The organism is Fictibacillus marinisediminis, from assembly GCF_023149135.1.
Lineage (GTDB): Bacteria > Bacillota > Bacilli > Bacillales > Fictibacillaceae > Fictibacillus_C > Fictibacillus_C marinisediminis.
Genome location: NZ_JAIWJX010000002.1, coordinates 2,989,909 through 3,047,579 on the forward strand (window position 1 = coordinate 2,989,909; position 57,671 = coordinate 3,047,579).

A 57,671-nucleotide genomic window follows, 5' to 3' on the forward strand; every position below is an offset into this window, starting at 1 on the left:
GCGTCCTTACGCTCCAGGACAACATGGTCCTAACCAACGTAAAAAACTTTCTGAATACGGTTTACAATTACAAGAGAAGCAAAAGCTTCGTCATATGTATGGTGTAAACGAGCGTCAATTCCGCCGTATCTTCAACGATGCAGGCAAAATGACAGGAATTCATGGTGAAAACTTCATGATCCTTCTTGAGTCTCGTTTAGACAGCATCGTTTACCGTCTTGGTCTTGCCCGCACTCGCCGTGCAGCTCGTCAATTGGTAAACCATGGCCATGTTACTGTAAACGGAAAGCGCGTTGATATTCCATCTTTCCGCGTAGCACCTGGTTCAGTTATCGGTGTTCGTGAAAAGTCACAAAATCTTAGCGCTATTAAAGAAGCAATCGAAGTGAACAACTTTGTTCCTGACTTCTTGACTTTTGACGAAAACAAACTAGAAGGTACATTCACTCGCTTACCAGAGCGTTCTGAATTACCGGCTGAAATTTCAGAACAGCTTATCGTTGAGTACTACTCTCGTTAAGTTTAAGAAAACGCTCCGTTTTTACGGGGCGTTTTTTTTATTGCATATTTCAGCAGACAGTCCAAAATATAGCTCTCACCCCTCAATAGTGGCATCTCTCGGCATTTATTAGCGAAAATCGAATTTTATTATCGAACACAAAAAACCGGCCCAATCACAAGGGCCGGTTCTCCTTATTCAGCAAAATTAGTATCGGATCAAGAAGTATTTCTTCTTCCCTCTCCTGATGACGACGAATCGATCATCAATACGAGAGCTGCTTCCCACCACTTTGTCAAGGTCCTGGCACCGCTCTCCATTGATAGAGATTGCACCATTGGTTATATCCTCACGAGCTTGGCGCTTTGATGGAGAGATTTTGCTTGCTACAAGCAGGTCGATCAGACCGATATCCTCTTTAGACTCCATTTCAAAGGAAGGCACGTCTTTAAAGCCTTGCTCAATTTCAGCTCCAGTCAATTCAGAAAGCTGTCCGCTGAACAGTGCCTGAGAGATTTTGATGGCTTGTTCCAATGACTGTTCTCCATGCACAAGAGCAGTAAGTTCTTCTGCAAGCGCCTTTTGCGCAGCACGTTTTTCAGGTGCGCTCTCCACTTGTTCAATAAGTTCGTTGATCTCTTCATGGCTCTTGAATGAGAAGTACTTTAAGAATTTAATCACATCACGGTCATCCGTGTTGATCCAGAATTGATAGAACTCGTAAGGAGTGGTTTTCTCCGGATCAAGCCAGATCGCTCCGCCTTCTGTTTTCCCGAATTTTGTTCCATCACTCTTCGTTACGAGCGGGATGGTTAATCCGAATGCTCTCTCTTCTTCTCCGGCTTTGCGGATCAATTCCAGACCAGCTGTGATATTGCCCCATTGGTCGCTTCCGCCAAGCTGCATACGGCACCCTTCCTGGCGGTACAATTGAAGGAAGTCATACGACTGAAGGATCATGTACGTAAACTCTGTAAAAGAAATCCCAGCTTCCAAACGGGATTCTACAGAATCTTTTGCAAGCATATAGTTCAGCGGAAAGTATTTACCTACATCACGCAAGAATGAAATAACGTCCATGCTGCCGATCCACTCATAGTTGTTGGCGATTTTCGCAGGATTATCCTGAGCGTTAAAGTCCAAAAACTTTGAAAGCTGCTGTTTAATTCGTTCGCTCCATTGTTGAACCACACTGGCCTCATTTAACGTCCGCTCTGCCTTCTTCCCGCTTGGGTCCCCAATCATTCCTGTCGCTCCGCCCACAAGAGGGATAGGCTGATGGCCTGCCTGCTGAAGGCGCCGCATCGTCATGATCACAAGCAGATGGCCCACATGCAGGCTGTCTGCTGTCGGGTCAAAACCGCAATAAAAAGGGGTTTTTCCGCTCTGCAGCTTTTCTTCCAAACCTTCCCGGTCAGTCACTTGATTGATGAGACCTCGAAATTCCAAGTCTTGTAAAATTGTCATTATAGTTGCTCCTTTCAGTTTCTGGATGAAGACAAATAAAAAACGCCCCTGTAATAAGGGACGTGATTATCGCGGTACCACCCTCGTTGAAGGAAACGTATTTCCTCCCACTCATATCCATTAACGGCTTTTCAACCGGTCTTTGCTACTTTCATTTCACAAAGAAAGCTCCAGGGTGTAATTCATAAACTGTCTATGTACTGGTTTGCAGCGGCCACCAGCTTTCTGTAACAGGGAGACGGTTACTACTAAATCCTATCTTCGCTTTTGCTTTATCCAATTGACATATATTCTTCATTTTTACCACAGGTTTTACGCATTGTCAATTCCTCATCCACTGACAAAATTGTCTTAAGTCCCCCTTCAAACGACAAGGGATATGATATAATTAGTCAGATAGGGGGGAATTTACAAATGTCTCATCTAGAGGAAATTAAGGAAAAATGGAGGCGCTTTATTGCGTATCTAAATGAGAAAAAAATTATACAGGCCGCAGATAAAACATACACATTCACCTGGAACTTATTCTTAATTATCGTGGTATTATTCTTGCTTGGCGGCTGTTTGGCTGCTGGAGCAGGAGCTGGCTTTCTGGCCTCGCTTGTAAAAAACGAGCCAGTCAGAGCTTACAGCACCATGAAGGATAACATTTACAATTACGAAGAAACGAGTACAATGTATTTTGACAAAGAGCAGCTGATCGGCAAGCTGCGTGCTGACCTTGACCGCCAGGAGGTTTCTTTAAAGGATATCTCACCTTTCGTAAAAGATGCCGTTATTTCAACGGAGGATCAATATTTCTATGAGCATGACGGCATTGTTCCAAAGGCTATCCTCAGGGCAACGCTTCAGGAAGTAACAGGCTCCGATACCCGTTCGGGCGGGAGTACACTTACTCAGCAGCTCATTAAAAACCAGATCTTAACGAACGAGGTTTCCTTCGACAGAAAAGCGAAAGAAATCCTGCTCGCACTCAGACTCGAGCACTTGTTTACAAAAGAGCAAATCCTTGAAGCATATTTAAACATCGTTCCATTCGGCCGTAACTCCTCCGGCAGAAACGTAGCCGGCATCCAGGCGGCCGCTCAGGGAGTTTTCGGTGTTGACGCTGACAAACTGAACCTGCCGCAGGCAGCTTTCCTTGCAGGCATGCCGCAAAACCCGTTTGTCTATTCTCCATTTACACAACAAGGTGCAGTTAAAAAAGATATTACATATGGTACCAACCGCATGAAAACGGTTTTGAACCGCATGCTGACAAATGGAGCCATCACACCTGAACAATACGATAAAGCACTGAAATATAATGTGAGAAAACACTTTGTAACGAAGAAGGAATCTTCTTACGAAAAATATCCTTACTTAAGCATTGAAGTCGAGCGCCGTTCAGCAGATATCCTTGCAAGGATCGGGGCGAAAAAAGACGGCAAGAACTTTGACAAGCTTAAGCAGAACACAAAAGATGAATACCGTCAGAATGCTTTTGTACAGCTGCGCCAAAAAGGCCTGAAAATTCATACGACCATCAATAAAAAGATCTATGAGAAAATGGAGAAAACAGCGAAGAACAAATATCTCTTCGGCTCTACCCACCTTGTCCGCGTGAAGAACGCCAAAGGAAAATGGATCTATGAAAAGCAGCCGCAGGAAGTAGGCTCCATACTGATCGAAAATAAAACAGGAGCCATCATCAGCTTTGTCGGTGGGCGTGATTACAACCGTGAACAGCTGAACCATGCCACTCAGGCATTAAGACAGAATGGTTCAACGATGAAGCCGCTGCTCGCATATGCTCCGGCCATCGAGGAAGGTAAAGTGCAGCCGGGTTACATCATTCCTGATACACCGCTGACCATTGGCAATTACGCACCAAACAACTATGATAACCGTTTTCATGGACTCCTTTCCGCAAGGACCGCACTTGCCAAGTCTTATAATATTCCTGCACTGCGCAGCTTCATGAAAGCGAATCGGGCCGATGCCTTCAATCGATTGGAGAAAATGGGATTCACAACCATTACTGATACAGACAGATCGGCTACATCTGTTGCCATCGGCGGATTGACTCACGGGGTAACCGTAGAAGAGAATACGAACGCTTTCGCAACCTTTGCTAACCAAGGCAAGTTTGTGGATGCCTACCTCATTGAAAAAATTGAGGACAAACATGGAAAAGTTCTATATAAACATCAATCTAAGCCGGTGCCAGTATATTCTCCGCAAACCTCTTATCTTATCCTTGATATGATGAGGGATGTACTGAAGCCAGGGGGAACCGCAGCAAGCATTCCAGGAAGACTGAACTTTTATGCAGATTGGGCCGGAAAAACCGGCACCACATCCTCAGCCAAGGATTCTTGGTTTGTAGCAACCAATCCTAACGTAACGCTTGGTGTATGGCACGGATATGATAAACCTGAAGCCCTTCCAACAGGACAACAGCATATTAGCCAGACCCTGTGGGCAGCTTTTGCCAATGATGCCTATAAATACGCGCCATCACTCATGGCTCCGAAGCATCTTTTCCCCATGCCTTCGGGAATTGTCAGGAAAGAGATTTGCGGGATCTCGGGAAAACTTCCATCTGATCTCTGCCGGTCAGCAGGTCTTGTCACAACAGATCTATTCAATGTAAAATATGCTCCAGATTCAACAGATAACAGCTTGGATACCGGGCTTTATGTTATTGCAAACGGAAAGAAATACAAAGCGTCCGAATCGACACCAAAAGAATTTACTCAAAAAGGCGTCCTCATTGACGATGCTCTGTTTGACGGAGTCGACTTGAAGAAAGTGACCGGAGAAGAAAATTCTGACCATCTTCTTCCTAAGACAAATCTTCCAGAGAACGGAAAAAACCCTGATACAGTCAGCGGACTGTCAGCCAAAGGCGGGAAGCTTTCCTGGTCTGCGTCAGGAGAAAGTGATGTAGTTGGCTACCGTGTCTATTATTCTGCTACCGGAAACGGTCCGTTTAAGAAAATCGGCAGTCTAACATCAGATAAAACCTCTCTTTCTGCCCCATCAGGCGTGCTGTTTGTTACAGCAGTAGACGTCTCGGGCAAGGAATCGGCGCCATCTGAGAAGATTAAAAGCGGCAAAGAAAAAACAGATCCAAAGAAACCAGACAAACCGGGAACGGATGATCCAACGGCAGGGAAAAAGCCAAAGGATCCTCCTCCTGCCCAAAATGATGATAAAAAGAAACCAAAAAAGCCCGCGAATTAATTCGCGGGCTTTTTGCTTTAAATGATTAGTCTTCCATCGTGGATAAGTCGCCTGTCGGCAGGTCCAATTCCCATGCCTTGAGTACCCGGCGCATGATCTTGCCGCTTCTTGTCTTAGGAAGCTTGTCTCTGAACTCGATTTCTCTTGGCGCTGAGTGAGCGGCCAAACCAGATTTCACAAACGATCTGATTTCCTGAATCAATTCTTCGCTCGGAGAATAACCCTCACGCAGTGCGATGAATGCTTTAATGACTTCACCGCGAACCGGGTCTGGCTTCCCGATTACTCCAGCTTCTGCAACTGCAGGGTGTTCGACAAGCTTGCTTTCTACCTCAAAAGGCCCTACCCTTTCACCCGATGTCATAATGACATCATCAATACGGCCTTGGAACCAGAAGTAGCCGTCTTCATCCATGTAGGCTGAGTCTCCAGACACATACCAGCCGCCAGGGGTAAAGTAAGATTCATATTTTTGCGGATTGTTCCAGATCGCTCTCATCATGGAAGGCCATCCTTTTTTAATCGCCAGGTTCCCCATTCGGTTAGGCGGCAGGATATTATCCTGATCATCGATGATAGCCGCTTCAATGCCCGGGAATGGTTTGCCCATTGAGCCCGGCTTAACTTCAACTGCCGGGAAATTGCTGATGAGCTGAGCTCCTGTCTCCGTCATCCACCAGTTATCATGGATGCGCAGGTTAAAGACCTTCATGCCCCAGCGGACTACTTCAGGATTCAGCGGCTCGCCAACACTCAGGATGTGTCGGAGCGAAGAAAGATCAAAGCGTTTTACGACCTCATCCCCGGCTCCCATAAGCATACGGAATGCGGTTGGTGCACTGTACCAAACCGTTACGCCATACTTTGCGATCGTACCGTACCAATCTTCCGGGCTAAACCTGCCGCCTCGGACCACATTGGAGGCGCCGTTCAGCCAAGGTCCGAAAATACCATAGGAGGTTCCTGTCACCCAGCCGGGATCGGCCGTGCACCAGTAAACATCGGATTCTTTAAGATCAAGTACCCATTTAGCGGTCTGATAATGCTGAATCATCGCATTATGAACATGGAGGACGCCTTTTGGTTTACCGGTTGAGCCTGATGTATAGTGAAGGATCAGCCCGTCTTCACGGTCTACCCATTCCAAATCGAGCTCCTTGTCCGCTTTTTCCATTCGGCTGAAATAATTGACATACGGCCCTTCTTCCTTCACGTCCTCACCAACGAGCACAACGTGTTTTAAATGAGGAAGTTCGCTGACAGGCACGCGCTCCAATAGCTGAGGAGTCGTGATCAGTACTTTAGCTTCGCTGTCTTCCAGACGGTCTCTGACTGCTCCTTCCATAAATGCTTCAAACAGCGGGCCGACGATGGCTCCCAGTTTGATTGCCCCGAGCAGTGAAAAATACAGCTCAGGAGAACGCGGCATAAAAATAAACACCCTGTCCCCTTTTTCAACATCAAGCTGGCGGAGCATATTGCCAGCCCGATTAGATTGTTCCTTCATCTCTTTAAATGTATACTTCTCGTCTCTTTTCTGATCTGAGAAATAAAGTGCTACTTTATTTTTTCTATCGCCTTCTGCATGTCTGTCAACCGCTTCATAGGCTAGATTGACTCGCCCCGTTTCATACCAGGAAAATTCTTTTTCTATGCTTTTCCAGTCAAATGCGTTATATGCTGCTTGATAGTCTTCAAGGTTAAAGTTACCCTTTACACTCGGAAGCGTTTCCACTTTCATTAGTCAATCTCCTCCTATGCCAAGATATTCAAAGCCATTATATCATAATCGTTCTTAATTTTTAAATTTATTAGAATTGTCACACCAAATAAGTTGAAAGCCCTTACAAATGATTTCGTTTATGTATAATAGAATAGGATAACTTCAAATTGGGTGGTGTATAAATGAACCATAAGAAAACATACAACTGCCTTGCCATTGATACACCTTTGGGCAAGGTCATTATCGAAGGGCCGATTTCGCCTGAACATCTGGCAGGCTACGAATTTCATGCCGGATTAAAGGCGTTCAGGCCCCCGCACCAGCAGCGTGAAGCTCTCATTGAGATTGCAGGCCTTGATGAAGGAAGAATCATTATCGCTAGAAACAAAGAGACAATTATCGGCTATGTGACCTATGTCTATCCTGATCCGATGGAAAGATGGTCACAAGGAAACATGGAGAACCTGCTTGAACTCGGTGCTATTGAAGTCATTGCGGATTACCGCAACTGTAAAATAGGGAAAAGCCTATTAAAAGTATCGATGATGGATGATGCGATGGAAGATTACATCATTATCACAACTGAATATTATTGGCATTGGGATCTGAAAGGAACCGGCTTGTCGGTTTGGGATTACCGGAAAGTGATGGAGAAAATGATGAATGCCGGAGGCCTGGAATATATGGCAACTGACGATCCGGAGATCAGCTCACATCCTGCAAACTGTCTAATGGTCAGGGTCGGAAAAAGAATAACGATGAATTCGGTACAGCAATTCGATAAAATCCGTTTCCAGAACCGCTTTATGTATTGACCGGAGAAGGGAGAAATAAAGATGATTGTTCAGGACATGATGAATAAACAGGCTGTTACAGCCATGCCACAGACGACGATTAAGGAAGCTCTGCTTCTTTTAAAAACTCACCGCATCCGCCATTTGCCGATTGTTGACGAAGAAGGATTGCTTGTCGGCATTATTTCTGATCGTGATTTAAGAGACGCCAGCCCGTCCATCTTTGATGCTGCCGATCATCCTGAAGAATTTCAGCGGCCCGTTTCTGAGATTATGAAAAGTGATGTGATCACAGCACATTCACTTGATTTTGCGGAAGACCTTCTTGGTGTTTTTTACGAGCATCAGATCGGCTGCATCCCCGTCCTTGAGAAGAAAAAACTGGTAGGGGTCATCACTGAACGGGACATGCTGTACACTCTCATACAGCTTACAGGCGCTCATCAGCCCAGCTCACATCTTGAAGTTAAGGTTGAAAATATCGCTGGCAAACTGGCTGATGTTGCTTCTCTGATCAAGAATTTTAAAATCAACATCAACAGTGTTCTCGTCTATCCGGACAAACAAGAAGAAAACCAAAAGATTCTGGTGTTCCGGATCGGGACGATGAATCCATACCGCATTGCTTCTGAACTAAGGCAGAATGGTTATGACGTCATTTGGCCGCAGGAACCGGAAGTGGAAAGATGAAGAAACCGGTTTTTATCTATTCCGAGGATATGCTTCGCTATAAATTCAATGAAGATCATCCCTTTAACCAGCTGCGTGTCCAATTAACATATGAACTTCTGCGCTCTTCCGGTGCCTTGGAGGACAGCCAGATCGTAAAGCCGAGGATGGCTACAGACGAAGAAATTAGCCTCATACACGACAAAGCATATATTGAGGCAGTAAAAAAAGCAGGAGAAGGAACACTAAATGCTGTATCAGCTGAAAATTACGGTCTTGGAACAGAGGACACGCCCATTTTTCCCGGCATGCATGAAGCGAGTGCGCTTATTGTCGGAGCTACCTTAACTGCGGCAGATATGGTCATGGAGGGTAAAGCTTCTTATGGTTTCAACGCCAGTGGAGGCCTTCATCACGGATTCAGAGGGAAGGCATCCGGTTTTTGCGTCTATAATGACAGCGCGGTGGCTATTGCATATTTAAAAAAGAAGTATGGCGTGAAAGTGCTGTATGTGGATACTGATGCCCATCACGGTGACGGAGTTCAATGGGCGTTCTATGAGGATCCGGATGCCTGTACGCTATCCATTCATGAAACAGGCAGATACCTGTTTCCCGGAACCGGAAGTGTGACAGAAAAAGGCCAGAGTGACGGATACGGCTACTCTTTCAATTTACCGGTAGACGCCTTTACGGAAGATGAGTCCTGGCTCAGCCTCTATGAAACCGCTCTGAATGAAGTAACCGCCTTCTTTAAGCCCGATGTGATCCTGACCCAGAACGGTGCTGACGCCCACTACTTTGACCCGCTGACACACCTGTCAGTTACGATGAACTCGTTCCACGCCATACCGAGGATTGCGAAAAAAGCAGCAGACCGGTACTGCGGTGGAAAATGGATTGCTACAGGCGGCGGCGGGTATGACATCTGGCGTGTCGTGCCGCGGGCATGGTCCGAGATCTGGCTTGCCATGAACGATATCGAATTAAAAGGATCTTTGCCGATGGAGTGGGTGGAAAAGTGGCAAAAACAAGCACCAGTCACGCTTCCTCTTACTTGGGAGGATCCTGACAAGCTGTATAAACCGATTCCCCGCAAACAGGAGATCACAGAAAAAAATGCGCTGACCCTTTCGAAGGCACTTCACCATATTCGAGATTATACAAAAAACACCTGATGGACTCTCTCAATCAGGTGTTTCATTTTTTTATTAAATCGTTTTTAGCATTTCTTCAACAATGGAGGATGATCGTTCGGCAGCAAGCTTAGTAAATTCTGTGAAATTTACCGTTGCTTCCCCGTTGGCTTTGTCCGAAATCGAGCGGATGACCACAAACGGAACATCATTTAAAAAGGCAGTTTGCGCTACAGCTGAGCCTTCCATCTCAATACATGCTCCATCAAACTGCTGAAAATACTTTTCAACGGTTTCCCGGCTGGCAATGAATTGATCCCCGCTTAAAATTCTTCCTTTGCGGACATGAATATCCGGAATCTTTGCAGCTGCCTGTTCAGCAAGCTCCACAAGGCTCGGGCAAGCTGTAAAATCAGATTCGTAATCGAACATCGGTATCGTCCCCTGTGGAAAATGCGGCCCAAGAGCCGAAGCATCCATATCATGCTGCAGTGCGCTGGTGGAGATGACAATATCCCCTATCTCAAGCTCAGGATGAAGAGCTCCTGCAACTCCTGTAAATAAAATATGAGTCACTTTAAAACGGTCGATCAAAACCTGTGTGGTAATCGCAGCATTCACTTTTCCCACACCTGATTTACATAGAACCACTTCTTTAGTTCCATAGGTGCCTTCATAATATTTACCTTTAGCATGAACGCTTTCCCCATAAATATCAAGGGCTTGTCTCATGTAATGAATTTCTTCATCCATGGCCCCAATTATGCCAATTCTCAAATTCTTCTCCCACCTTTATTTCATTAGTTAATCGTTGTTCTTTGTTGTGTTGCGGAACTGAATACGGTGAGGAAGAACGACTGTGTTCTCTTCCACTTTTTCTTTGTTCATCAATTTTGTCAATAGGCGCATCGCAACTGCACCAATATCATACATCGGCTGTACGACGGTTGAAAGGGTTGGTCTGACCATGGTTGCAAGCCTTGTATTGTCAAAACCGATTACTTCAAGGTCCCCCGGCACAGTCAATCCTTTATCCTGTGCGCCGTGGATAACACCAAGTGCCATTTCATCCGTGCCGACAAAGATCGCTGTAGGCATGTTTCCGCTCTCGAGGAATGTTTCAACTGCTTCAATACCGGAATCATACGTATAATCGCCAACAAAAATCTGCTTTTCGTCAACTGTTTTTCCTGCGTCCTCCATCGCTTTACGGAAACCCGTAAACTTATGGTAGCCATTGATCGGGTCTTCAAGAGGACCAGTGACCATAGCTACTGATTCATGGCCAGATTTCAGAAGATGCTCCACTGCATCATACACGGCTTGCTGATAGTCAATGTTAACGGATGGTATTTCCTTTTCCATATCAACCGTTGCAGCCATTACAATCGGCACAGGTGATTTTTTAAATTCTTCTACAAGCTCTTCTGTGATTTTACCGCCCATAAAAACGATTCCATCCACTTGCTTGCCAAGCAATGTATTGAGAAGGTGTATTTCTTTTTCTTTGTTTTGATCCGAATTACACAAAATAATATTGTATTTATACATCGTAGCAATGTCTTCAATTCCACGAGCAAGTTCAGCGAAAAAAATGCTTGCAATATCAGGGATGATCACACCTACTGTTGTTGTCTTCTTGCTCGCAAGTCCTCTTGCAACAGCGTTAGGACGATATCCTAGGCGTTCGATTGCTTCAAGCACCTTTTTTCTTGTAGATGGTTTTACATTTGGGTTTCCATTTACGACACGTGAAACAGTTGCCATAGAGACTCCTGCTTCACGGGCCACATCATAAATTGTTGTATTCAATTTGATAATCCTCCTTTAATTCCACAATCCAGACAGGTTATGTAATGTTATTGATATCATACAGTAAAGGACTGCAGTTAGGCAACGAAAAGCAGTGACAGCGCTGTAATCCAGCGGGAAAAAGTGAATATTTTACAAATTCTTTTTTATAGTTTTCTCCATTCCCCGTAAGTACATACAAAACAGCAAAAACCGGCTGAAATCAGCCGGTTAATTTTACTGTTATTTTGTTTCTTGGTTTTGGACAATTTTTCCGTCCTTAAAGAATCGGAGTAAATCTCCATAAACCACTTTATCTGACAGATTCAGGTCTTTTTCAGCCTTTTCTTTTGCAGGCTTACAAAGCTTATTAGCCACTTCTTTTCCATCTGTCTGATTGTAGCATTTTTCTTTTTCTCCGGAATAGACATAATCTTTCGTAATCGCACTTCCGTCCCTTTGAACGGTGAAATCATCACGTTCTGGAGAGAAAAGGTCAGAGCCGAACTGAATATCACCTTTTGTTTTTATACCGAGCAGATGCAGAATGGTCGGTTTCAAATCAACCTCTCCGCCGATCGTATGCATCGTTTTTCCTTTTTGACCCGGAACATGAATGAACAATGGTGTTTTTTGAAGCTTAAGATGCTCATAAGGTGTAACTTCTTTTCCTAAAATCTTGCTCATCGCTTTATTATGGTTTTCTGAAATACCATAATGGTCTCCGTACAAGATGACAACTGAGTTATCATAAAGCCCTGAAGCTTTCAGCTGCTGGAAGAACTGTTTTAATGCCTCATCCTGGTATCGAGCCGTAACAAAGTAATTATCCACTGTAGGATCTCCTGTGTTAGCCGGCTGGATCGACTTTTCCTGATCATTGTTCAAAATGAAAGGATGATGATTTGTCAATGTGATGAATTTACTGTAGAACGGCTGTTTGAGATTTTCAAGCATCGGCATGGATTGCTTGAAGAACTCCTTATCTTTTAAGCCATAGTTTACTGAGTTCTGATCCGTAACATGGAAATAAGGCTTTGAATAAAACTTGTTGTAGCCTAACGTATCATACATAATATCGCGGTTCCAGAAGCTTTTATTATTTGCATGAAAAACGACAGGATTGTAGCCCTTCTGTTTTACAATTTCAGGTGTTGCATGAAATTTGTTCTGAGCTTTTGTCGTATAAACGGCACCGCCTGGCAGCCCATATAACGAGTTATCAATCAAAAACTCTGCATCGGACGTTTTACCCTGTCCGGTATTATGATAAAAATTATCAAAGTAATAACTGCTTTTCGTTAAATCGTTCAAAAATGGCGTTACTTCCTGCCCATTTATTTTCTTGTTGATCAGGAAGTTCTGTGTTGATTCCATCGACACGAGGATTACGTTCTTTCCTTTCGCCGCACCAAACATTTTATCGTCTGGTTTTTTATAATCGGAATCCACATAGTTCTTAACATCTGAAAGGTCGTTGCTGTCAGCTAACGCCCGCTGTGTTGACGATTTCGTGCTCATTACTGCGTCATACACATGATAGTTGTATATCCCCATTAGCTTTACAAGTATGGCACGGTCAAACGTCCTTGTTAACAACTCTGGACGCTGAATTTCTGCCATACCGATGTTGGCAATAAAGATACTTAAAGCAGATGCAAATACAAGGCCAATGGTTTTCTTTTTAATCTTTTCAGCAGGTTTAACTTTTTTAAGCAATACGATGGTCAATAACAGTAGAAAGTCCAAGAAATATAGAACATCAAGCGGGTGCATTAAGCTTTGTGCGCTGCCGCCGAGATCCCCAAAGTTCTTAAATTGAAACAGTACTGGAATGGTAATAAAATCATCAAAAAACCGATGGTATACAACATTCGCGTATAAAATAAATGACATGATAAAGTGAATGGTTAATAATGCTTTATTTCTGCTCTTTATCGGTGCAAACAAACTCAAGCCCAGAAAGAAAATCGCAGAACTTAGCGGTGTAATAACCAAAATAATCTGCTGCATAACATTTTCAAGATCAAGATTTAATCCAAATTGAAAGGCTAAGTAGGATTTAATCCAAAGCATTGTTACGGCAAGCAGGAAAAAATGCAGTGATTGTTTCGTTGTTGTTTTTGTCTTTGATTCAAGATTATTCATCAAGTTTTCCCTCCTCTAAAAGGTAAGGACATTGCTACAAATTGACCAATTTGCAGTCATTTTCTGGTTCACCCTACCCATTATACGCAGTTCAAACAAGAAGTAAAAATACCTTTATCTTGATTATCAGGCAAATAAACATTCATATGAAGATAGTACATGTCTGACTGAAGCGATTCTTTAAATTCCTTACATATGCTCTTTTATGCTCTGGTATTGCTGTTTTTCTTTTCCTTTATATTCATGGCCAACCATATTAATGAAAAAACCCTCCACTAGGGGGAGCTTTTTGGTTAGCCTTGTTTTCGTAACCTTTGTTGCTCTTAGGAGTAGTTGATTTCCGTTTCAGGATGCTCGCTTTCCGCGGGGCGGGCGCTGAGTCTCCTCGGCGCATGGCGCCTGTGGGTCTCACCTGTCCCGCATGTCCCGCAGGACAAGGAAGGCTTCGACAGCGTTATATCGCACGAAGAAAATGAAATTCATTTTCGAGGAGTCTCGCACCTTGCACTCCAATCAACTTGTCAATGAAGACTCTTTTCAAAAAAGTTCCCAAAGCAACAATTTAGAAAAAAGCCTTTGGTTAAGCGTAGATTTCCGCTCTTTTATATAAACCGCTGCTGCTTAGCTCATCGACAAACAGTTGAAATTCTTGAGGATTCCTTTGCTGTGCCGAACATATTCAGCACTATAAATAAATTCCTCAATGGCAGCCGCAAGCCCACGCTTATGACAGCCAAGCCATGATTGTTACCGGCTCGCCTCAATAACTTAAGACCTTCAATTCCCAGACCTTGAAAATCATAAGGTGACGTTCTTGGCTTGAAAGCTCCGCCCCGCATAGCGAAACCAAGAGGAACTGTCACCTGTATAAATATAAAAAAAACCTGTTTTGCTCGAACTGTAGCCGTGCAAAACAGGGATATATTATTGATTTACCTTATCCTGCAGAGCAGAATAGGTGATGGACCAATGGGAATCGTTCCATTTTACCTCACCATTCTCAAAAAGCAAAACCTGGGGAGATTCATGTTTGATTCCATAAGCCTCGGCAATTTCATTGGAAAGCGGCCGCGCTTCCTGAACGTTCAAGTAGTATAAGTTCCCACTTTGATCTTCAGCAAATTTTTTGTACTCTTCAAATGCCGCATGACTGATCGGGCATGTTGTGCTGTTCTTAAGTACAAACACTCTCCCATTTTCGCTTATCGCCTTTTTAAAAGCTTCAGAATCTGAAATTTTCGTTAATGGCATATCGGTCCCTCCTTTATATAGAAAAACGGAGAAGATCATCTTCTCCGTTTATCATTTCACATTTATTCAGATGGTATCAATATTTGTGCTCAACAAGTTCTTCTTCAGTTACTTTATTCGGCCGACGGTTATCTTCAGTTTCTACTTGGCTTGTAATTTCACCATATGCATCAGCACTCTCATCCAACACATCTTTGCCTTTATTTCTCCAATTATCAAGGTCTCGGCGGATGCTGGTCGTTAACTCCTTCACCTTGCCAGCCACTTGATTGGACTGTTCGGAAACGGTACGGGCAATATTGGATGATTTATCTTTCGCCATCGCAGACCATTCAGTGCTCTTATCCTTAATTGTGCCTGCCTGCTCATTGATGTCATTCCTTAATTCCTTACCGCTTTTAGGAGCCATCAATAGTGCAGAAGCAGCACCTACAATTCCACCCACAAGAGCACCAATAATAAAATCTTTACTGTTAATGTTTTGGTTGTTGTTTTCGTTACTCATGATTCTCCTCCTTATTGGTATTGTTTTCTTCGGGAAGATTCCAATTTGGATTTTTTAATCTTCCATTTTTCCCAAAGGTTGATTGCAACGTTACCCCATTGGACCACCTGGGAAATATTCTCAGACTGCCGCTCAGCACCAGTAGAAATTTTCTCTGTTACTTTACGGACAGATTGATTCACATTATGAATAGAACTTCCTAAATCCTGTACGGCAGAAAACACGGTGTTCAAGGAATCTGCCTTGGTTTGGACATCTTCAGCAAGTTTATTTGTTTTGTGAAGCAGCTGAGCTGTCTCTGAAGTCACTCCGTTTAATTGGGTTTCTAGCCCATCTAATGTTTTCGCTACGTTATCAAGTGTTCCCTGCAAAGATTTTAAAGTACGGGCTAAGAAAAACACGAGGACAACAAATGCGAGGGCAATGATTGCGACACTAATTGGAATCAGTACGTTCATATTTCCGCGACACCTCCTGAATATGATTGGTTTTAAAATTACCCTATGCCCATAAAACTAAACATGTATCCTAGTATTCTATAATATTTTAGGATTTCCTTCTAGGATTAAGGGTTTGAACATTACAAATTGTTTAAATTGAGTTAAAATAGACTGGTAAGACTATTAAATATATTTCAAGGGGGAAATTTCTTTGAAAGATCCACGTATTCAACAATTAGCCAAAAACCTTATTACATACTCCGTCAATCTCCAAAAAGGTGAAAAGGTTCTTATTGAAAACTTCGGCTTTCAAAAAGAACTTGTCAATGCTCTCATCCAGGAAGCATATGCAGCAGGCGGGTATCCATTCGTGCTGCTTAAAGACCATTCCGTGATGCGCGCTCAATACATGGAAGCATCTGAAGAGCAGATGAAGCTGATCGCGAAGCATGAAGGCGATCTCATGTCTCAAATGGATGCGTACATCGGTCTTCGTGCTGGAGACAATATCAATGAACTTTCTGATGTGCCTTCTGAAAAAATGGCGCTCTATGAAAGAACGGTCTTCGCAATGCACCGCGATATTCGTATCAAGAAAACCAAATGGGTCGTTCTCCGTTACCCTAACGCATCCATGGCTCAGCTTGCGAGCATGAGCACCGATGCTTTTGAAGACTTCTACTTCCAAGTATGCAACCTGGATTACGGCAATATGAACGAAGCGATGAAATCTCTGGAAGATCTTATGAACAGAACGGATAAAGTCCATCTTAAAGGACCTGGAACCGATCTTACTTTCTCTATTAAAGACATTCCGGCAATCCGCTGTGCGGGGGCCAACAATATTCCAGACGGTGAAGTATTCACTGCGCCAGTGCGCGACTCTGTAAATGGAACGATCACGTACAATACTCCTTCTCCATATCAAGGCTATACGTTTGAAAACGTATCTCTTACTTTCGAAAATGGTAAAATCGTAAATGCGACTGCCAATGATTCAGAGCGCATCAACAAAATCTTTGATACAGATGAAGGCTCACGCTATATAGGAGAGTTTGCCATCGGTGTAAATCCTTTCATCCAGCATCCGATGAAAGACATCCTGTTTGATGAGAAGATTGACGGAAGCTTCCACTTCACACCTGGACAAGCATATGAAGAAGCATATAACGGCAATGACTCTAATATCCACTGGGATATGGTTATGATCCAGCGCCCTGACTACGGCGGCGGAGAAATCTATTTTGATGATGTATTGATCCGCAAGGACGGACGTTTTGTTCTTCCTGAGCTTGAAAAGCTTAACCCTGAGAACCTTAAATAAATGATATTAAAAGCGCCGGAGGATAAACCTTCCGGCGCTTTTTTTACTGGAGTTCATTTTCATTCATACTAAAAAAACCATACTGATGCTAATTTAGAGCCGAATAAGCTAGCTTAATCCCTTCTGCTTTTCTAACGGCGGTTCAATCAAACCCCGCACGCAAAATTACGATCATTGCCTTAAAGAGCATAAGTATAGAATCAAAAAAGGGGGACTCTTCCCGAGTCCCCTTTTTCATCGTTATCCAATTCGTGTACTTTTCCCTTTGTTTTCTTCAACTTCCTGTTCATAGGACTTTTGAAACTTTTGAATATCTCCTGCACCCATAAACAATAGAATACCGTCTTTGTGCTGTTCCAGAATGCCTACTTCATTCTCTGTGAGAAGCTGTGCATTCGGAATTAGGTCCTGCAGGTCTTTTATCGTGAGTGTACCCGCATTTTCACGTGCGGAACCGAAGATATCACACAGATAAACATAATCGGCTTTGCTTAAGCTATCACCGAATTCTTGCAGAAACGTTTTCGTTCTCGTGAAAGTATGGGGCTGAAAAATCGCCACAACATCACGGTCTTTGTACTTATATTTAGTCGCTTCAATTGTAGCACTGATTTCTGTTGGATGATGGGCATAGTCATCGACCAATACTTGATTGCCAAACGGCTTTTCAGAATAACGGCGCTTTACACCACCAAACGTTTTTAGACGGTCAGAAATAATATCAACGGGTACATCCTCATAGTGGCACAACGCAATAACCGCTAACGCATTGAGAATGTTGTGTGTTCCATACCCAGTAATCGTAAATGTGTTATAAAAAGTGTTGCGCACAAAAACATCAAATGTAGTGCCGTTCTCATCACGCTTAATATTGGCTGCCTGAAAATCGTTGTGTTCTCCAAGGCCATAAAATACGACGGGTACGTTTGCATGGATTTTCTGCAGATGCTGATCATCACCGCAAGCGATGATTCCTTTTGTTACCTGCATGGCCATGGCCTGAAACGCGCTGATCACATCATCAATATCCTTAAAATAATCAGGATGGTCGAAGTCAATGTTCGTCATGATTCCGTATGCGGGTTCATAGGAAAGAAAATGGCGGCGGTATTCACAAGCCTCGAATACGAAATATTCGCTGTCTTCTACCCCTCTGCCCGTTCCATCACCGATAAGAAACGAAGTCGGCTTCGCTCCTCCAAGAACATGAGCAAGCAGGCCTGTCGTTGATGTTTTACCGTGCGAGCCTGTTACGGCAACGCCTGTATACTTCTTAACAAAGTCGCCAAGGAAGTGATGATAACGATAGATCGGCAAGCCAAGCTCCCTTGCTGCTATCAGTTCTTCATTGTCATCCGGGAACGCATTTCCAGCAATAATCGTCTGGCCTTCTTTAATATTGTTTTTATCAAAAGGAAGTATTGTAATCCCGCGCTCGTCAAGAGCCTGCTGGGTAAAGAAATACTTTTCAACGTCAGACCCCTGAACCTCATTTTGCATATCATGAAGTATTTGAGCCAAAGCACTCATTCCGGTACCTTTAATTCCTACAAAGTGATAATGTGTCATAGTTAAGACCTCCACAATCAAAAACCTTCTCAGAACCGCCTGTTCAGGCAGTCCATTTTTCAAGGCCTATTTTCTGTCAGTATATGCTTGCTTCTAAAGTAATGATAATCATCAAAAAGCAAAGCGGTAACCGACTCATTTTCTCATTATAGCAAAAAACAAACTCTATCTCCATTACTTCTGGAGGATTGGCCAAAAGAGGCATTTGGTTACAGATTCTTTCCTATTTTGCTCTCGTTTTCCAAATTTATATAGTCCTGAATGAGGGAAAAACTCTTAGACATAAATCTAAGAGTTTTTACTCTACTTTTTCAAGGCGGGCATTTGGGCGATAGATCCGGCCCGCTTTCGCTTGATGCTTTCCATGCATCAAGACGTTATCCCCGGTAAACCCAATATTAATTTTAAGGAGATTGCTCCCTACTCCATATATATCGACTGGTACACCATGTTTTTCAAACGAAGTGATCCGTTCTTCAGTAAAGCCGCCGCTGACAACGATTTTAACATGATGAAACCCTTCCTGATCAAGCGCTTTTCTCATTGCAAAAATCAGTTCGGGGTTTACTCCCCGCGGATCGAAGCTGCCTAAAACCTCAGGATTGCGGAAGAAATGCTGATCGACCATCGTTCGGGATGTGTCGATACGCACCCCTTTTAAAACACTGCCAAATTCTCTCGCTACTTTCAGAGCGTCTGTGATCGCATCATTATTGTAATCGACCAGTGCCATCAGTTCATCTTCCGGATAGGTTTCGTGATAAGCTTTTGTTGCTTCAACAATGTCCCCGCCAAACAGTTGAATAAGAGCATGAGGCATCGTTCCCATTCCCTGCTTCCCCCACCATTCATTCATCGCATGGGTGGCCTGAGCTGTTGAACCGCCGATGTATGCAGCGTATCCGTCACCCGCCTGCTGAGCGAAGTGGTCGTCGCGGTCCCCCATAAAGATAACGGGCTTTTGAACACCCGATATACTGGCCGCTTTAACTACGTTATATACATTTGTCGCCACAGACGTCCTTCTCGCTAAGATCCCATCTAGCATCCCTTCAAGGAATCCAAAATGCTGATAAGGCCCGGTAATGGTAAAGACCGTCTCCAAAGGAGAAATCTTATCGCCATCCTTTAATGAATATATTTCCAGGTCATCCGCGTTTTTTGCAAATGTCTTGATTAAGGCAATTGCTTCATCTGTTCCGCAAAGAACAGCCTCGTTTTTTTGAAAAAATTGCATCGTTACTATATTGTCGGGCTTGAATTTTTTTACGATTTCACATGTTTTCAGGAAGTACACAGCCGAGAACCAGCCGTCACCCGCCCGTTCATCAAATTTGAACGTCTGATTGGTCAAGCGTTTGATTTTTCCCTGTAACTTCAATTCAATCTCTTTCATATAAACTCCTCATCACCTGGTCAAGAAATTTGCAATTTGCTGTTTTCCTTATCTTAATAAAACCTGCAAGACTCATACTTTCTTATAATATAGAACTACCCTTCAGAAAACAAGAGAAACTGATTAGTATCCTTGCTGGCAATGAAGCCGAAAAAAGAGGCGTCCTTTGGAAAGCCGCTTGGCTGTCCCAGGACACCTTTTTTAACAATCAGAATTAAACTTCTGCTTCGCTGTACATTTTGCTTTGGAATTCTTCTTGTGACATGAGGACGTTCCTCGGCTTGCTTCCCATCGCTTCTGATACAAGACCGAACGCTTCCATCATTTCTACGAGGCGGGCGGCACGGTTATAGCCCACCCTGAACCTTCTCTGGATGCTTGATGACGAGGCTGCGCCAACATCCAGTACATAATAACATGCTTCTTCAAAAAGATCGTCTTCCTGTTCAACCGTCTGATTGGACTGAATCAATTCTTCTCTGCTGAACAAATAATGGGTCGGATACTGTTCTTTGACGAAAGCCGTAACTCGTTCGATCTCTTCATCCGAAACAAAGTTTCCTTGAATGCGGACCGCTTTGCTGGAACCATTTTCCATGAACAGCATATCTCCGCGGCCGAGCAGACGTTCTGCCCCGCTGATATCAATGATAGTTCTGGAATCAATCGCTGAAGACACAGCGAACGCTGCGCGAGTCGGGATATTCGCTTTAATCAAGCCAGTAATGACGTCAACGGAAGGCCTCTGGGTTGCCAGCAGGAGATGAATGCCGCAGGCTCTTGCTTTTTGGGCAATCCTGCAAATCGCTTCTTCCACGTCCTGCGGTGAGACCATCATAAGATCTGCCAGTTCGTCAATCACCACCACGATGTAAGGCATCTTGTTGGCATAGAGCTGTTCACTCTTCATTTTGTCATTATATCGTTTAATATCGCGAACGCCATTTCTGGCAAAGGCTTCATATCGGCGCTCCATCTCCTCTACTGTCCATTTCAGGGCCGTTGTCGCTTCCTTTGGATCTGTAATAACAGGAGTTACGAGGTGCGGTATGGCATTATAAGGAGCCAGCTCCACCATTTTAGGATCAACCAGAAGAAGGCGAACATCATCTGGTGATGCCTTATACATTAAAGAAACCAAAATGGAGTTGATGCATACACTTTTACCCGATCCGGTTGCTCCTGCAATAAGTCCATGAGGCATCTTCTGCAGATCGGTCACGATAGGTGAACCTGAAAGATCCAGCCCCAGTGCCACGGTAAGTGGAGAAGAGCTTTCCCTGAATTCCTCACTCTGCAGAATTTCACGCAAATACACGGCTTGGCTGTGACGGTTTGGAACTTCAATTCCTATCGTGTTTTTTCCGGGAATCGGTGCTTCAATCCGGATATCCTTAGCAGACAAGCTTAATTTAATGTCATCGCTAAGATTCGTAATTTTGTTAACCTTTACGCCGGGTGCGGGCTGAACTTCCAGTCTTGTAACGGAAGGGCCCTTGGTCATATTTACTACTCTGGCGTTCACATTAAAGTTATCAAGCGTCAGCTGAAGCAGGTCTCGCTGTTCTTCCATCCAAAGGCTGTCATCCTCTTCCTGTACGGGCGGATGATGCAGCAGGTCCAGCTGAGGAAATGAGGAAGCGGAAACAGGTTCCGGCGAATGTCTTACAGCTTGTTCTTTCTTCACAGGCGAATTTTTCACCTCTGGCTTCCGATCTGCCGGTTTGCGGTCTTTTTTCAGCATCAGAACATTAAAGGGAACGTAGGAGCCCCCAGGCTTTTTCACGGGCTCTTTTTGGTGCTCAACAACTTCCCGTTGTTTCTCTTCAACAGCGGCTGATAGTATTTCTTCTGGCTGTTCATAATCCTCTTCCATTGGTTCTGATTCTAGCTCTGTTTCTGAATCTGGTTCTGCAGATGCAGATTCCATTACTATAGGTTCTGAATTCACAGATTCATAAACCGTTTCCATTTCTAGCGCTGGAAGACTTTCTTCCATTCTCTGTTCAACTGCTGTTCGTTCTGTCTTAAGCTCCGGGGAGCTCTCCAGCTGAATTACTGGTTCGGATGGTTCAGTAAGCTCGATCGTATCTTTTTTAAATTCATCAAGCAGGAGAATCGGTTCATCTTTGGATCGGACGAGTTCAAGCGTTTGTTCCTCCTTCTCTTCATGCAATACAGGCGGCTCAACTTCCTCATCTCTCTGAAGTACGACAGGTTCTTTAACGGTAATCGGTTCTTTTAACAGCTCTTCCATCAATTCATTATCCGGAATTTTTTCTTTTGAATTTCTGATAGCTTCCATAGCCCCGGATTTAAAATTGTGTCAGGTCTTCTTTCACCATAACCGTATATTGGAGATGGTACCTGTGTCGGCCTAAAATTGCTTTTTGGCCGTTCCTCATATGCAGTTGGAATGCTTACTTCCTTATTGTTCTTGCTGCCCTTATCCCTGCTGCCAAACCCATAAATGGGTGAAGGAATCTCGGTTGGCCTAAACTGGCTTTTTGAAGAAGGATTGCTGTTTCGATTATCAGCCATATTCGGGCTTTCCTTTCCAATTCGCCCTTCCCTGCTGCCAAATCCGTAGATGGGCGAAGGGATCTCAGAAGGCTTGAATACTCTTGCCTTTTCTTCTTTGGATGCCGGTGCCTGCTTTTCCTTTTTGGGGATTTCTTTTTTTTGTTCTAACGCAGGTTGATAGGTCTCTTTCACATTCTTATAAGCTGGTGCCTTTGAATAGCTGGGTTTATTCGCTCTGGCTGACCTGTATGTACCTAGATCTTCTTCATCTGATACGAGCGGAAAACGAAATTTCCCTTCTGATGGATAGCGGCTCACCATCCGAGGTGCAGAATTGTTTTGGCCGTTCTGAAAACGTCCAACCGTTCGCTGATTTGCAGATCCTGTTTTCTCTTGCTTATGTATTTCTGGATTTATTGATTCTTCTGTTTCAGAAGGTTCATCATCAAACATAAAATTCATCATCTTTTTAAACCACGACATTGCCATCACCTTCTTTTTTTCTAGGTCTATCTTTTTATTGTAGCGGAATTTGTCACATTCTTTAAGAAAAAATTGCCAACAAATTCAAAAAATATAAAAACCACTAGATTTCTCTAGCGGTTATGGATAAAGGCGAGCTTACCGGCCATTGAACAGCCAACCTAAACTGGAGGAAAAAAGCCGCCTAAAACTTCCTGTCATTCAGCAAGATTCGGGTAATTCTGCTTATCTTCAGCATACCTTATAATAAATTTCGGTCCAAGACAAGCTTTTATGACTTTTTTATAGCCATTTTTACCAAGAATTTCTTTTGTTCCCTACTCTCCTTCTGTTTCATCGACAGGCTTGTTTTTTGCCAAGATGAAAACAGGTTCAAGTTCACCGTTCTCATAAAGGAAAGGCAGGGCGGTTACTGGCACTCGGCCGTTCATAAAGAACTGCATCGCCATCTGAGCCAAGATATCATACCCCTGGTTATTCCGGATATCTGCCAAGATGAGGACGTCCTGATGCGGAACGGCAGCAGCAAGAGTACCTGACACTTCCTTTTCCATTCGGTCAAGCAACGCTGAGTTGAGAATTCTGCTCGCGTCATATCCATCATTATGATTGATAAAGTAGAAGGTGTTGCCCGCAACCTCATCTCTCTTCATCTCTGTATCCAGGGAACGAACATTAAAACGGGCGATCTCCATTAACTGTTCTCTGCTGAAGTTTAAATCCTGGAGCATTTTTTCACTGATAAGCCGGTACGTGTTCCCAAGATCCAGAGCATAAAAGACGGATGTTTCAGCTGTATGCTCCTCATGGATTAAAGAGTCTCCTTCCGGCGATTCTGTCGGAAAAGAAGTTGACCGGATGACAGGAAAGATATTCCTTTCCTTTTTGGTTTCATTAGATGCCTCGATGGCATGGAGAGCTTCTTCCACATGATAAACAAGCTCATCCAAAAAGGCGTCCTTTTTATTTTGCCATTCCACAGTCAGCCCAGGAAGAGAAAGGGTAATTCCCTTCTGATGCTCTTTATGTTCTATTCTAAGCTGTTCATTTTCACGGTCATACGACAATTGCCATTCAGGCCGGTTCAGCCTTTCTTCAAGCACCTTTTTCAGTTTAAGGCTTGTACTCATGTTATCCCTCCAGTTATGAAAGCATAAAAAACCTCCTGAACGGAGGTTTTTTGAAGTAAATTCGTTGATGTGATGTCCAGCGCAAGTTCTTAATCAGGAAACTGCGCTTTTCACATTAGTCTTGTTTATATTCTACAACAACTTCAGTGCCTAATCCTCCGCGTGCATTCCATGTCGCGACAATTTTAAGGTACTTTGGTTTAAGAAGGTCAACTAGGTCTTCCTTCATTTTGTTTGTTGCATGCTCCTGATAGATCCCTACGTTTCTGTAAGAAGTCAGATAGTATTTTAATGATTTCATCTCTACTAAATCTTCGTTCGGGATATAGCTGATGATGATGTCCGCAAAGTCAGGAAGGCCGGACCATGGACAAACAGAGGTAAACTCTGTTGTTGGAATGGTAACCAGTGTATCCTTGCCAGCATACTCGTAAGGAATGGTTTCTAAAATATCGACCAAAATGACGCTTTCATCTTCTATATCAAAACGAATGCCTTCATATTTCTTATGATTTACTTCTACCTTTGCCATTATTAAACGCCCTCTCTAAATGTAATTCCCGACGTATAAACGTACTGTTACGATTTTAACATATTTCTCTTATTCGTTGGCGTTTACAGGCAAATTATTTATAAATGCAGTGATTTGCTCTTTTGTTTTGCGCTCCTTGTCTACATACCTGCCGATTTCTTTTCCTTCATGGAAAGCGACAAAGCTTGGGATGCCGAAAATATCAAATTCCTGGCAAAGTTCGATATGCTGGTCACGGTCAACAAAGACAAATGTATATTGACTGAATTCCTGTTCGAGATCAGGAAGAAATGGTTTAATAAACACGCAATCCGGACACCAGCCTGCAGAGAAAACAGCAATAACGGTTCCCTGCTTCGTCAATTCTTTAAATTCTCCGAATGATTCAAGCGTTCTCATGAAAAATCTCTCCTCTTACTGGTTTATTTTCATATCTCCTGGCTTAATGTATCCTTTTTTCCTCATCCATTCTGAAATTACCAGACTGATCAGTATTGGTCCAGCAATATGCAGCAGAAGAATGTATAGGATTACGTGCAAACTGAACCCCATGGTCCGAAGCGTCATGATCTGTCCAACGAGCCCGCTGGTCCCCATCCCCGCTCCTGCTGGAATGTTGACCATATGAAATACCAGCGTACCGATTGGGGCCAGTATACTTCCTGCCAGGGTTGGGGGAATTAATATTTTCGGATTGCGGACAACATTCGGAAACTGCAGCTTCGAAGTTCCAATTCCTTGTGTGATCCATCCTCCAAACCCATTGTCTCTGTAACTGATGGTGGCGAACCCGATCATCTGTGCTGCACATCCGATGGTAGCCGCTCCCGCAGCCACGCCCTCTAATCCAAGCATGATAGCAATTGCCGCACTCGAGACCGGGCCAGTAAGAGCCAAACCGAGCAGTACCGCCACCAGGATGCTCATGATCAGCGGCCGCTGTTCGGTTGCCCACATGACTAGGTGCCCGAACGCTTTCATGAACTGTTCGATGCCCGGCCCTGCAAAATAGGCCACTGAATAACCGGCCAAAATGGTCACTGCCGGAGTAATGAGGATGTCCACTTTTGTTTCCTTGGACACCAGTTTCCCGGCTTCAACCGCGACTAATGTTGCAGCAAAACAGCCGGCTACACTTCCAAGCTCGGCTCCTGCAGAACCTGCCACGACTGAAGCAAACAGGACGAGGGGCGGAGCTTCTAGCCCATATGCGACAGCTGCGCCAATTGCCGGACCAAGCAGCGTCATGGCAAGACTGCCCATTTTTATAAAGAAAGGCCAGTGTGCCTGCTCTCCGATTGTTTTTAAGATCAAGCCGATCACCAGTGACGACATCAAACCAAGGGCAAAGTAACTGAAGCCGGTTATAAAGTAAACTTTTGGTGAAAGGGAAACCCCTTTTCTTTTCATGAAATGACGCACATTTATTCTCCTCTTTTTTCTTAAATGGTTGATGAAAAAGTTCAAACACAACTCATTTATTATACAAGAGTAATAACATCTGTAAAGACAGATGGGATTTTGTCGAAAAATTCACATTACAGACCAATAGCTTAATAAACAAAATTAAAAAGATTCCGATAGTAAGGATATAAAGGGGGAACACAATGAACATGTCTATACGTAACAGGGTAAGAACCATGCTATTTATGAGCTTGATCGGATTGCTGATTATGATTGGATTCACGGCATGTTATGTCTGGTTAAGCGGGAAAATGGATCATGAAAAGGAACAATTGCAGCAAAATAGCAATCATAGCAAAGAAATATACAGTGAACTAACAACCATCCGCAAAAAAGAACAAGATTATTTACGGCTGCCTTCCACAGAAAAAGCAAACGACATCAACTCTTCTGTTCTTACATTGCAAAAGAAAGTAGAAAATTATTCAAAGAAAGCAAATAATGCTTCCATAAAGAAAGAATATAAAAATATCGCAAAAAAAATTGATCAATATGGTACATCCTTTGACTCTACTTCTTCCATGGCTGCTCAGATCAGCGGGCTGAAAGATTTGATGGCTGAAACGTCTTCAACCTTTGAGAAGAAAGTTTCCGGTATGAAGGACCTTGAACTATATAATCAGTTTCTCATTATGAACAAATACGAAAAAGAATTTTATTTGTCCTTAAACGAAGAGAATGTAGCAAAATTCCAGGAATCTGCTGGCATGTTTGAAAAAGAGCTTGATAAATCCTCTCTTCCGGAAGATGAATTATCCGATTTCAAAACAAAACTGTTAAAATACACATCCTCGGCTGGTAATATCCAAACGACATCTAAGCAGATCAAAGAAATGACAAGTGAATTTGAATCGATTGCAGCCAATGTTGAGACTTCCATCATGAAAATCGAGAAATCCAATGATCAGAAGCGAGCAGAGCTGACAGACAAACAATCCGGATTAAAATCATTGCTCACCTGGCTCTTGATCGGTATCTCTGCAATCGTTATTGCAGGCATGACTGTTGCTGGAATCTGGCTGACCCGTTCTATCGCCCGCTCCATTTCATTATTAAAAGAAGGAGCAACAGTCATCGGCAACGGAAATCTAGATTACCGGGTACAAACGGCCTCCAATGATGAGATGGGTGAGCTTGCTGAGACCTTTAACGCCATGGCAGAAAAAATGCAGCGGTCCATGAGTGAAGTGCAGCGTGCTTCTGAACAGCTGGCTGCATCCTCCCAGCACCTTGCCGCGATATCGGAAGAAACGACCGCACAGACAGAGGAAGTTTCAGACGCAGTACAGCAAGTATCCATCGGTGCACAAAGCCAGGCGGATCATTTGCATGAAAGCACTCTGCTATTGACGGAAGTCACAGATGCCATCCAAGAAACTGCCTCCATCAGTGAACAGATCGCAATAGATACCCTTCAGGCGGAAGAGGACGGTAAGTCTGGAATGGAGACGGTTCAGCAGCTCAATATACACTCTGAAAAATTCATTTCGCTCGCGAATGATCTTATTTCTGAAATACAAGATGCCAATGCACAGTCCAAACAGATCCATTCCATCGTACATACTATCCAAGAAATCGCGAGAAGCACTGATCTGCTTGCTTTAAATGCTGCCATCGAATCCGCGAGAGCCGGCGAGGCTGGCAGAGGCTTTTCCGTTGTAGCGGCTGAAGTCCGAAAGCTGGCTGAACGCTCCAAAAATGAAGCACAGCAGATTCAGCAGCTTGTTAAACTGATGGGAGGCCAGATGGATAATCTTGCACAGGAAACAGCAAGATTTGAGGACTACCGTAATGAGCAGCTTCAGTCTGTTTCCATGACCAAGCAGGCCTTTGAGTCCATCGTAACCAATGTTGCTGCGATTCACGGAAAGATCAGCCAGATCCAGACGTCGATCCGGCATGTTGGTGAAGCGAATATCGGCCTTTCTGAAAAACTTCATGAAGTCAGTGCCATCTCACAAGAATCAGTGGCTACAAGTGAACAAGTCAGTGAATCAAGTATCCACCAGAAACAGGCGATCAATGAAGTGAACTATGCTGCAAACGAACTACAGGAAATTGCGCTTAATTTGCAGAATGAAGTTCAGCAGTTCCATCTTGGAGAATCAGCTAATCATGATATCGAAGAGCAAACGGTCCTTGAAGCTGTAGAAGAAGCGTTCCTTGAAGCGGCTCCTGCTCAGCATGAGGAGGAAGTTTCCTATGATGAGAGTGAAGAAGAGTTGAATCACGGTGATCAGATATCTTTGAATCCTCCCCTTAACAATGAGGACGATGAAGAAGTAAAATAGAAAAGAAAAAAGCTCCCGAAAAAGGGAGCTTTTTTCTGCTATCTTTTTTGATAATACTTGTATTGCCCGTAGAGCATCTTGACAATATGTTCAAACATCTCGTCTCTCGAAAGCAGGCCATTCGTAAAAATTCCGATGGCACCCGCTTTTTTTCGAATGTCTTTATCTGATGTGAAGCTGGCCATCACATCACCTAGTTCATGGCCTTTTCTGATTGGTTCAGCGATCTCCTCCGGCAGCGGAATCTTTGCACCGCTTGCCACGAGAACGTTCCCTTCCCTGTCAGACAAAGCTCCCCAGTTGCATAAATAGAGTGTTCCCTCAGTCTCTGAAACTCCGCCTTCTAAGCCGAATCCAAGCTCTGCACCATTTTTAACACAAGCCTTTGCCCGGTTAACGGCTCCAAGCCTTGTCTCCTCGTCAGATAAAGGCTGGGGAGATACGCCAGAAGGCACATCCATCGATTGAACAGGCTCGTTCACTACATGTTCAACCGCTTTTATTTTTGCGGGATTTGTTGAACCTACTGCAAACTTCATAACATCACCCTTGTTTGCTGTTAATCGTTCAATATACTGTTCAATGTTGTTTGATCTGTGCTCTTTACGAGCTTGATCAGCAGTTCTTTTGCTGCGGCATAATCATCAATATGGACGATGGATCCGTGCGTATGAATATAACGTGAACAAATACCTACTACCGCTGAAGGAACTCCTTTTCCTGAAAGGTGGACACTTCCTGCGTCCGTTCCACCTGGCGAAACAAAGTATTGATAAGGAATTTTGTTGGTTTCAGCCGTATCTAAAATAAAGTCTCGAAGCCCTTTATGCGTGATCATCGTACGATCTAGGATACGAAGCAAAGTCCCTTTTCCCAAATGGCCAAACTCGTTTTCATTGCCTGTCATGTCGTTGGCCGGACTTGCATCCAGTGCATAGAAAATATCAGGCTCAATCAGATTGGCGGCTGTTTTCGAGCCCCTGAGACCAGCTTCTTCCTGGACTGTAGCTCCTGAATAGAGCTGATTCGGCAGTTTCGTATCCTTTACTTCTTTTAGAAGTTCGATCGCCAGGCCTACGCCATAACGGTTATCCCATGCTTTAGCAAGAATCTTATTGGGATTGGCCATCGGGGTGAAAGGACAGATCGGCACAACCTGCTGTCCTGGACGGATGCCGATTTTCTCAGCATCTTGCTTGTTGTCTGCACCGATATCAATATACATGTGTTTGATATCCATTGGCTTCTTCCGCTGCTCCTCAAGAAGCAGATGAGGTGGTACCGAACCAATCACACCAACGACAGGACCCTGATCCGTGATGATCTGAACCCTTTGTGCGAGCAGGACCTGGCTCCACCAGCCGCCAAGCGTTTCAAAATGGATCATACCAGTTTTTGTAATTCTTGTTACCATAAAGCCGACTTCATCCATATGGCCGGCGACCATTACTCTTGGCCCTTCGCCATGCTTCACACCAAAGATGCTGCCAAGTCCGTCTTGAATAATCTCATCTGACAGCGGTTCAATTTCTCTTCTGACAAACTTCCGGACTTCATGCTCAAATCCCGGAGCGCCAGGAAGCTCTGTTAATGTTCTAAACAACTCCAGCGTTTCAGTATTCATTGTTTCTCCTTTCGGAAAGCTAGTATATGTATATCCCTATTGTAACGCTGGAAACAATAATTTTCCAATGCAGCAATAGGGCGGTTGTACCTATAATTATTTATAAGGAATCGGATCAGCGGCGCCTGCTTCTTCAAATCCTTTTAAACGCAGCTGGCAGCTGTCACATTCTCCGCACGCCTCTTCTTCTCCGTTATAACAAGAGGTCGTCAGACGGTACGGGACTTCCAGTTCAAGACCCTTTTCGATGGTCTCTTTTTTGTTAAATGCATAAGAGGTGCGCAGATTGAAATCTTGTCACCAGTTGTTCCTGCTTTTGTTGCCAGGTTGATGGTTTCATTCATGCTTTTAATGAATTCAGGACGGCAATCCGGGTATCCGCTGTAATCAACTGCTGACACACCGATATAAACAGCTTCAGCACCAATCACTTCCGCATAAGCACTCGCCAGTGAAAGAAAAATCATATTTCGGGCCGGGACATACGTTGATGGAATTTCTTCCTTGTCGTCTTTTTCAGTCGGCACATCAATCGAGGAATCTGTCAATGCACTGCCGCCGATCTGATTCAGAAACGCGATGTCCACAATACGGTGTTCATTCACGTTATAATGTTGGGCTACCTTTTTGGCCTGAAGCACCTCACGGCTATGCCTCTGACCATAATGGAAGGTTAGCGGATAAAGCTCATACCCTTCATTTGCCGCAATTCCCATACAAGTTGTGCTGTCCAATCCACCGCTTAATACAATAACCGCTTTTTTCATCTTATACCCCTCTCTTATCCGGATGCCAAATGATTTTATGGAGCTGCATACTGACTTTGACATCTGACATGCGCTCTTCAAGTACTTTGTTTACAAGCTTTTCAGGCGGCATTGTTTCCCAGACCGGACTGAACAATACCTGTCCTTGTTTGTGATGTTGATTGACTACAGATGCAGCAAGTTCAAAATCTTCATCACTGCCGATTACAAATTTAATTTCGTCCTGCAGCTCCAAATGATCAAAATTCTCATGAACCATGCGATCCATCTCTCCAGAAGCCGGCAGTTTATAATCCATTACAAACCTTGCTTTGTTTTTAATTAATGGCTCGCTCTCCCTTAATAACTGAAACGCTTCAAGAGCAATAGCACCATTGGTCTCTATATGAATATCTTCAATTCTTTCAATTTCCGCCATCGCTTTTAAGAGCGCAGCCGATTTTTCTCTGTGGATCAGCGGCTCCCCGCCCGTAAAGCAGATCCGTTTTGATGCAAAAGAATTGATTCTCTGAATGATTTCTTCAATCGTTGCCTCAAATTCCGGCTTGGCTGGCGCATAGCTATAAGGAGTATCACACCATGTGCAGCGTAAGTTACAATGAAATACACGTACAAAAATGGTTGGAAAGCCTGCGGCCATCCCTTCGCCTTCAATAGTCTCGAAGATCTCTACCATCGGGACTTTCCACTGGGAGTAGACATCAGAGGATGGCAAGTTAAAGTGATTCGTCATGTTCCATCCACTCCCTTTTTAAGGTCGCATAGCTCGTGGGTGTTTCATATAAAACGATCTCTTCCAATCGAAATCCTTTATCTTTCCAATGATATTCCATTAATTTTTTATCAAACTCTTCCCAGATCCAAACGATCATATTTTCAGCCGTTGTGTTCATCGGCGGCAGCACTTCATTTAAATAACGATGATCAAGCCTGCTCTCGATCGCCTCTTTATAAATTTTCTTTATGTCCCCGAAATCCATTGAGATTCCTACAGGGTCAACGAATCCGCTAATCGTTAGCACCAGCTTATACGTATGCCCATGCAGGTTCTTGCATTTCCCTTCATAGCAGTGAAGGTGGTGGGCGGCGTCAAATGTAAATTCTTTCGTTACAGCAACCCGTTTATGATGATACTTCAGCCTGCTTCGCTCGATATCTTCATCTATTTTTTGAACCTTCTTTGGAATTTCAAACTCCATATATTTCCATCCTTCCAAGAACATGGATAACCAATAAAAAAATCCCCATACAAACAGACGTATCGGGAGAGAGTGAAAGATTTTATAAGTTTCCACGCTCCCTAGTTTTTTTTTTAGCGAGGGGTGGGAATTTCGAACCCTCATTCATTGACTGCCTTTTAAGAATAGCAAAAAAGTCAGAAAAACTAAAGCTTTCTGTTATACTGAATGTGGAAAAGCTTACATAAGAAAAGGAGATGCTGAAAATGAAAGCAAGCAAATGGATTCTTGCCGGAGTCGCAGGCTTCGCAGCAGGATATGTAGCAGCAAAGCGAGCACCTCAGAACCTGACTCCTGAAAAAGCATTAAAACTGGTAAAGAGCCTGACCAAGGACGAATTTATGGTTACCGGTTCATGGATCAGCGTACAACCTGAGGAAGTAAAGCGCTTCGGGCTGCCGTTTACAGTATACAAAGGAGGCCTTTCCAGCACTCTCAACTCCACCCTCACTCAATTTGATTTCATGATTGATGCCAAAACCGGAACGCTCCTTGATATCTCTAAACACGGTGAAAAAACTAAAGTAATGGTATAGACACAAAAAAGCGCCGCAAACACTGCGGCGCCTTTTTTAGTTAGGCTTGGTTAAAAGCATATTGTTGAATTTCAATTAGATTGGGCATCGCATACTGATGCTTAAAAGAGACCCTCAAGTCTTTTTTCTCCAATAATAAGGGGTGATAGCTAGCGATGATAAGAGCCGGTTCAATCATACCCCACCAAAATCAAAATAGACGAACAGAGCTTTTAGTTGAAGTTTTTCATATGATTGTACAAGTTGTTTTTAATTTTAAATTTAGTTGTTAGGTACTGGCCTTTCTCCCAAATGGCAAGGAGGTATAGCGGTACAAGCAAGACAAGGGAAAGAAGCAGTATGATCACAACAAAATCCATCTTCGTGCCTACTTGATCCTCATGTGTTTTTTTGTACTGCTGCAGTTCTGGGCCGGCTTTTGCCACTTCCTGCTCTGTCAGCATCTTATTGTCTTTCGCATTGTAAAAGACAATATCTTTGTGCTTGAAGTAAAAAATGTTATCTCTAAGTGTCTTGTAGGAACCCATGCCTACGACGATCTCAGAAGTATCAAGCTTTGGATCATTGTTCGGAACAGTCTTTATATCTGTAATCTCAATACTGCCCTTCTTGTAATCGTAGTGCTTTTCTTTCAGGCCTTTTTCAATGGCTGCTTTCATTTCATTGTCTGCTGTCGCTCCAGCTGCAGAAGCGATCGAGGCAAAGGAAAAAACAAGAGTAAAAACGGATAATAGTGCAATAATCTTCCTTTTCATTATAATCCTCCTTGCTTTCAGTACAATTCCAATTCTAATTCTAATCTCTTCCATCATATCATATTTTTCCTTTTTATTTACCCACTTGAATTTGGAAATAATGTGACGGATTTTTGACAACCTAATCCTTTGGGCGAGCAATGCCCTCGATCATCTTTCCTTGGTCATCCCACTTGACTGCTCTGTATACCGCATCATGGTAAAAAAAGTACCACGTATCTGGCTTGATCCATTTTTGTTTTTCATAAATCGAAGTCATCGGATAATCATCATAAGCAAGCACCCAAAGCGGATTTTTATGCGCATGGGTCGGCATGATATCACCCAGATGATAGAGCACGGTTCCTTCTGTCTGTATTTCAATAATGCTGTGGCCGTCACTATGGCCTCCGGTATGAATCATCCTGATTCCAGGCAAAGGCTCAAAGGATTCATTAAACGTTGTCACCTGATGCTCGATCGGCCTCCAATTTTCTTCCCAATATGTATTTCTTGAACGGATATTCGGATCCTTCAGTTCCTTCCATTCGGTTTCAGAGGTATAGATGACAGCGTTTTCGAAAACGGGCTTTAGTTCGCCGTCTGCCATTTTCGTCAATCCGGAGGCATGATCAAAGTGCATGTGTGTCATCAAAACAATATCAATATCCCCCGCTGACATGCCCAAAGCTTCAAGACTTTCTTCAATCACTGATTCTTCATGAACGCCATAGTTCCGCTTTTGTTTGTCACTTAACTTCCCGCTGCCTATTCCTGATTCAATGAGAATATTCTTTCCGAATCCCTGCAGCAAAATCGGTTCTGTTCGTAATTCAATCTGATTCAGCTCATTCACAGCATACTTTTTACTCCATAGCGGTTTTGGAACCACTCCAAACATGGCTCCCCCATCCATATGGGTTACTCCGCCATCCAGCCAAGTTAACGTTAACTTGCCTACCTTCCACTGATCCATTGTGAGACTCTCCTTTGCAACATTAAAAATAATCTGAATTCAGTGTACCATACTTTTTTTAATGCAAGCTACCTGCTGAATGTCTGGAACATAAAAAAACCCGGGAGTTATCCCGGGTTACTTTTTTGAACGGAATTGCGCTTCAGTCCGATAGATCCTGAAGCCTTTGGAAGAAAATTTCTCTTCGTATTCCGTCATGATATTGCCTTCATAATCACTTTTATGCAAATCAAGCCAGACTTGTTTTAGAATCATGCCATATTTTGAGAAACTGTGGAGAGAATACTCAAATAATCCTTGGTTATCGGTTTTAAAATGAATTTCCCCCTCGTCTTTAAGGATGGTTTCGAAAATGGAAAGAAACGATTCGTACGTTAGACGGCGCTTTTCATGCTTGTTTTTCGGCCAGGGATCCGAAAAGTTAAGATATACTCTGTCCACTTCACCCGGCTTAAAAAAATCAGTCAGCTTTTGGGCATTTTCTCTGATCAGTTTAACGTTGTCGATCTCTTCCGTAACAATTTTTTCCAATCCAGAGACAATGATGCTATCGTAAATTTCCATGCCGATATAGTTGATATCCGGATGAGCCTTTCCCATTCCTGTAACAAAACTTCCTTTACCCGTTCCTACTTCAATATGAATCGGATGATCGTTCCCAAAATAATCGTGCCATTTGCCTTTTAAATCAGCAGGATTCGGGGCAACAACCTCTGGATACTCATTTAGCTTTTCTTTTGCCCATGGTTTAAAACGCTGACGCATACTGATCTCCCTTTCTAACATCAAATACCATTTAACACCTTCGACATTTTAACATGAAACGCTGTTCAGAAAAAGGCTTCAATAAAGCCTGCGTTCAAAAAAAAGAATCCGCAGCTTTACGTCGCGGATAAATTCTTCCGTATTCCATACCCTATGATTACTGAATTTCATCAACAGTTTAAAAGAAGGACGTGAAGATATATGCCGCTTGATTATACCCATCAACTGACACTGTTAAGAGACATTCTTCAAGATCATCACACCGATTGCAAGGGCACGCCTCAGGAATGCGCCCAACTGGAACGCCTGGCTACCCGGCTGATGCAGCATGGGAGTTTAAATAATGAAATCAAGGATGTCTTGGGTCTCATTAACACGTACAGTCACGATGGTTCAACTCATGAGAACCTTGAAGAACATATAACAAATCATAAGCCCCATATCGAAAATTGGCTGAATACCATTCAACCCATTCAAATTTCATAGCAAATTAACAGGGATTACCCGGGCAATAAATGGAAATTGTCGATTTTTTTAATTTATATAATAGCTTTCCTGCAAGACTTGCTTTAAAAAATTGTACCAGTATTCTTTTTCAGCTTCCTGTTTTCTCTCACTGTGCCAAAATACCGACAAAATGGTTTGTGCGATAATATACCAATGCATTCTCCGCTGAAGGTCCACCGTTAGTTCGACTCCATACGTGGACAGCCATTTAGACCAATTTTCACGAGGAATATACCAGTATAGAAGCATACCAAGATCAAGTGCGGGATCAGCAATCATCGCACCATCCCAGTCTATAAGATATAACTCGTTGGTTTCGCTCAGCAGCCAGTTATTATGATTAACGTCACAATGGCAGACGACTTTATCGTCATGCTGGATGACGTTTTTTTGCAATTTTAAATAACGGACAGCCTCCTTTATTTTTGGAGGACATACCTGTTCAGCCTGGATTTTCGTTTCAATATCATCAATAATCAGATCAGGAGTGAGCGGCTGTTTACCCAAGCGTTTTAACATATCAAGAAGTTCAGAAGACTTATGTATTCTGCCTAAAAGTCTCCCTATGCCATCATTCAGCATTTCAGATGCTTTTAATTCCCTTCCGTTCAGCCACTTTTGTGCCGTAATTACATCTCCGTTGCCCAATCTTTTTGTCCATAATAATTTCGGAACAATTCCTTCCGCAGAAAGTACCGCGAGAAAAGGTGACGAATTGCGCTTTAGAAAAAGAGTCTGATCTTCATATTTAGCTTGATATGCTTCTCCTGTTGCCCCACCAGCCGGCATAATCTGCCAGCCCTTGCCTAGTATGTGTTCCAAAACGTTCACCTTCAATCTCATGCGGAAAATTATTATGTCCTCTTTTATATCGGCTAACTTACACTTTGTTTAAAATTTAAAACCTCTACGAATACATTATTTTAACACAGCCTGAAGAAAAATCGTACATATTTATGTTTCGTTAAAATTTTTCGCTATACTGAACGGCCATTGTAAATCCAAGTGGCGGAATGATGAGCGTCTCGTCATCTGTTTTATACAGCCCATCCTCTTTCACTTCCATTGCCTCTGCCGTAACTGTCCATTGGCCTGGAAACGGCAGCTGGTAAACCTTCTCGATCTGATGGCCGTTGTATAAAAGGATAATATGTCTCCATGAATCCAGCTCGCCTATGTTTTTGATCATGTACCCGAACAATCCATCAGGCAGGTATTGAAGAAGAGATAAGCAGTCGGCAATTATCTCAGGTTCATCGATTCGGAAGGCGGGATGCTTCTTTCTAATTTGAATGAGTTCAGCCACATATTGTACGTCTGCTTCATATTTTGCTTTCCGTTCCCAATCAAGCCTGTTGATAATATCACCCGATTTATAGCTGTTGCCGTCTCCTTGTTTTGTCCTGAAAAATTCTTGGCCGGCATGAATGAATGGAACTCCCTGTGAAAAGATAGCGAGTGCTGTACCGAGCAAATGCCGTTTTCGCAGGACTGTCTCTTCTTCATAGGGATGCAGCGCACGAAGCCGGTCCCATAACGTGTGGTTATCATGGCATTCAATATAATTAATGCTTTGGCCCGGTGTTATGAACAATCCGTGCTCTCCCGAATTTCCCGATGCATTTTCATACATCCCTGCAATTTGGGAAGCGTCCCCATTAATAAATCCTTCAAGTGCGTCATGAAAGATATTCCCTTTAACATGGTCACGGAAACGATCATTAAAGAATGAGATTCCCGGCATCTTATCTGCAGAATCAATACATGCCTTTTGGTCTTCATCCAGCCACGTATTCATCTTCCAGCCTTCTCCTAAAATAAATACAGCAGGATTTACTTCCGAAAGTTCCCTGTAAATTTCGTTCATCGTTTTGATATCATGAATACCCATTAAATCAAATCGGAAACCATCTACTTTATATTCTTTCGTCCAAAACATCACTGAATCCATCATGAATTTCCTCATCATATATCGTTCTGAGGCTGTATCATTTCCTACGCCTGTTCCATTGACAGGGTTCCCCCCATAATCAAACCTAAAGTAATAGCCAGGCACAATCTTTTCAAAATCAGATGTCTCCCTGATAAAAACATGATTATAAACAACATCCATAATGACACGAAGACCATTTACGTGCATAGATGAAATCAGTGCTTTAAATTCCTTGATTCTTGAAATCGGATCTGCGGGATCGGTCGCATAAGAGCCTTCAGGAACATTGAAATGCAGTGGATCATAACCCCAGTTGTACTCCGTATCTGCCTTTGTTTCATCAATACTGCCGTAATCATTGACGGGCAAAAGCTGGACATGCGTAACACCCAGCTTTTTCAAGTGATCGATTCCTGTAACTGAATGGCCAGGACCTGCAGTGCCTGTTTCTGTAAACGCAAGGAATTTACCTTTATGCTGCATGCCGCTTAACGGATGAATGGAAAAATCCCTGACATGGACTTCATATATGATACTGTCCGTCTTTTTGATGGGAGGAGGGGAAAGAGCAGTATCCCAGCCCTCAGGATCAGTCTTGCTTAAGTCGATCACAACTCCCCTTTTTCCATTGATCGTTACGGCTTTCGCATAGGGGTCCACAGCTTCATTAACCGCATGATTTACTCTGACAAGGTAACAATATTCATTTAAATGGCAATCACCTGCTACCTCCGTTTCCCATACCCCTCTATCTCCCAATCTCATCGGGTGTTCAAAGGCTGTACTTACACTTGTAAACAGCTTCAGCCGTACAGAAGAAGCTGTCGGCGCCCAAACTTTAAAAATGGTTTTTTCAGAGGTATACAAAGTGCCAAGATCACTTTTTTCATACGCGAAGACTTCATCAAACTCTTTTGTTCTTACAACCGCCCCCGTCTTTAACGGGATCCTTCCTCCGTTAGGGCACACAACCCAATAATCCCGGTGGATAGGAATTTTCTGATCAAGCACCATATGAAAAAGCAGCCGGTCCTCCAACCGCTGTTCAGAAATCTTTTTTAATGGGTAAACCCTTTCAAGGTCCGTCACGTAAAAATAGGCCTCCCTCGGCACTTCGGTAAAAATGACGAGTGTGACCATTGTAAATGTATCAAGATAAGCTTCGATCTGTTCTGCTTCCACAACACATTTATGATTGTTTAAAATGCCGATCCACCCCCTAAATAACCCATGCTTTCCGAGAATCCTGCAGTATTCACCGTTCAATACAGTCTATGTATAACAGGCTCGTCGGGTTTTTTGTCTAAAAAAAGAGCCTATCAGACGATACACTCTTCTTATTTTATCCAAATGATAGAAAAACAGAATTCACTTTGCTCAACTTTCCCGCGAAATTAAACTTTTATAGACAGTGCAGAGGGAATAACGTAACATTCAACAGGTGTTGTGCCGAGCAATTCTCCATCCGCCTGAACCGTTAACGGCACTTTACTTGCTATGGAGATCCGTCTTCCTTCGAGAATGGTTACACCATCCAGCTCCTTATGGTTACCCGAGAATACGGTAACAAAGAGAAATAGCAGCTTTAATGGGTGCAAGCCGTGGACGATACACAGCTCAAGCAGGCCATCATCAGGCCTTGCAGAAGGGCATATTTTCATTCCTCCCCCATAATAGGGCATATTGCCGGCAGCAATCAGCCAAACCGATGAAAACTGGTGCTCGCAGCCATCCACAGTAACGGCAGCATCGACCGGTTTATAGGAAAAAAGAAGACGGAACATGCTTACGGTATAGGCAAAGTTTCCTGCACCGAAGCGCTGGAACCATTTCTTGTACCATGATCGATTGGTCAGCTTGGTCACTTCCCCGTCAAACCCGATTCCGGCTGTACTCACAAATAATTCTTTTCGTCTTTTATTGCCTGGAAAGCTGAGAACTCCAGCGTCGATGATTTTATTAGGGTTCCGTTTATTTAAAAGGCGTCTTTTTAAAATATAAGCCAGACTCTTTTTCTTATTGAACCCCAATCCCCGAATAATGTCATTGCCAGATCCGCCTGGGAGAAAGCCGACAGGTACTTCAGGCATATCCTTCAGTCCGTTGATTACTTCATGGATGGTCCCATCCCCGCCTACGGTAATGATAGCTTCGATCTGATCCCGATTGATGTAAGAGATCTTTTTGGCAATTTCAAGCGCATGACCCTCACTCTCCGTATAGTAGGAGCGGTAAGGAACATCCTCGGCCGAAAGAATCTCTTTTACGGCCTTCCAGGTTTTTTGAGCCTTTTTATTGTTTGCATGAATAATAAATAAATAGAGTTTCATTTGCATTCCTTATCCTTTAAACATGAATAAGATAGAATTCGACATAGACCGTCATTACTCCTCTAATCCGCTGTTTTCTTCCCATTCCGGCTGCAGCAGGGAGTTAGTGACAGAAGCCTTAAGCAGGGCATCGATGAATTTTAATTGGTGGCTCTTCGGAGGGCTTGGATCACTAGCTAATCTGGCAAACCAGGATCCAAAGGTACGCTTATCGACCACCTGGACATCACTCCACTTCGGATGGATATCGACATAACCGTTCTGGCATAAAACTGCTTTTTTCAGCTGCAGCCTGTCTTTGAAGGGCTCCAGATAAGGCTTAAGCACAAAATCCATTCTTTCCAGTGCGATAAAAGGATTGACTACCTTTTTACTCTTCTGTCCATCTTCAGTACGCTTCCAAAAGTGTTTTGTGTCTTCCTGGTAAATGGCATCTTTCCCCTCCAGCAGAGCGATACACCAGATCGCCCCCGGCCCAGCCAGAATGACTTCCAATTCTACCGGTGCCGCTTTATGCAGGATAGCTGGTTTGTAAAATAAAAAATAGCTATCCGGAATTTTAGAAGTAAAAAATTGCAGCTGTTCGTCGTTCAAATAGGCTGGGTCCAAATTTGAGAATTCTTTAACCGTCGAGCTTGCCCACTTAAGCTGGGAGGTAAAAATCTTTCTTGAAATGGAAGTCTTGTGATTCTTCCCTTCTTCAGCCCGTCTTTTTTTTAGCGCAACGAATCGGCTCTGGTAGTGATAAAGATTTAATTCATACCGAGACACATAGTCTTCAAGTTTTACGAGCTGAGCCAAATGCCATCTCCCTCTCCTTTTTATATTAAAGTGATTCTATAAAAACCATGCCGCAAAAAGCGGCACGAGAACAGAAGCAATAATGCAGCTCAATCCCATTGCCACTGAACTGTATGCAGCTGTTTCTTCACCGAACTCCATCGCTTTGGATGTGCCGATCGCATGGGATGACGTTCCGATTCCTAATCCCCTGGCCAGGGGAGTCTTCAGCCTCAGCCAGTTGAACCACCTTGGCGCAAACACGGCACCGGAAATTCCGGCAATAATTACAAAAACAGAAGCAAGTGCAGGTGAGCCATGGGTTAATCGGGCAATCTCCATCGCAACTGGTGTGGTTACAGATTTCGGAAGCATGGAGAGGATGATCCTTTTGTTCGTTCCGATCGCACTTGCAAAGAGAAAAACAGTAAGAACACCTACAAGGGTACCTGTAAATACGCCTGCAATTATGGATACAAGGTGGCGTTTTAAACTTTCTCTGTATAAATACAGAGGATAAGCGAGAGCTACCACACCAGGTCCGAGCAGCTCTTCAATCCATTTTCCTCCTGCCATGTACTTCTCATAAGGAATATGAGTGATAAGGAGAAGCAGGATCATGACAAACGTCGTCGTCAGAACAGGGATAAGAAAAGGCGAGTTCCATTTTTCATATACCTTTTTCATAGCGATAAAAAGGAGCACAGTTACGAGAATAAAGATAAGACTAGTCCAAAACATTGCTGACAGACTCCTTCTTTGACATGAGACGTTCACTCGACCAGCCTGTGGCAGCTACAACTAAAAATGTAGATACCGCCGTTGCGGCTATGAGCAGCAGTCCTTTCACGGAAAAAAGGGCTGGATAGTTCATGATTCCTACAGTGACAGGTATAAAGAACAGCGGCAGATAGGCTAGCATAAATTGCGCACCTGAGCTCACCCAGGTGCTTTTAAATTTCCCTGTACAGAGGGCTATAAACAATAAAATCATTCCGACGACACTTCCCGGAATGAATAAATGCAAGCTTTCTGATATCCAAACACCAAGCATATGAAACAAATACAGAACACCAATCTGGAATACAATCACAAAGGCTTTCAATGTTCGTCCTCTCCTTTAAGATTAAACTCTTCGATGACTTTATACTTAGGCTTTTTATCCAGGTGAGTTTCGTAAAGCACAATGGAACGAACTTCAAACGTCAGCCCGGCAACCGGATTGATCATGTTTTCATCAAAAACGCTATTAATGGCAGCATCAGCGTCCCCCCACCTCTTAGCAAGAGTAATATGGGGGGAAAACGGCCTGGTTTCTACCGGAAAGCCCGCTTTCTGGCATAGGCCGTGTACTGTTTTCTGCAAAGTAAAAAGGCCCGCCTCCTCATCTACTCCGAGCCAGAATATACGGGGCTGGTCCAGCTTGCCGAAAAATCCTGCTCTTGATACCGTGAGAGAAAAAGATGGAAGATCATGAAGATTCATATGAAACGATTCTTTTAGATTGATAAGCTGATTTTGACTGGTTTGTCCAAGAAAAGCCAGCGTGAGATGCAGATCCTCTTGATGAACCCATTGTTTAAAAGGAAGCTTTTCTTTGAGCACTTCGGATAATTCACCAATCGTGCTTTTTACATGAGAAGGAATTGGAACGGCAGCAAAAATATGTCTATTCATACATTCTTTCATCTCCATTAAAAAGGAATTATTCCTATCTTACCAAAAAGCATCACCGTACAACCATCCAAAAGCTTTCATGTTTTATTTTAAAAGTTGAATTTGTTATACTTTTTGTAATTAGTTAAAGACAGGGATGTGCAAATTATGAAAGTTGTTCAAAACATAGCCGAATTAATTGGTGATACTCCTCTTGTCCGATTGAATCATATACCTGACCCAGACGGGGCCTCCGTCTACGTGAAACTCGAATATTATAATCCAAGCCGGAGCCTAAAGGACCGGGCTGCCTATAACATGCTCATTGAAGCGGAAAAATCAGGTCAATTAAAGCCTGGGGATACGATTATTGAACCGACATCCGGAAACACGGGAATCGGTCTGGCGATGAACGCGGCAGCCCGAGGATACAAGTCAGTGATCGTTATGCCAGATACAATGACAACCGAAAGAATCAATCTTCTCAAAGCTTATGGTGCACAAGTCGTTCTCACACCAGGAGATGAAAAGATGCCTGGGGCCATCAATAAGGCAAGAGAACTGCTGGCCGAAAACCCTGAAAACAGTTTTATGCCAATGCAGTTCGAAAACGCGGCCAATCCAGATGCCCACCGCACGACCACTGCCGTTGAAATCATTGAGGCGATGCAAGAGCTGAAAAAGTCCTTGAGCGCCTTCGTTGCTCCTGCCGGCACGGGCGGTACCATTACCGGGACTGGCGAAACACTAAAAGCGGCTTTCCCCGACATGACGGTGCATGTGGTTGAGCCGGCGGGTTCTCCTGTTTTATCAGGAGGCAAACCAGGCAAGCATAAGCTGGTAGGAACCAGCCCTGGTTTCATACCGTCAATCTTAAATCAGAACGTCTATGACGAAATCATAAAAGTAGAGGATGAACCGGCCTATACGACCGTCAGAAGACTCGCTGCAGAAGAAGGCATCCTCGTCGGCCCATCGTCCGGTGCAGCAGTCTATGGTGCCGTTCAAACCGCCCAAAAGCTTTCCAAGGATGACGTTGTTGTCTGTATCACCTGTGATTCTGGAGAGCGTTATCTATCCAGTGATTTGTTCCAATTCGAATAAAAAGAAAAAAGACGGCTCAAGGTCCACATGCAGGATCATGAGCCGCCTTTTTATACTCCAGAACTGAGCCCAAGCTTCTTATCTCTGGACTGCAGCCGCATTAATATTCCAATCATAAAGAGGCCTGCAAAAGAAAGAATACCGAAGAAAAGATAGGTGTTAAAGATTGAATACTTTTCAAAGATCATGCCTCCCAAAAACGTACAGAACCATGAACCGAGTCCATTACCTACGGCAGTATATAAGGAAACCGCTGTAGCCCGCACATCAGAGGGAGTATTTTCCCGAATGTATTCCATAGCCGCCGGAATAAACAAACCGACGGAAAAGCCCTGAACAACAGTCGTTAAGAGCACAACAGTGATTGACGGCTGAAAGAAATAAAAGGTCCATCTTAAACCGGAAACCGCTGCCGCAAACATCATGATTTGGATAACACCATACTTTCTCAGGGCGATGCCCGACAGTTTCATGAATGGCGCTTCACTGCCGGCTGCAAGCAGGAATGCGATACCCACTCCAGTCAAGGTTCCGCCAATTCCCTGGATATAAAAGCTGAAATAAAAATTGTTCGCAAAGATAGGACCAAAAATAAGAAACGTGGTGACTAAAAATACCATATACTTCGGCATTCTAATCAAGGCTGAAAGGCCAGAACGCAAATCCACTTTTAGCATCTCACCTTCTCTCGGCATGGTTCTAATCAGCAGCAAACAAAGAAGCAAGCTTAGAGCGAAAGAATAAAAGATGATGGAAATGCCCGACATTTCCGATAACTTCCCCATAATAAATACAGCTACTGCAAAACCAATCGCCCCAAACAGCCGGTAATTCCCGTACTCCTGCTTAGTCTGGTTTACGTAATTCAAAAGAATACTGTCTGATATCGGTACGATCGCACTTTGAAATAACGCCAGCAGGATCAGTATGATGAACAGCCAACCGTACGTGCCAATAAACAGCACGGCATAGCCGATTAATCCCGTAAGAAGAAGCGATACAGCGAGTACATGCTTTGGCTTTTTCGTATAATCTGTAATAATTCCCCACATCGGCTGCGCAAAAATCATCACTATAGGGCTCAATGACATTAACGTACCGATCTCAGTTCCCGAAAGCCCTGCTTCTTCCTTGAAGTAAATGCCGAGCAAAGGAAACAAGCTTCCAAAGGCAAAGAAAGTAAATAAATAAAAACATTTCATGCTTAAAGAAGTTCTTTTCTGACTAACCACTTTTGTCCCTTCTCCCCAATCCCTTTTCTCTCAATCAAACGTATGGACACAGATTATCTGGCCAATTCATAAATAGCCTGTGCATAAATGGCTGCAGCACTGAATAAATCGTCCAGGAACATATATTCATCTTTTTGGTGAGCAACATCTTCCCTCCCAGGAAATAATGCCCCAAACGCCACACCCGCTTCTAATGACCGTGCATATGTCCCGCCTCCGATAGCGATCGGATTACCAGGCTGGCCCGTTTGTTCTTCATACACCTTTTTTAAAGTCTGGACCAACTCATGATTTTCATCTACAAAATGAGGCTTCGTATGCTTTGTCACCTCTAAGGAAAAACTTTTTACATCCACCAGTTTTTGAAGTGTATCCAATACCATTTCACCTGAATGCTTGACAGGATACCTTATATTCAGACCGATGGTCCCCCCCGCTTCCCGGCTGTAATCAAACACCCCTGGATTTACCGTTAAAATTCCGCTAACATTATCCTCTGCCTTAATCCCAAGCTCTTCACCTGAAATGCTTCCAAGATGATCCTTAACAAAACCAATGTAGGCTTTTCCCTGTTCATCAAGATCTGCTCCAGCTAAAAATGAAGCAAGCAAGACTCCCGCATTCACACCGAATTCAGGCGTACTTCCGTGCGCAGACTTCCCGATTAGAGTTAGTATCAGGCCAACATCATTTTTGGAGGAGGACCCAGTTAAATTGCGGCTTTTTAAAAATTGTTGAAAGCTTTCTTCAAGCTCTTCACTGCCTGAGATCACCGCTTCCGCCTGATCTGGCACCATATTGAGCCTGAGTCCAGAAGAAAAGGATTCAAGCACATTAGGATGCTGGCAGTTTTCTGCGGCAGCTCCCTGCTTTAAATCAATGTTAAGCATCCCTTTCTCGGCATGGATAATTGGAAAATCGGCATCCGGCGCAAACCCGGATGAAGGCATTTCTTCATGCTTAAAGTAATGATCCACACAACGCCATAGGCTTTCCTCATCCGTTCCAAGGATCAGCCTGACTCGCTTGGATAAAGGCAGGCCAAGTTCCTTGATCATCTTCATCCCGTAAAACGCAGCCATCGTTGGACCTTTATCATCAATGGCACCCCTGGCAAAGATCTTACCATCCTTAATTTCTCCTCCGAACGGATCCACCGTCCATCCATCACCCTCGGGAACAACATCAAGATGGCACAAAATTCCGATTAATTCTTGTCCTTCTCCTATTTCAATATGGCCGGCAAAGCCGTCAACATTTTTAGTCTGCATACCCTGTGCATTGCCCAGTTCAAGCATATAATCCAATGCCATTTCAATCCCCGGCCCAAATGGAGCTTTATCAGCGGCTTTATCTTCCTCCAGCACACTCCTGATCTGCAGCAGGCCTTGTGTATCCTGAAGCAGATTTTCCTTCCTTTTTTCGATTTCTTCTTTCCAATTTACATTTTTCATACTGCTCACCTTTCTCCATTCAATTCTTATGTATCATCTCATGTTTCAGTCCTACTAGGTACTCGTTCAAACGAAAAACCACTCTTTATTTTAGCTTATATTACCAAAAAGGTAAAAAAACGCAGAATAATGCCGATATAAAGACTGCTCATTTGCTTTTTTTTCTGAAATAAAGTATAATATCGCGTAAATAGGAGGTGTGGTTGTTAAAACGTAAACGATGAATGCTTTGTTTTGTTTATTAAACAAGCGGTCATTACATGCTGCGAAGCCGCCAATCACCTGAGAAATAGAGAGAGAAATCATGATATGAAATCATGGCCAAGCAGCGAAGAACCGGTATGTGGAGTCTTCGCTTTTTATTTTAATCTCATATTTAATGAAAATTTAAACATTTTATCATAATAAATTAAAGAACTTTTACTATAATTTATTATGAACGACAATACTGTATAGGGAGTGGTTTTTTGAGTCCTTCAACTAACCGTATGTTGAACCGTGTAAAATCCATGTATCTTTTTATAAAAAGGAAAGGGACTGTTACAACACGAGAATTGGTTGAAGAATTTGGGACTACGCAGCGCACTATCCAGAGGGATCTAAATGTATTGGCTTATAACAACCTGGTCACCAGCCCGAGCAGAGGCTTGTGGCAAACAACTTCTAAAAAAGTAAAAGTATCTTAACTTGGAAAAGTAAAAAGCACCCCGTTTAAGTCCTCGAGGGCGCTGCAGCCAGACATCACATCTTGTAAAGTGCTTTTCTAATAAGATAACCCCCATCCACATGGAAAGGGGGTTTTTGTTTGTTATTCTTAAAAAAGCGGCTTTATGTCTTCCTTTTCATTCACTAAGTGGTCCTTGAGCTCAGGCTCAACGATCCACTTCTCTTCCACCCAGTTTGGTTCGCCTGCGATCGGCATGTATTTGTTGCCTTCACCTAAAAGCTTTGACCAAAACCCTTCAGCGATCTCAATGGCAACTGCTTTTTTTGAAATGGTATCAAGGATGACATCTTTAATCTTGCCGATTTTTTCTCCGTCAATGGTTTCAACCGTCCACCCATCAAATATGGAGGAGGCCATGCACTCTACAGGCTCTTCGATTTGACGTTCGTTACCCTGGTAGACAATGTCGTCATCAAGTGAAATGATATCGTGCCATGGAATATAATACGTTTCTTTATAATAAGACCTTGCAGCGACCGGATAGCCTGTACCGCTCAGCGGTGTGCTTTGTGATCCGATGCCGCTCGTTGCTGCTTGCATGTTCAGCACATTTTTATCAATAGGATCAAATGATTCTTCATTTCCGGGATCGGCCGGAACTGTTTCCTCAAACGACAGGTAACAGAGCGAAAAATCATATTTATTCAGAAGAATGCCACTTAAGTCAATGTTATCTTCCTTTGTTTCTGAGTGCTTGACTTTTTTATCGAGTAAATCGTTAGCTTTTAATAGCATAAAACATTCCTCCTTTTTCTAGCTATTACCCGATATTTCTTTTTAAAAAACCTCTCTCTCCAATAAACGTTCCAGTTCTTCTGCTGTCAGTTCTCTGTATTCTCCGAGCTTCAGCTTCTCATCAAGCTTAAGTCCTCCCATTTGAATGCGCTTTAAATAGGTGACTTTTTTCCCGACCGCTTCAAACATTCTTTTCACCTGATGAAATTTCCCTTCTGTAATGATAAGCTCAATTTCTGACACCTCTCCAGAATGAAGGATAGAAAGAGCTCCAGGCTTGGTCTTGTATCCATCTTCAAGAGTTACTCCATCATTGAACGCATCCACATCTTCCTGTGTTACAACCCCTTCAATTTTCGCATAATAGGTTTTAGGTACATGCTTTTTGGGGGATAAAAGCGAATGGGACAATTGTCCGTCGTTCGTTAGTATGAGGAGACCTTCTGTATCTTTATCCAGGCGGCCGACAGGAAAAGGTGAAAGAATTTGATCCTGCTCCTCCAAAAGATCGATGACCGTCTCCTGTACGTGATCCTCCGTTGCCGATATCACCCCAGGCGGTTTATTCATCATGAGGTAAATGGTATCTTTAAAGACCACTTCTTCTCCGTGTACAGTAACCTTCTGCATTTCAGGATTCACTTTTGTCTTGCTGTCTTTCACAGGTATTCCGTCCACGAGGACAGCACCCTTCTTTAGCAGCTGTTTCACTTCTTTTCTGGTTCCGAATCCCATATTGGCTAATAATTTATCGATTCTCATTTTTTTCTTGGACCTCATTTCTTTTTATAAGTATATTTTCCTATAAATTTACAAAATTTTGCTTTATAATTAGTAAACGCGGGTATTTTAGTACTATAGGAGGAGATTGTTAGATGAAACGGAAAATCGGCCTGCTGGCGACTGCCAGAAAGAAACTGAACCATCCCGCAGCAGCTATAGATTTATACATAAGTCCTTTGTTCTTAAAATCTGTTCATTTTGCAAAGCAGAATTATGACGCATTTTATTTTTACAGCGCAAAAGAAGGGTTTCTTACTCAGGATCAGTGGATCGAGCCCTATAATGTTTCGATTAAGAATTTTTCCTCAAAGGAAAAGCACGATTGGGCGCGGAAAGTCGTAGAAGAGCTGCTAAACCATGAAAAACCGGAAGAATGCACTGTTTATTTGCATGGAGGCTGGGTTTACAGAGAACATCTTCAGCCAGAGCTGGCTAAGGCCGGCTTCCAGTTTGAAGTACCACTCGAAGGCTATAGTATCGGCAATCAGCTGAAATGGTACGATGAACAAAATGATTAAAGGAAAGCTAGACACTACTTCAATGCCAACCTCTTTTATCCCAGAAAAGAAGGCCCAAAAGGACCTTCTTTTTACGTTGCTTTCTTTTTTTTTCTTTTCAGGAAACTGAACCGCTGTCCCAAGACAATCTGTATCAAACCAGATTTGTAGGAGAGGGCGAAATAAACGAGCCCTCCTGAGAGAATTCCAGCTGCCAGAACGGCAATGCCTCTGGTCTTCGTATAAACCCCATGAAATGAACTTTCAATCGGAGCTTTGATGACATAAACAGCGGCTGCCATAGCCAAACCGAAAGCAAAGATCAGGATGGCTCGGCGTAATACCCATTTGAACGAGAATTCTCCATATTTCTTAATCACATACAGATTGATTAAAATGGAAACCGTGTACCCGATGTTGGTAGCAATTATTGAGCCGACGCCTTTCCATAAATAAATGAGAGGAATGTTTAGGGTCAGCTTAAACAAGATGCCGACTAAAAGACTGAACAGCGCGTATTTTTGCCGGTTTAACCCCTGCATGATCGCCGCGGTAACCGTAAACATCGCAAACCATATTCCCGATAGAGAATACCAGCGCAGAAGCTCGCCGCCCAGCTTGATGTCGTTGAGTGTAAAGAGCGTTCCATAGGCTGGATACGCAAGGACCGATAAACCGACTGCTGCTGGCACTGTTAAAAACAAAGTGATCTGAAAAGATTGTGTGATCTGCTTGTTTAACGCGTCATAATCCCCTTCTGTATAAGACTTTGTGATGATGGGAATAAGGGTTAGAGCAAATGCCGTCGCAAGGGACACCGGAATCATAACAAGCTGATGTGATGTCTGTGTGACCATCGCAAATACATCTTCTGCCTTCGGCTGGCTGTAGCCTGTCCGCTGCAGTGTGTTAACAATCGTAAACTGATCAATAATTTTATAGAGCGGGATTGCAAGTCCAACGGCTACAAAGGGCACCGCATACGAAACAATCTCGCGGTAGATTGCTGGCAGTGAAACCCCCGAATCCACAGTGGACTGTTCGTACATTTTTTTCAAATAAGGACGCCGTCTGTTCCAGTACCATAGGAGAACAAGCAGTCCTCCCACTGCCCCTACCGTCGCAGCAAAAGTTGCAAGGCCTACCGCAGTGGTCAAGGTGCCATTCAGCACATGGATGACAACGTAGCTCGCAATAAGAATAAATAATATTCGTATGATCTGTTCAACCACCTGGGAAACTGCTGTTGGTCCCATGGATTGAAATCCTTGAAAGTAACCTCTGATCAGGCTCATGGAAGGAACAAAGATAAGAGCAGTACTTACCATCCGAATAACAAAGGTAATATCATCTACAGTATTTCCGTTCCCGCCATGTTTTCCAAGGATGTTTGACGATAACACGGGAGCGATGAAATAAAGGACAAGAAATGCGGCAAAGCCGGTCAACGTCATGATGAACAATCCAGATTTCAGCAGCTTCCGGCCTGTGGCGTAATCGCCGAGAGCGTTATATTTTGATACAAACTTTGAAACGGCCAGCGGTACGCCCATCGTTGCGATACTTAGAAGAATCGTGTAAGGATTATAAGCGTATCCGTATAGTGCAAGACCTTTTGTTCCCACAAGAGCATTAAACGGAACAATATAAATCAATCCGATAAATTTTGAAAAGAATGTTGCTGCAGTTAAAATTAACGTTCCTCGCAATAACCGAGACATGAATCCATCTCCTACTATTTAGTGCTGCAAATAAGCATACTTTAATTTGGTCTTCTTGAACAACATTAGTATTGTAACATAAGCACTCTGCAGAGACAGAGTTTTTCATTTCACAAAATTTATGGTATCTTTTTGGTTGTAATAAAAGGAAGCAGGTGCATACATGAAATATGATGTAGTGGTTATTGGAGGAGGCCCTTCCGGTTTGATGGCCTCGGTCGCTGCAGCATCAAAGGGCAGCCGCGTGCTGCTCATTGATAAAGGAGACAAGCTTGGCAGAAAGCTTGCTATTTCAGGAGGAGGCCGGTGCAATGTAACGAATCGGCTCCCGATTGATGAAATTATTAAACATATCCCCGGCAACGGGCGTTTTTTATACAGTGCGTTTTCAATCTTTAACAATGAAGACATCATCTCTTTTTTTGAAGGGCTTGGTATCGCTCTGAAAGAAGAAGACAACGGGAGGATGTTCCCTGTCAGCAACAAGGCCGGCGATGTTGTGGCTGCACTCTTAAAGAAAATTGAATCACTGAACGTAAAAATCTGGACAAACACCCCAGTAGAAACCGTCAATTACACAGACGATCATGTAAAAGAAGTTGTTCTAAAAAACGGTACCGTCATTCCTGCGAAAGCTGTCATTATTGCAGTCGGAGGAAAATCGGTCCCTCATACCGGCTCAACAGGAGACGGCTATGCCTGGGCAAAAAAAGCAGGGCACACCATTACAGAGCTGTATCCTACAGAGGTTCCGATCACCTCTTCGGAACCTTATGTTAAATCCAAAACACTGCAGGGTATTTCTCTCCGCCAGGCAGAGCTTTCCGTTTGGAATCCGAAGGGAAAGCTGATCAAATCTCATAGAGGGGACATGATCTTCACGCATTTCGGAATATCCGGACCTGCTGCCCTGCGATCAAGCCAGTATGTTGTAAAAGCACTGAAGAAGTTTGAAACCAAATCGATAACGATGTCCATTGATTCTTTTCCGGATCAAAAAGAAGAAGAACTGTTTCAATCCGTAAATAGCCTCTTAAAAGAAGATCCGAAAAAAGCGATAAAAAATGTTCTGAAAGGCTTTCTGCCAGAACGATATTTGCTGTTCTTATTGGAGAAAGCGAACATATCGCTTGATGTGACGAGTGAACACCTTAACAAACAAAGCCTGCGCCAGTTCGTCTCAATGCTTAAACGATTTTCATTTGAAGTGAACGGTACACTTTCCATCGAGAAAGCGTTCGTAACAGGCGGCGGTGTTTCCATCAAGGAAATTGAACCAAAGAGCATGGCCTCAAAAATGAAAGAAGGACTTTATTTCTGCGGAGAAGTTTTAGATCTGCATGGCTATACTGGCGGCTATAACATAACGGTTGCCTTCGTAACCGGACATTTGGCAGGTACGAATGCTGCAATACATTAAGAAAAGGGACCTCCTCAGCTCATGCCGAGGGAGTTCCCTTTTTTTATTCAATATAAATAACCATTATAGAATAGGAGTATATGGTAGGTTCCTCTTCCTCCCTTAAACTGTCACTGATCGAAACCTGATACTTGATATCTTTGATGTTCGATTCATGGAGGTTCTCCAAAAAGCCGTTAACCGCTTCTTCCAGGTCAGCTTCATGTTCTTCATCAAACAACTTTATTTTCAGCATACTCCAGCACCTCCTGGGTATGTTTTCCCTATCACTTAAGTCGAATCCTTTGTAAAAACTCCACTAGTTTTGAAGAGTGATCTCCGTTTTGTCGACAAGGAAAAATGAAATTTATCTTATATTCACCTTGGTGATAAGTGTTTCTGGAAGAATTCTTCGCATTTTGTCGGAGATAACGGCTCGCTGTAAAAATATCCTTGCCCGATCAAACAGCCTTGAGAAAGCAGAAATTCCACCTGCATCCGATCTTCTATACCCTCTGCGATCACATTAAACTGTAAGTTGATTCCCATATCAATAATCGTTTTGACAAGCGCTTGCCCCCGAAAGCTTTCGAGGCTATCATCCAAAAATGATTTATCGATTTTCAAAGTGTCGATCGGAAGTACCTTTAAGTAGCTTAATGAGGAATAGCCGGTTCCAAAATCATCGATGGATATTTTCAAACCTAGATCTTTCAGTCTTTTGATATTAGGAATGGAAGAATCAAAGTCTTGCATCATCCCTTCTGTGATCTCCAGTTCAAGAAAAGAAGGGTCCATATCAAAAGAAGCAAGAATCTTTTTTATCCTGTCAGGAAACCCCGGATCCTCCAGCTGTTTCACCGAAATATTCACAGCGATGCTCAGTTTTTCATGCCCTTCGTTCTGCCAAACTTTATTTTGCCGGCATGCTTCTTCTATCACCCAATCACCAATGGGAATGATCAGCCCTGTATCTTCAGCCACCGGAATAAAATCAGATGGCGGAATGTTGCCGAATTCCGGGTGTTCCCAGCGGATTAACGCCTCTGTACCAATTATCCGCCCCGTCGGCAGGTAAATTAAGGGCTGGTAACAAAGGGTAAACTCTTGACGATGAACGGCTTTGCGAAGGCCATTCTCCAGATGCATCTTCACCCTCATTGATTCGTTAAGAGAAGCATTGAAAAATTGATAATTATCCCTACCTTTTTCTTTTGCATCGTACATGGCAGTGTCAGCATTTTTGATGAGTTCGTCCACATCAAGTCCATGTCCCGGATAAAAGGAGATACCAAGGCTAAGCGTAGTGAAAATCTCATGACCTCTGATCAGGATGGGCTTTTTAAACTGATTCAAAATACGCAAAGAAAGCTGTTTCACTTCCGCTTCGTCCGTATTTTCAATCAATAGAATAAATTCATCTCCGCCTCGGCGAAACACGTGGTCCGTAGGGCGGACAAGATTTTTCAGCTGAAAGGAAACCTGTTGAAGCAATAAGTCACCAAAGCGGTGGCCGAGCGTATCATTTATTATTTTGAAACGGTCTAAATCAACAAACATCACAGCGATCCTGCTTTTGCTGATGTCTGCTTCAAACATTTTCTGTTCCAGCACTTCCTGAAACCTGTGCCTGTTCGGTAATCCAGTCAAATCATCATGATAAGCCATGTGGTCAATCGTGCTCTCTGCTTGTTTTCGGTTGGTGATATCATAAAGAATTGAACTGAAGTCAACCAGTTCACCAGATTCGTCAAGGATTGGAATCCCACGGTCCTGGATCCATCGTATTTCTCCGTTTGGCCTCGTAATACGGTACTCGCTGGTCACCGTTTCTCCGCGTGCTATCTTCTTCGCTCTCTTTTCAATGATTGGATAATCTTCAGGATGAATGACTTTCTTCCAAAGCTCAACATCTTGAATGAACGTATCCAAGCTGTATCCATAAAGTTTTTCAATTCCCGGGGTGATCATCAGTTTGTTCTGTTTAAGATTATGTGACCAGATGGCAACATCAATCGTATCAAAAATATCCTGAAGCCTTTCCCGGCTTTTTCTAAGCTCATCCATCGTGGACTTGTGCTCTTCAATTTCTTTTTCAAGAAAAGCGCTGTTCTGCTTATGTTTGTTAGCAACCCGGAAATACATAAATATGAGAATAAGAGCAAACACTGCATCAAATAAAAGGTCAGCCAGATTGTTTTGCAAATAGCCAGTTTGTTCAATAAACATGCGGGCTGCGAATAGAAGTATGAAAAAATAGTGTAGGTTTTGTTTATGCATGTCTATCCTCCAGAGTCGTTATATTCTTATATCGGCTCATTCGTTAAGTTTATTGAAGAAAAAATAAAGGTAATTTATGTAAAAAGTAAAACTGCATGAAAAAAACCGGCTGCTCAATAGCAGCCGGTTCTTTTATGTCTTAACTAAAGTTATTCTGAATCCTTGCCATAGGCCATCATACCGCCAACCATGTTCTTCACTTTATAACCGTTTTCCTGTAAAAAATGAGCTACATTCTCGCTTCTTTTTCCTGAGCGGCAGATGAGGATATGCTCCTCGTCTTTGTTGATCTCGTCTAAACGATTTGGAACTTCCATCATTTTGATATGCTTCGCCTCGGAAATTTTTCCTTCAGCGACTTCTTCATCCTCACGAACATCAATGAGAGAAATTGTTTCACCCTTTTTCAGCTTGCTTTTTACTTCTTCGGGAGTGATCGTTTTGATTTGATCTTCCATTATATTCACCTCTGTCAAAGTCTTTTATTAATTGGCTACGATGTTCACGAGCTTGCCAGGAACCGCAATCACTTTACGTACCGTTTTGCCTTCGATGCTGCTTTGGACCGCATCGCTATCCATCGCTGCCTGCTCCATGTCTTCTCTCGTTATATCAGCCGGTACGCTAAGCTTGGCTTTTACTTTACCGTTGATCTGTACAACGATTTCCACTTCTTTTTCCACTAGTTTCGCTTCGTCCCACACCGGCCAAGCTTCGTATGCGATAGACCCGCTGTGCCCTAGCTTTTCCCATAACTCCTCAGCAATATGCGGAGCGATCGGGGAAAGCAGCTTCACAAACCCTTCAGCAGCATACTTAGGAAGTACGTTTTGCTTATTGGCTTCGTTAACGAATACCATCAATTGAGAGATTCCTGTGTTAAAGCGAAGCCCCTCAAAATCTTCGGTGATCTTTTTCACCGTTTGATGATATACACGTTCAAAGGAATCTGTACCATGCTGATCTTGAATGGACGTGTTAAGCTCACCGTTATCTGCAACAAGCAGACGCCATACACGGTCAAGGAATCTGCGGGATCCATCCAAGCCGGTCGTACTCCATGCGATGGATGCATCTAGCGGTCCCATGAACATTTCATACATACGCAGAGTATCTGCTCCGTGGGAAGCTACGATTTCATCCGGGTTAACCACATTGCCTTTGGATTTACTCATTTTTTCATTGTTTTCACCAAGAATCATTCCCTGGTTGAACAACCGCTGAAACGGCTCTTTTGTGGAAACTACGCCTAGATCGTAAAGAACCTTATGCCAGAATCGCGCGTACAGCAAGTGAAGTACCGCATGCTCTGCACCGCCGATATAGATGTCCACCGGCAGCCAGTGCTTGATTTTCTCTGGATCTGCCAAAGCTTCACTGTTTTTAGGATCGATGTACCTTAGATAGTACCAGCAGCTTCCTGCCCATTGCGGCATGGTATTCGTTTCACGGCGTCCTTTCAAGCCGGTTTCCGGATCAACGACATTCACCCAGTCTTCTACGTTAGCTAAAGGGGATTCACCTGTGCCGGACGGCTTGATCTCTTTGACGATTGGCAAGCGCAGCGGAAGCTCTTCTTCTGGGACGTGTGTCATTGTTCCATCTTCCCAAAGGATGATCGGGATTGGTTCTCCCCAATAACGCTGGCGGGAGAACAGCCAGTCACGCAAACGGAAAGTGATTTTCTTTTCACCCTTGTGATTCTCTACAAGCCAGCTGTTCATTTTCTCAATGGCTTCTTCTTTTTCAAGACCGTTCAAGAAATCTGAATTAACATGTTTGCCGTCTCCTGCGTAGGCAGCTGTCTGTACGTCTCCGCCTTCTACGACTTCGATAATCGGAAGGTCAAATTTCACAGCAAATTCATGGTCACGCTCATCATGCCCAGGAACGGCCATGATCGCACCTGTACCATAGGTGGCAAGTACATAATCAGCGATCCAGATTGGCACCTTCTTGCCGTTTACCGGATTAACGGCATATGCGCCTGTGAACACACCGGTTTTTTCTTTGGCCAGCTCTGTACGCTCAAGATCGGATTTGGTTGCTACATCATTCTTATATTGTTCTACTGCTTCACTCTGCTCTTCTGTTGTAATTTCATTCACATAAGAGTGCTCAGGAGCAAGGACAAGGTACGTCGCCCCAAAAAGCGTATCCGGACGAGTCGTAAACACCGTTACCTGTTTGTCATGTCCGTCAATTCCAAAATGAACTTCCGCACCTTCTGAACGGCCGATCCAGTTTCTTTGCATCTCTTTCAAGCTTTCAGGCCAATCCAGCTCTTCCAAATCTTCAAGCAAACGGTCCGCATAAGCCGTAATTTTCAGCATCCACTGTCTCATCGGCTTACGGACGACGGGATGGCCGCCCCGCTCGCTCTTGCCGTCGATGACTTCTTCATTGGCAAGTACTGTGCCAAGCGCTTCACACCAGTTAACAGGCACTTCATCAACATAGGCCAATCCTTTTTTATACAGCTGGATGAAAATCCACTGTGTCCATTTGTAGTATTCCGGATCAGTTGTGTTTACTTCACGGTCCCAGTCATAAGAGAAGCCTAGCTCTTTGATCTGGCGGCGGAATGTATTGATGTTCTTTTCAGTAAACTCGGCAGGGTCATTACCGGTATCAAGCGCATATTGCTCAGCCGGAAGACCGAACGCATCCCATCCCATTGGGTGTAGCACGTTATAATCCTGCATGCGTTTCATTCGGGAAAGGATGTCCGTTGCTGTGTAACCTTCCGGATGTCCTACGTGAAGACCGGCTCCAGACGGGTAAGGAAACATATCCAGTGCATAGAATTTCTTCTTGGAGTATTCCTCTTCCGTTTTGAACGTTTTATTCTTTTCCCAGTACTGCTGCCATTTCGGCTCAATCTTTTTGTGATCGTAATGCATATTTTCTCTTCCTCCCTGTCACTTACATTCATCCTTTAGCAAATTAAAGGCAAAATAAAAAACCTTCCGCCCCTAAATCATTCAGGGACGAAAGGTTGTGTTTATGTCATCATAACCTGCCGCGGTACCACCCACATTAGCGCAAAAGAACACGCTCGCTCATTGGTCCCTTAACGCGGGTGTACGGCAAAAGCTAAAGCTTTCTTTTCACTTTTGCAACTACAAGGTGAGTTCAAAAAGGTTCAGGGTTGACTTGCACCGTCCGTCAACTCTCTATATCCTTCTGCTTTTTTACTGATCCTTATCATCGTAATTTACCATATTTAACTTGTATTGTATGAATTCAAACGTCAAATGTCAAGTCTGCTTGCTACTCAGCTTAGCCCTTTTTTCCTAGTTATATACCAGATTCAAAGAATGGCCGGATCAAGCTGTCCACCAAGTTCGCCACATAAGGAACAATTGTATTAAAAATCGGATAGATGGTATATCTGTCCAGCGGCGTAATGATAAGGATCAAAAAAATGATCACACCAATATGTTCATATTGAATCATCTTGGCCCTGATTCGGTTAGGTGCCAAGTCTTCCAATACACGATAGCCATCCAAAGGCGGGATCGGCAATA

The 57,671-nt window shown here is 43.3% G+C and carries 52 protein-coding genes, 3 pseudogenes and 2 other annotated features (2 of these 57 only partly in view); of the genes and pseudogenes, 13 read left to right on the forward strand and 42 right to left on the reverse strand.

Annotated elements, in window-relative coordinates; translation table 11 throughout:
* Positions 1-520 carry the 3' portion of a 30S ribosomal protein S4 gene (gene rpsD, locus LCY76_RS15900; RefSeq protein WP_053357547.1) on the forward strand. It extends 83 nt beyond the left edge of the window, so 520 of the gene's 603 nt are visible here — the last part of the coding sequence; the start codon falls outside the window, past its left edge; it ends in the stop codon at positions 518-520.
* A 186-nt stretch (positions 521-706) separates the two neighbouring features.
* Here rpsD and tyrS read toward each other — a convergent pair whose 3' ends face one another.
* Positions 707-1,966 (reverse strand): tyrosine--tRNA ligase, encoded by a 1,260-nt coding sequence (gene tyrS / locus LCY76_RS15905; RefSeq protein WP_248253423.1) that lies wholly within the window; start codon positions 1,964-1,966, stop codon positions 707-709.
* Positions 1,967-2,019: 53 nt separating this feature from the next.
* Positions 2,020-2,237, reverse strand: a binding site (T-box leader).
* A gap of 143 nt (positions 2,238-2,380) precedes the next feature.
* Between tyrS and LCY76_RS15910 the strand changes: the two genes are divergently transcribed.
* On the forward strand, positions 2,381-5,194 hold the full coding sequence (locus LCY76_RS15910) for a transglycosylase domain-containing protein (protein WP_248253424.1): 2,814 nt from the start codon (positions 2,381-2,383) through the stop codon (positions 5,192-5,194).
* A 25-nt stretch (positions 5,195-5,219) separates the two neighbouring features.
* On the opposite strand, the gene acsA is transcribed toward LCY76_RS15910, so the two are convergent.
* The gene (gene acsA / locus LCY76_RS15915; RefSeq protein WP_248253425.1) at positions 5,220-6,935 is read right to left on the reverse strand and encodes an acetate--CoA ligase; all 1,716 of its coding nucleotides are present in this window, start codon (positions 6,933-6,935) and stop codon (positions 5,220-5,222) included.
* Positions 6,936-7,099: 164 nt separating this feature from the next.
* Here acsA and LCY76_RS15920 point away from each other — a divergent pair, with 164 nt between their 5' ends.
* Genes LCY76_RS15920 through LCY76_RS15930 form a run of 3 tightly spaced genes read left to right on the forward strand, consistent with a single transcriptional unit; the run spans position 7,100 to position 9,558 of the window.
* Positions 7,100-7,732, forward strand: coding sequence for a GNAT family N-acetyltransferase (locus LCY76_RS15920; RefSeq protein ID WP_248253426.1), 633 nt, complete (start codon positions 7,100-7,102; stop codon positions 7,730-7,732).
* A gap of 21 nt (positions 7,733-7,753) precedes the next feature.
* The gene (locus LCY76_RS15925; RefSeq protein WP_248253427.1) at positions 7,754-8,401 is read left to right on the forward strand and encodes an acetoin utilization AcuB family protein; all 648 of its coding nucleotides are present in this window, start codon (positions 7,754-7,756) and stop codon (positions 8,399-8,401) included.
* Positions 8,398-9,558, forward strand: coding sequence for an acetoin utilization protein AcuC (locus LCY76_RS15930; protein WP_248253428.1), 1,161 nt, complete (start codon positions 8,398-8,400; stop codon positions 9,556-9,558). Before LCY76_RS15925 ends, LCY76_RS15930 begins: the two co-directional genes overlap by 4 nt.
* 33 nt (positions 9,559-9,591) lie before the next feature.
* Here the strand turns inward: LCY76_RS15930 and LCY76_RS15935 are convergent, their stop codons facing one another.
* The 7 genes and pseudogenes from LCY76_RS15935 to LCY76_RS15965 all read right to left on the reverse strand — a co-directional run bounded on the left by LCY76_RS15935 (position 9,592) and on the right by LCY76_RS15965 (position 15,669).
* Positions 9,592-10,293 carry a 5'-methylthioadenosine/adenosylhomocysteine nucleosidase gene (locus tag LCY76_RS15935; protein WP_248253429.1) on the reverse strand — a complete coding sequence of 234 codons (702 nt, stop codon included), beginning with the start codon at positions 10,291-10,293 and terminating at the stop codon, positions 9,592-9,594.
* A gap of 27 nt (positions 10,294-10,320) precedes the next feature.
* Positions 10,321-11,328, reverse strand: a complete 1,008-nt coding sequence (gene ccpA, locus LCY76_RS15940) for a catabolite control protein A (protein WP_248253430.1) — start codon at positions 11,326-11,328, stop codon at positions 10,321-10,323.
* A 222-nt stretch (positions 11,329-11,550) separates the two neighbouring features.
* A complete protein-coding gene (locus LCY76_RS15945) occupies positions 11,551-13,455 on the reverse strand; it encodes an LTA synthase family protein (protein ID WP_248253431.1) in 1,905 nt (634 codons plus the stop codon).
* Positions 13,456-14,177: 722 nt separating this feature from the next.
* Positions 14,178-14,345, reverse strand: a pseudogene (locus tag LCY76_RS15950) (bifunctional 3-deoxy-7-phosphoheptulonate synthase/chorismate mutase); the annotation flags it as partial.
* 34 nt (positions 14,346-14,379) lie between these two features.
* Complete coding sequence (ytxJ, locus tag LCY76_RS15955) at positions 14,380-14,706, reverse strand: bacillithiol system redox-active protein YtxJ (protein WP_053357536.1); 327 nt, start codon at positions 14,704-14,706, stop codon at positions 14,380-14,382.
* Positions 14,707-14,782: 76 nt separating this feature from the next.
* Positions 14,783-15,211 (reverse strand): YtxH domain-containing protein, encoded by a 429-nt coding sequence (locus LCY76_RS15960; RefSeq protein WP_248253432.1) that lies wholly within the window; start codon positions 15,209-15,211, stop codon positions 14,783-14,785.
* Between the two features lie 11 nt (positions 15,212-15,222).
* Positions 15,223-15,669 (reverse strand): DUF948 domain-containing protein, encoded by a 447-nt coding sequence (locus LCY76_RS15965; protein WP_248253433.1) that lies wholly within the window; start codon positions 15,667-15,669, stop codon positions 15,223-15,225.
* A gap of 193 nt (positions 15,670-15,862) precedes the next feature.
* Here LCY76_RS15965 and LCY76_RS15970 point away from each other — a divergent pair, with 193 nt between their 5' ends.
* The gene (locus LCY76_RS15970) at positions 15,863-16,975 is read left to right on the forward strand and encodes an aminopeptidase (RefSeq protein WP_248253434.1); all 1,113 of its coding nucleotides are present in this window, start codon (positions 15,863-15,865) and stop codon (positions 16,973-16,975) included.
* Between the two features lie 240 nt (positions 16,976-17,215).
* Here LCY76_RS15970 and murC read toward each other — a convergent pair whose 3' ends face one another.
* From murC to LCY76_RS16010, 8 genes and pseudogenes are all read right to left on the reverse strand, one after another.
* Positions 17,216-18,544 (reverse strand): UDP-N-acetylmuramate--L-alanine ligase, encoded by a 1,329-nt coding sequence (gene murC, locus LCY76_RS15975; RefSeq protein WP_248253435.1) that lies wholly within the window; start codon positions 18,542-18,544, stop codon positions 17,216-17,218.
* A 298-nt stretch (positions 18,545-18,842) separates the two neighbouring features.
* Positions 18,843-19,940 carry a nicotinate phosphoribosyltransferase gene (locus LCY76_RS15980; RefSeq protein WP_248253436.1) on the reverse strand — a complete coding sequence of 366 codons (1,098 nt, stop codon included), beginning with the start codon at positions 19,938-19,940 and terminating at the stop codon, positions 18,843-18,845.
* Between the two features lie 214 nt (positions 19,941-20,154).
* A pseudogene (locus LCY76_RS15985) lies at positions 20,155-21,939 on the reverse strand (DNA translocase FtsK); the annotation flags it as partial.
* 257 nt (positions 21,940-22,196) lie between these two features.
* Positions 22,197-22,946: a hypothetical protein gene (locus LCY76_RS15990; protein ID WP_248253437.1), complete on the reverse strand. Its 750-nt coding sequence runs from the start codon at positions 22,944-22,946 to the stop codon at positions 22,197-22,199.
* 317 nt (positions 22,947-23,263) lie between these two features.
* A complete protein-coding gene (locus LCY76_RS15995; RefSeq protein ID WP_248253438.1) occupies positions 23,264-24,076 on the reverse strand; it encodes a DUF1444 domain-containing protein in 813 nt (270 codons plus the stop codon).
* A gap of 115 nt (positions 24,077-24,191) precedes the next feature.
* Positions 24,192-24,608, reverse strand: a complete 417-nt coding sequence (gene queF, locus LCY76_RS16000) for a preQ(1) synthase (RefSeq protein WP_053357528.1) — start codon at positions 24,606-24,608, stop codon at positions 24,192-24,194.
* A 69-nt stretch (positions 24,609-24,677) separates the two neighbouring features.
* Positions 24,678-25,007, reverse strand: a complete 330-nt coding sequence (locus LCY76_RS16005; RefSeq protein WP_248253439.1) for a thioredoxin family protein — start codon at positions 25,005-25,007, stop codon at positions 24,678-24,680.
* Positions 25,008-25,022: 15 nt separating this feature from the next.
* Complete coding sequence (locus tag LCY76_RS16010) at positions 25,023-26,030, reverse strand: PTS sugar transporter subunit IIC (RefSeq protein WP_248253440.1); 1,008 nt, start codon at positions 26,028-26,030, stop codon at positions 25,023-25,025.
* A 185-nt stretch (positions 26,031-26,215) separates the two neighbouring features.
* On the opposite strand from LCY76_RS16010, the gene LCY76_RS16015 reads away from it, so the two are divergent.
* Positions 26,216-28,363, forward strand: a complete 2,148-nt coding sequence (locus tag LCY76_RS16015; RefSeq protein ID WP_248253441.1) for a methyl-accepting chemotaxis protein — start codon at positions 26,216-26,218, stop codon at positions 28,361-28,363.
* A 38-nt stretch (positions 28,364-28,401) separates the two neighbouring features.
* Here LCY76_RS16015 and LCY76_RS16020 read toward each other — a convergent pair whose 3' ends face one another.
* From LCY76_RS16020 to queD, 5 genes and pseudogenes are all read right to left on the reverse strand, one after another.
* Positions 28,402-28,902 carry a DUF84 family protein gene (locus LCY76_RS16020; protein WP_248253442.1) on the reverse strand — a complete coding sequence of 167 codons (501 nt, stop codon included), beginning with the start codon at positions 28,900-28,902 and terminating at the stop codon, positions 28,402-28,404.
* A 20-nt stretch (positions 28,903-28,922) separates the two neighbouring features.
* Positions 28,923-29,987: a M42 family metallopeptidase gene (locus LCY76_RS16025; RefSeq protein ID WP_248253443.1), complete on the reverse strand. Its 1,065-nt coding sequence runs from the start codon at positions 29,985-29,987 to the stop codon at positions 28,923-28,925.
* A 96-nt stretch (positions 29,988-30,083) separates the two neighbouring features.
* Positions 30,084-30,754 (reverse strand): annotated as a pseudogene (queC, locus tag LCY76_RS16030) (7-cyano-7-deazaguanine synthase QueC).
* A gap of 1 nt (position 30,755) precedes the next feature.
* The gene (locus LCY76_RS16035; protein ID WP_248253444.1) at positions 30,756-31,487 is read right to left on the reverse strand and encodes a 7-carboxy-7-deazaguanine synthase QueE; all 732 of its coding nucleotides are present in this window, start codon (positions 31,485-31,487) and stop codon (positions 30,756-30,758) included.
* Positions 31,471-31,953, reverse strand: a complete 483-nt coding sequence (gene queD / locus LCY76_RS16040; RefSeq protein ID WP_248253445.1) for a 6-carboxytetrahydropterin synthase QueD — start codon at positions 31,951-31,953, stop codon at positions 31,471-31,473. The genes LCY76_RS16035 and queD overlap by 17 nt, the downstream gene beginning before the upstream one ends.
* A gap of 245 nt (positions 31,954-32,198) precedes the next feature.
* Here queD and LCY76_RS16045 point away from each other — a divergent pair, with 245 nt between their 5' ends.
* Complete coding sequence (locus tag LCY76_RS16045; RefSeq protein WP_248253446.1) at positions 32,199-32,528, forward strand: hypothetical protein; 330 nt, start codon at positions 32,199-32,201, stop codon at positions 32,526-32,528.
* A 212-nt stretch (positions 32,529-32,740) separates the two neighbouring features.
* On the opposite strand, the gene LCY76_RS16050 is transcribed toward LCY76_RS16045, so the two are convergent.
* The 3 genes from LCY76_RS16050 to trmB all read right to left on the reverse strand — a co-directional run bounded on the left by LCY76_RS16050 (position 32,741) and on the right by trmB (position 35,003).
* Positions 32,741-33,283, reverse strand: coding sequence for a hypothetical protein (locus LCY76_RS16050; RefSeq protein ID WP_248253447.1), 543 nt, complete (start codon positions 33,281-33,283; stop codon positions 32,741-32,743).
* Between the two features lie 121 nt (positions 33,284-33,404).
* Complete coding sequence (locus LCY76_RS16055; protein ID WP_248253448.1) at positions 33,405-34,238, reverse strand: YtnP family quorum-quenching lactonase; 834 nt, start codon at positions 34,236-34,238, stop codon at positions 33,405-33,407.
* A gap of 117 nt (positions 34,239-34,355) precedes the next feature.
* Positions 34,356-35,003 (reverse strand): tRNA (guanosine(46)-N7)-methyltransferase TrmB, encoded by a 648-nt coding sequence (gene trmB, locus LCY76_RS16060; RefSeq protein ID WP_248253449.1) that lies wholly within the window; start codon positions 35,001-35,003, stop codon positions 34,356-34,358.
* A gap of 201 nt (positions 35,004-35,204) precedes the next feature.
* Between trmB and LCY76_RS16065 the strand changes: the two genes are divergently transcribed.
* Positions 35,205-35,489, forward strand: a complete 285-nt coding sequence (locus LCY76_RS16065; RefSeq protein WP_248253450.1) for a YtzH-like family protein — start codon at positions 35,205-35,207, stop codon at positions 35,487-35,489.
* A 48-nt stretch (positions 35,490-35,537) separates the two neighbouring features.
* Here the strand turns inward: LCY76_RS16065 and LCY76_RS16070 are convergent, their stop codons facing one another.
* The 7 genes from LCY76_RS16070 to thpR form a co-directional block, all read right to left on the reverse strand.
* The gene (locus LCY76_RS16070) at positions 35,538-36,332 is read right to left on the reverse strand and encodes a phosphotransferase family protein (protein ID WP_248253451.1); all 795 of its coding nucleotides are present in this window, start codon (positions 36,330-36,332) and stop codon (positions 35,538-35,540) included.
* A 142-nt stretch (positions 36,333-36,474) separates the two neighbouring features.
* Positions 36,475-38,625, reverse strand: a complete 2,151-nt coding sequence (gene pulA / locus LCY76_RS16075) for a type I pullulanase (protein WP_248253452.1) — start codon at positions 38,623-38,625, stop codon at positions 36,475-36,477.
* A 212-nt stretch (positions 38,626-38,837) separates the two neighbouring features.
* Positions 38,838-39,773 (reverse strand): diacylglycerol/lipid kinase family protein, encoded by a 936-nt coding sequence (locus LCY76_RS16080; protein WP_248253453.1) that lies wholly within the window; start codon positions 39,771-39,773, stop codon positions 38,838-38,840.
* Positions 39,774-39,827: 54 nt separating this feature from the next.
* Positions 39,828-40,574: a hypothetical protein gene (locus LCY76_RS16085; protein ID WP_248253454.1), complete on the reverse strand. Its 747-nt coding sequence runs from the start codon at positions 40,572-40,574 to the stop codon at positions 39,828-39,830.
* Positions 40,575-40,610: 36 nt separating this feature from the next.
* Complete coding sequence (locus LCY76_RS16090) at positions 40,611-41,294, reverse strand: LrgB family protein (RefSeq protein WP_248253455.1); 684 nt, start codon at positions 41,292-41,294, stop codon at positions 40,611-40,613.
* The gene (locus tag LCY76_RS16095; RefSeq protein ID WP_248253456.1) at positions 41,281-41,658 is read right to left on the reverse strand and encodes a CidA/LrgA family protein; all 378 of its coding nucleotides are present in this window, start codon (positions 41,656-41,658) and stop codon (positions 41,281-41,283) included. Before LCY76_RS16095 ends, LCY76_RS16090 begins: the two co-directional genes overlap by 14 nt.
* Positions 41,655-42,230 carry an RNA 2',3'-cyclic phosphodiesterase gene (gene thpR / locus LCY76_RS16100; protein WP_248253457.1) on the reverse strand — a complete coding sequence of 192 codons (576 nt, stop codon included), beginning with the start codon at positions 42,228-42,230 and terminating at the stop codon, positions 41,655-41,657. Before thpR ends, LCY76_RS16095 begins: the two co-directional genes overlap by 4 nt.
* A 147-nt stretch (positions 42,231-42,377) precedes the next feature.
* On the opposite strand from thpR, the gene cysK reads away from it, so the two are divergent.
* On the forward strand, positions 42,378-43,313 hold the full coding sequence (cysK, locus tag LCY76_RS16105; RefSeq protein WP_248253458.1) for a cysteine synthase A: 936 nt from the start codon (positions 42,378-42,380) through the stop codon (positions 43,311-43,313).
* A gap of 50 nt (positions 43,314-43,363) precedes the next feature.
* Here the strand turns inward: cysK and LCY76_RS16110 are convergent, their stop codons facing one another.
* Together LCY76_RS16110 and pepV are read right to left on the reverse strand one after the other, a co-directional pair.
* Positions 43,364-44,545, reverse strand: coding sequence for an MFS transporter (locus LCY76_RS16110; protein WP_248253459.1), 1,182 nt, complete (start codon positions 44,543-44,545; stop codon positions 43,364-43,366).
* Positions 44,546-44,598: 53 nt separating this feature from the next.
* On the reverse strand, positions 44,599-45,999 hold the full coding sequence (gene pepV, locus LCY76_RS16115; RefSeq protein WP_248253460.1) for a dipeptidase PepV: 1,401 nt from the start codon (positions 45,997-45,999) through the stop codon (positions 44,599-44,601).
* A 467-nt stretch (positions 46,000-46,466) separates the two neighbouring features.
* On the opposite strand from pepV, the gene LCY76_RS16120 reads away from it, so the two are divergent.
* A complete protein-coding gene (locus LCY76_RS16120; protein WP_082316176.1) occupies positions 46,467-46,685 on the forward strand; it encodes a DeoR family transcriptional regulator in 219 nt (72 codons plus the stop codon).
* Between the two features lie 128 nt (positions 46,686-46,813).
* Here the strand turns inward: LCY76_RS16120 and LCY76_RS16125 are convergent, their stop codons facing one another.
* Complete coding sequence (locus LCY76_RS16125; protein WP_248253461.1) at positions 46,814-47,461, reverse strand: PRC-barrel domain-containing protein; 648 nt, start codon at positions 47,459-47,461, stop codon at positions 46,814-46,816.
* Positions 47,462-47,503: 42 nt separating this feature from the next.
* Positions 47,504-48,223, reverse strand: coding sequence for a pseudouridine synthase (locus LCY76_RS16130; protein WP_248253462.1), 720 nt, complete (start codon positions 48,221-48,223; stop codon positions 47,504-47,506).
* 113 nt (positions 48,224-48,336) lie between these two features.
* Between LCY76_RS16130 and LCY76_RS16135 the strand changes: the two genes are divergently transcribed.
* Positions 48,337-48,762, forward strand: a complete 426-nt coding sequence (locus LCY76_RS16135) for a DUF6884 domain-containing protein (RefSeq protein ID WP_248253463.1) — start codon at positions 48,337-48,339, stop codon at positions 48,760-48,762.
* A gap of 71 nt (positions 48,763-48,833) precedes the next feature.
* Here LCY76_RS16135 and LCY76_RS16140 read toward each other — a convergent pair whose 3' ends face one another.
* Positions 48,834-50,462, reverse strand: coding sequence for a putative polysaccharide biosynthesis protein (locus LCY76_RS16140; RefSeq protein WP_248253464.1), 1,629 nt, complete (start codon positions 50,460-50,462; stop codon positions 48,834-48,836).
* Positions 50,463-50,625: 163 nt separating this feature from the next.
* On the opposite strand from LCY76_RS16140, the gene LCY76_RS16145 reads away from it, so the two are divergent.
* On the forward strand, positions 50,626-51,882 hold the full coding sequence (locus LCY76_RS16145) for a BaiN/RdsA family NAD(P)/FAD-dependent oxidoreductase (protein WP_248253465.1): 1,257 nt from the start codon (positions 50,626-50,628) through the stop codon (positions 51,880-51,882).
* A gap of 43 nt (positions 51,883-51,925) precedes the next feature.
* Here the strand turns inward: LCY76_RS16145 and LCY76_RS16150 are convergent, their stop codons facing one another.
* The 5 genes from LCY76_RS16150 to LCY76_RS16170 all read right to left on the reverse strand — a co-directional run.
* Entirely contained in the window at positions 51,926-52,117 is a 192-nt protein-coding gene (locus tag LCY76_RS16150; RefSeq protein WP_053357502.1) for a sporulation protein Cse60, read from the reverse strand.
* A gap of 122 nt (positions 52,118-52,239) precedes the next feature.
* Positions 52,240-54,141 carry a putative bifunctional diguanylate cyclase/phosphodiesterase gene (locus LCY76_RS16155; protein WP_248253466.1) on the reverse strand — a complete coding sequence of 634 codons (1,902 nt, stop codon included), beginning with the start codon at positions 54,139-54,141 and terminating at the stop codon, positions 52,240-52,242.
* 149 nt (positions 54,142-54,290) lie between these two features.
* On the reverse strand, positions 54,291-54,599 hold the full coding sequence (locus LCY76_RS16160) for a rhodanese-like domain-containing protein (RefSeq protein ID WP_248253467.1): 309 nt from the start codon (positions 54,597-54,599) through the stop codon (positions 54,291-54,293).
* Positions 54,600-54,626: 27 nt separating this feature from the next.
* Positions 54,627-57,044 (reverse strand): leucine--tRNA ligase, encoded by a 2,418-nt coding sequence (gene leuS / locus LCY76_RS16165; RefSeq protein WP_248253468.1) that lies wholly within the window; start codon positions 57,042-57,044, stop codon positions 54,627-54,629.
* 80 nt (positions 57,045-57,124) lie between these two features.
* Positions 57,125-57,361: a binding site (T-box leader), on the reverse strand.
* A gap of 80 nt (positions 57,362-57,441) precedes the next feature.
* Positions 57,442-57,671, reverse strand: partial view of a site-2 protease family protein gene (locus LCY76_RS16170; RefSeq protein WP_062233662.1) — the end only. 448 nt of this gene lie beyond the right edge of the window; only the last 230 of its 678 coding nucleotides appear in the window; the start codon falls outside the window, past its right edge; the stop codon is at positions 57,442-57,444.

What these genes read in the sequence shown, in the direction of transcription:
- LCY76_RS16050 (WP_248253447.1), bottom strand. Translation starts at nt 33,283, where the DNA reads ATGAAAAGGAAGATTATTGCACTATTATCCGTTTTTACTCTTGTTTTT.
- queD (WP_248253445.1), bottom strand. Translation starts at nt 31,953, where the DNA reads ATGGAGTTTGAAATTCCAAAGAAGGTTCAAAAAATAGATGAAGATATC.
- LCY76_RS15910 (WP_248253424.1), top strand. Translation starts at nt 2,381, where the DNA reads ATGTCTCATCTAGAGGAAATTAAGGAAAAATGGAGGCGCTTTATTGCG.
- LCY76_RS15965 (WP_248253433.1), bottom strand. Translation starts at nt 15,669, where the DNA reads ATGAACGTACTGATTCCAATTAGTGTCGCAATCATTGCCCTCGCATTT.
- LCY76_RS16065 (WP_248253450.1), top strand. Translation starts at nt 35,205, where the DNA reads ATGCCGCTTGATTATACCCATCAACTGACACTGTTAAGAGACATTCTT.
- thpR (WP_248253457.1), bottom strand. Translation starts at nt 42,230, where the DNA reads ATGAATAGACATATTTTTGCTGCCGTTCCAATTCCTTCTCATGTAAAA.
- LCY76_RS15925 (WP_248253427.1), top strand. Translation starts at nt 7,754, where the DNA reads ATGATTGTTCAGGACATGATGAATAAACAGGCTGTTACAGCCATGCCA.
- LCY76_RS15960 (WP_248253432.1), bottom strand. Translation starts at nt 15,211, where the DNA reads ATGAGTAACGAAAACAACAACCAAAACATTAACAGTAAAGATTTTATT.
- LCY76_RS15990 (WP_248253437.1), bottom strand. Translation starts at nt 22,946, where the DNA reads ATGTCGTGGTTTAAAAAGATGATGAATTTTATGTTTGATGATGAACCT.
- leuS (WP_248253468.1), bottom strand. Translation starts at nt 57,044, where the DNA reads ATGCATTACGATCACAAAAAGATTGAGCCGAAATGGCAGCAGTACTGG.
- ytxJ (WP_053357536.1), bottom strand. Translation starts at nt 14,706, where the DNA reads ATGCCATTAACGAAAATTTCAGATTCTGAAGCTTTTAAAAAGGCGATA.
- LCY76_RS16140 (WP_248253464.1), bottom strand. Translation starts at nt 50,462, where the DNA reads ATGTCTCGGTTATTGCGAGGAACGTTAATTTTAACTGCAGCAACATTC.
- LCY76_RS16125 (WP_248253461.1), bottom strand. Translation starts at nt 47,461, where the DNA reads ATGCTATTAAAAGCTAACGATTTACTCGATAAAAAAGTCAAGCACTCA.
- LCY76_RS16145 (WP_248253465.1), top strand. Translation starts at nt 50,626, where the DNA reads ATGAAATATGATGTAGTGGTTATTGGAGGAGGCCCTTCCGGTTTGATG.
- LCY76_RS16015 (WP_248253441.1), top strand. Translation starts at nt 26,216, where the DNA reads ATGAACATGTCTATACGTAACAGGGTAAGAACCATGCTATTTATGAGC.
- LCY76_RS15920 (WP_248253426.1), top strand. Translation starts at nt 7,100, where the DNA reads ATGAACCATAAGAAAACATACAACTGCCTTGCCATTGATACACCTTTG.
- LCY76_RS15995 (WP_248253438.1), bottom strand. Translation starts at nt 24,076, where the DNA reads ATGAGTACAAGCCTTAAACTGAAAAAGGTGCTTGAAGAAAGGCTGAAC.
- LCY76_RS16090 (WP_248253455.1), bottom strand. Translation starts at nt 41,294, where the DNA reads ATGTTTTGGACTAGTCTTATCTTTATTCTCGTAACTGTGCTCCTTTTT.
- LCY76_RS16055 (WP_248253448.1), bottom strand. Translation starts at nt 34,238, where the DNA reads ATGGATCAGTGGAAGGTAGGCAAGTTAACGTTAACTTGGCTGGATGGC.
- queF (WP_053357528.1), bottom strand. Translation starts at nt 24,608, where the DNA reads ATGGCAAAGGTAGAAGTAAATCATAAGAAATATGAAGGCATTCGTTTT.
- acsA (WP_248253425.1), bottom strand. Translation starts at nt 6,935, where the DNA reads ATGAAAGTGGAAACGCTTCCGAGTGTAAAGGGTAACTTTAACCTTGAA.
- LCY76_RS16135 (WP_248253463.1), top strand. Translation starts at nt 48,337, where the DNA reads ATGAAACGGAAAATCGGCCTGCTGGCGACTGCCAGAAAGAAACTGAAC.
- pepV (WP_248253460.1), bottom strand. Translation starts at nt 45,999, where the DNA reads ATGAAAAATGTAAATTGGAAAGAAGAAATCGAAAAAAGGAAGGAAAAT.
- LCY76_RS15980 (WP_248253436.1), bottom strand. Translation starts at nt 19,940, where the DNA reads ATGAAAGAGATTGAATTGAAGTTACAGGGAAAAATCAAACGCTTGACC.
- murC (WP_248253435.1), bottom strand. Translation starts at nt 18,544, where the DNA reads ATGACACATTATCACTTTGTAGGAATTAAAGGTACCGGAATGAGTGCT.
- LCY76_RS16020 (WP_248253442.1), bottom strand. Translation starts at nt 28,902, where the DNA reads ATGAAGTTTGCAGTAGGTTCAACAAATCCCGCAAAAATAAAAGCGGTT.
- LCY76_RS16025 (WP_248253443.1), bottom strand. Translation starts at nt 29,987, where the DNA reads ATGAATACTGAAACGCTGGAGTTGTTTAGAACATTAACAGAGCTTCCT.
- LCY76_RS15945 (WP_248253431.1), bottom strand. Translation starts at nt 13,455, where the DNA reads ATGAATAATCTTGAATCAAAGACAAAAACAACAACGAAACAATCACTG.
- LCY76_RS16150 (WP_053357502.1), bottom strand. Translation starts at nt 52,117, where the DNA reads ATGCTGAAAATAAAGTTGTTTGATGAAGAACATGAAGCTGACCTGGAA.
- cysK (WP_248253458.1), top strand. Translation starts at nt 42,378, where the DNA reads ATGAAAGTTGTTCAAAACATAGCCGAATTAATTGGTGATACTCCTCTT.
- LCY76_RS15930 (WP_248253428.1), top strand. Translation starts at nt 8,398, where the DNA reads ATGAAGAAACCGGTTTTTATCTATTCCGAGGATATGCTTCGCTATAAA.
- LCY76_RS16155 (WP_248253466.1), bottom strand. Translation starts at nt 54,141, where the DNA reads ATGCATAAACAAAACCTACACTATTTTTTCATACTTCTATTCGCAGCC.
- LCY76_RS16005 (WP_248253439.1), bottom strand. Translation starts at nt 25,007, where the DNA reads ATGAGAACGCTTGAATCATTCGGAGAATTTAAAGAATTGACGAAGCAG.
- tyrS (WP_248253423.1), bottom strand. Translation starts at nt 1,966, where the DNA reads ATGACAATTTTACAAGACTTGGAATTTCGAGGTCTCATCAATCAAGTG.
- trmB (WP_248253449.1), bottom strand. Translation starts at nt 35,003, where the DNA reads ATGCGTCAGCGTTTTAAACCATGGGCAAAAGAAAAGCTAAATGAGTAT.
- LCY76_RS16080 (WP_248253453.1), bottom strand. Translation starts at nt 39,773, where the DNA reads ATGAAACTCTATTTATTTATTATTCATGCAAACAATAAAAAGGCTCAA.
- LCY76_RS16045 (WP_248253446.1), top strand. Translation starts at nt 32,199, where the DNA reads ATGAAAGCAAGCAAATGGATTCTTGCCGGAGTCGCAGGCTTCGCAGCA.
- LCY76_RS16160 (WP_248253467.1), bottom strand. Translation starts at nt 54,599, where the DNA reads ATGGAAGATCAAATCAAAACGATCACTCCCGAAGAAGTAAAAAGCAAG.
- LCY76_RS16130 (WP_248253462.1), bottom strand. Translation starts at nt 48,223, where the DNA reads ATGAGAATCGATAAATTATTAGCCAATATGGGATTCGGAACCAGAAAA.
- LCY76_RS16035 (WP_248253444.1), bottom strand. Translation starts at nt 31,487, where the DNA reads ATGACGAATCACTTTAACTTGCCATCCTCTGATGTCTACTCCCAGTGG.